Source organism: Citrobacter sp. MGH100, from assembly GCF_001034465.1.
In the GTDB taxonomy this organism is placed as follows: Bacteria; Pseudomonadota; Gammaproteobacteria; order Enterobacterales; family Enterobacteriaceae; genus Citrobacter; species Citrobacter youngae.
In genome coordinates, this window is the sequence record NZ_KQ089801.1 from 403,701 (window position 1) to 460,166 (window position 56,466).

Sequence of the window (56,466 nt, forward strand, 5' to 3'; positions counted from 1 at the left end):
TCAACGTTCATCAGAACGTAGTGAGCTTTGTGCAGTTTGTTGATCGGGTAAGCCAGCTGACGGCGGCCCCAGTCTTCCAGACGGTGGATCGTGCCTTCTGCACCAGTGATGGCAGCAGTGTAGCGTTCGATCATACCCGGAACCTGTTCGCTCTGGTCAGGATGGACCATAAAAACGATTTCGTAATGACGCATCGAATTGCTCCTTACGGATTATTCAGCCTCCTGTCTGGGTCAGCCGAGGCCCATGGAGGCAAGGAACGTGTTAAAGGTCGGCTGAAAAATGACGCGTCATAATACTGGGGTCAGCCGCTAAACTCAAGGTGCTTGTACGATTATTTATCGTGTCGCCATTAATACATATCCAGCAGCATTTTGACGCTGATGCAAATGGAGACAATGACAATCATCGGCCGGATAACTTTCTTCCCGCGCGTCAGTACGACTGTCGCGCCAAGACGTGCGCCAAGGGATTGCCCGGCAAACATCACCAGCCCCAGCGACCAGATCATTTTACCCCCGAAAATGAAGAACAGAATCGAGGCAACGTTCGACGCCAGGTTGATAAAATTCGAGTGAATTTGCGCCTTATCGATGCTGTATCCCCACAGCAGGATGTAGCAGAGCGTATAAAAGGAGCCGGCCCCGGCACCGAGAAAACCATCATAAAACCCAATACCTCCCCCGCAGATCAACGAGAAGAGAAACAGGGATACCTGCTGCTTTCTTTTCGGTTCGCTAAGATTAGGCGCAGAAATAAAGTAGATGGCGACCGCGATTATCAGGATCGGCAGCAGTTTCTTCAACACGTCCGGCTCAATAAACTGGATAAGCGTCGTGCCCAGCGCAGAACCGATAAAGGCAGATAAAAAGACATATTTGTGTTCCTGCACATTAATATGTCCCCGGCGTAAAAAGTAAATTCCGGAGGTCAGCGAACTGCCCAACGCCTGAATCTTATTGGTTGCCAGCGCGTTAGCCGGGGGTAAACCGGAAATCAATAATGCGCCAATAGAAAGAAACCCGCCGCCACCTGACACCACGTTAATAAAGCCAGCCACCAGCGCGACCATAAACATAATCACAAAGTAGCTGAAATCCATGAATGAAGTATCCATAAGTTTTTGCCTTATTATCATAAAGTTATATTAATTATCTGGCTCACTATAAACGGCGTACTCACCCGATTAAATTGACTATTTGGTAAGAGCTTATGCGCGTAAGGCAGGTATTTTTAACCGCAGCGGAAGGCATCAGCTGATTGTTAATTAAAGAAAAGATGACTTTGCGGTAATTTTTTGAACAACTGCATCAGAAATGGTCGCTATCGACAGCGCCGGCAGCGGTTAAAATTAAATCAGAAGTTATCCACTCACAGGAGAGAGCTAACCAGAGACCGCAGTCGAGGAGGTACCTATGCGAGCCCGTGTTTTGACCCTTCTGGCTGTACTTTTGCTCAGTGCAAATGCAACGGCAGCCATCAAAATTGACAATCATCAGGCCAGGAATATGGATGATGTGCAGAGCTTAGGCGTTATTTACATAAATCATAACTTCGCCACTGAAAGTGAAGCCACTCAGGCCCTGAATGAAGAAACCGATGCGCAAGGCGCAACCTACTATCACGTGATCCTCACCAGGGAACCCGGTAGTAACGGAAATATGCACGCCAGTGCAGATATTTATCGCTAGCACCCAGAAATAACCAACGAGAACATTGCCACAGTTTGACTTGCCCCCTTCATTGGGGGCTTTTTTTTGCAAAAAAATCCCGAAGCCAGACCGATCTCATCCCCATGAAGAGTTGGCTTCGGAACGTTTTTTCTTACTTCTGCCCGTAATAGGCGTTTGGGCCGTGCTTACGCATGAAGTGCTTATTCATCAGATAACCGTCAATAGCGCTGAGAGCCGGGTTAATGCCACGCGCAATCCACGCCATTTTTGCCACCTCTTCCATCACAACAGCGTTATGTACTGCGTCGTGAGCATCTTTGCCCCAGGCAAACGGGCCATGTTGGTACACCACTACGCCAGGCGTATGTAAAGGTTCCACCTCCCCGAGCGTTTCAATAATCACCCTACCGGTATTAAGTTCATACTCCTCCTGAACTTCAGCTTCAGTTAAAGCCCGGGTACAGGGAATATCGCCAAAGAAGTAGTCCGCGTGAGTGGTACCCAGTGCCGGGATCGCCAGCCCCGCCTGCGCCCAGGCCGTGGCATGAGTAGAGTGCGTATGCACGACTCCGCCCAGCGACGGATAACGCTGGTAGAGCGCCAGATGGGTGGCGGTATCGGAAGAAGGACGAAAGCCGCCTTCTATCACCTTCCCTGACATATCGACCACGACCATATCATCAACGGTCATGTGCTCGTAGGCGACACCACTGGGCTTGATCACCACCCGCCCGCGCTCGCGGTCAATGGCGCTGACGTTGCCCCAGGTAAATGTCACCAGCCCGTAGCGCGGCAAATCCATGTTAGCCTCAAAAACCTGCTGTTTAAGTTTTTGCATTACACCGCCTCCATCAGACCTGCGTTGGCCATACGCGCCTTCACCCAATCGCGCGCCTTCGCAACTTCACGTACCGGGTCATCCGACGTTTCACTCCACATCTCAATCAGGTATGGCCCGCAGTATCCACTCTGTTTGAGCGTCGCAAAACAACGTTCGAAATCAACGACTCCTTCACCAAACGGCACATTTTTGAATACGCCAGGTTTGGTATCCTTCACGTGTACCGCGACGATATGGCCTACCCCAGCCTGCAGTTCCATCTGCACGTCGTTATCCCACGCCGACAAATTGCCAATATCGGGATACAGCTGGAACCACGGATTGTTGAGATAGTGGGCGTAACCCAACGCCTTGCTGATCGAATTCATCAGCGGATAATCCATGATTTCCATCGCCAGCGTCACCTGCGCACGGCTCGCCATCTCCACACTCTCTTTTAGCCCATCGCGAAACCGACGACGCGTTTCGTTATTGGCCTGCTGGTAATAGACGTCGTAACCCGCCAGTTGAATAACGCGAATACCAATATCCTGCGCAAACTGAATGGCTTTACGCATAATTTCCAGCCCCTGTTCGCGCACCCGATCATCTTCGCTGCCAAGCGGGAAACGACGATGAGCGCTCAGGCATATGGACGGTACTCGTATCCCTGTCTCGGCGATAGCCGCCACCAGCGCCAGTCGCTGCTCGCGATTCCAGTCAAGACGCGCCAGACGGGCATCGGTTTCATCAACCGACATTTCGACAAAGTCAAAGCCCAGTTCCTTCGCCAGTTGCAAGCGTTCGAGCCAGCACTCCCCGCCGGGGAGTGCTTTTTCATAAATACCGAGCGGGACCTGTTTCGACAACATAGCCGCTCCTTATCCCCACAGCTGGGCGATGGAACGTTTAAACTGACGAGCGGCCTCAACCGGAGAAGCGGCGTCGCGAATGCTGCGACCAGCGATAAAGACGTGAATCGGGATCCCTTTGAACAGCGGCAGATCCTCCAGCGCCAGACCACCAGTAACGGTAACTTTAAAGCCCATATCGGCCAAACGCCTGATCGCAGTGATATCCGCCTCTCCCCACGCCACGCCTGCCGCCTGCGCATCACGACTGCGGTGATAGACAACTTGCCCAATACCCGCGTCACGCCACTCCTGCGCCTGCTCCCAGGTCCAGTAGCCGGTCAGTTCAATCTGTACGTCACCGTTAAATTCTTTCGCCACCTCCAGCGCACCCTTGGTGGTGTTGATATCGGCACAGCAGATGACAGTAATCCAGTCAGCGTTGGCTTCGAAACACATGCGGGAGAGGATTTTGCCCGCGTCGGCAATTTTAGCGTCCGCCAGCACTATTTTATGCGGGTAAAGCGCCTTCAGATCGCGAACGGCACGAACGCCCTCTGCCACGCAAAGAATCGTACCCACCTCAATGATATCGACCTCTTCGGCAATCAGACGCGTCGTTTCATACGCGGAAGACATTGATTGGTTATCCAGCGCTACCTGCAACATAGGTAATGACATTTTGGTATCCTTTTAAACAGCCGCCGCAGTGGCGTTATCAATTAAATCCAGCACTTCCTGCGCGGTGCGGCAGGCGCGTAAACGGTCGAAATTGGCTTCGTCGTCAAACAGATTCACGATCTGCATAATGCCCACTTCCTGATGCGTGTTGGCGTCAACTGCCGCCATCGTGATCAGAATATCGACCGGGTCGTTATCTTCGTGGTTAAACACCAGCGGCGTTTTCAGCGTCACCAGCGCAAAACCGGTTTTCTTGACTCCTTCCTCCGGACGGCCGTGAGGCATCGCCAGGCCTGGCGCAATCACAAAGTACGGGCCAAACTGCTCAACGCCATCAAGGATGGCCTGGTAGTAGCGTGGTTCAACCACATCAGCCTTAACCAGCAGATCCACGCCAAGCTTTACCGCTTCCTGCCAGGTGCTGGCCTCGGCCTGTAAAAGGATGGAATTATTGTTTGCCAGCGAATCACGTAATTTCATGGTGCGTCCTTACTTCACATCCTGTGGGAAATGCGCTTTGATCACTTCCAGCAGTTTTGGTCCAAAATCGGCGGGAGACAGCATGTTGCGCACGCCGACAACATATTTATTGCCAGATACGGTAATCTCGCCGGCAATATGGGTAGAGGCGATGATGATATCTGCGCCGCTCAGTTCACTTTTGTATTCCCCCACGGCACAGCTGTTTACCGTATGGTCGATATTTGACTGGGTTAAAAACTGATCCACCTTCATTTTCATGATCATGGAACTGCCCTGCCCATTGCCACATACAGCCAGAATACGTACGGTCATAATCGGAACTCCTTTTTAAGCAGAGTGTTCTGCCAGTTGTTTTTCTGCGTCTTCCTCAGCGCGCAACGTACGCCCTGCGAAAAACATATAAGCCAGTGCAATCAGAATAATGACGGCCATAAACACGATGCCGATGGAGGCGAAACCCTGCATCATCGGCGGCGCCAGAATTGACCAGTCCGCCATGCCCATCCAGGCACTCATACCGGTAAGCTTCACCGCCCAGACGCAGCCAAAGATTTCGATCATCCCCATCACCAGGCAAATCTTGAGCGCCGCGCGCCAGCCGCCAAAGTGGTTAGCAAATACGCCGATAGTGGCGTTCGAGAAGAACATCGGGATAAAGCCCGGGATAATCAGGATGGAGGAGCCGCAGCCCACAAGGATGCCCACCGCAATCAGTTGGCCGATAGTGCCCCACATAAAGCCCCAGACCACCGCGTTAGGAGCAAAGCTATAAATCGCCGCGCAGTCGATGGCCAGCACCGCGCCGGGAATCAAACGTTGAGAGATACCGTTGAACGCTTCTGAAAGTTCAGCAACGAACATACGTACACCCTGGGTGATGATGAAAATAGCGACGGCGAACGAAAAACCAGTCTGCAGGATATAGACTGTCCAGTGGGTTTTACCCGCCATAGCCTGAACCACATCAATACCAAAAGAGAGCAGGATCGCGCCGAAGAAAATGGTCATCACTATCGCGGTAGAAACGATGTTGTCATGGAAGATATTCAGCCAGCCTGGCAGCTTGAGATCTTCCACGCTCTCCTCTTTCTTACCCAGGTAAGGCGCGACTTTGTAGGCAATCCACGAGGCGAACTGCTGCTGGTGACCGATGGAAAAACCGCAACCGTCGGTCACTTCCTGGGTCGGTTTGTACATCATATTGGAGGTAATACCCCAGTAGAGCGACACCAGCACCGCAGTGCAGATAATGGTCGTCCACATGGAATAACCAAAGATGTAGAAAGAGACGGCAATCAGGCCCGCCTGCTGGAACATGATGTGCCCGGTCAGCATGATGGTTCGAATGCCGGTAATACGCCGTAGCAGTACATAACAAATGTTCAGCGCCAGCGCCAACAGTACGGCGTACCCTACCCAACTGTAGGCATCACCCATTCGTTCGATGGTTGCCATCATGGAGGCATAGGTATCGGAGATCGCGCCATTGATACCGTAAACCTCAGACATCTTCGCCACTACCGGTTTGAACGTGCTGGTGAGAATGCCAGATCCCGCCTGCAGCAGCATAAAACCGATAATCGTTTTGATCGTGCCTTTAATGATAACGCTGACACTTTTACGCAACAGGATATAGCCAAGACAGGTCACAATACCCAGCAACAGCGGGGCGTTGGTCATAACCTGATTAAAAAAGACGGTAAAGATGTTGTAGAGGATCTCCATAACGATCTCCAGTAGACGAAGTTGCCGGGCTTTCCACACGCCAGGATGTTGTGCACTCACTGTAATTTTCAAAAGTAATCACAACAAGATTAAATTTGATTAAATGTGATGAAGTACGCAAATAATTACCACATTTGAAAAATGGGTAATTATTCAATGCTATGAAAAACATTCAATACCAATTAAATCAATGAATTACAGAAAGCGGAATAGCGTAAAATCACCTAAAATCATTACATTACCTTTTCTGTTATCCGCACAAAGCTCAAAAATCCCCCATTGCCAATATGAAAAAATAATGTCAGGATTAATCAAAACAAATCATATATTGATTTAATTTGAACAAAAATGAAGGTAAATGCGATGAGTAAAGTAAAAAGCATCACGCGTGAATCATGGATCCTGAGTACATTCCCGGAGTGGGGAAGCTGGCTGAATGAAGAGATCGAACAGGAACAGGTCGCACCAGGCACTTTCGCTATGTGGTGGCTTGGCTGTACCGGAATTTGGCTGAAGTCGGAAGGCGGGACTAACATCTGCGTCGATTTCTGGTGCGGCACGGGTAAACAGAGTCATGGCAACCCGCTGATGAAAACCGGCCACCAAATGCAACGTATGGCTGGGGTAAAAAAACTGCAGCCTAACCTGCGCACCACGCCGTTTGTTCTTGATCCGTTTGCCATTCGACAGATCGATGCGGTACTGGCGACGCACGATCATAACGATCACATCGACGTGAATGTTGCGGCAGCCGTCATGCAGAACTGCGCCGACGACGTGCCGTTTATCGGCCCACAAACCTGCGTGGATCTGTGGATCGGTTGGGGTGTGCCAAAAGAACGCTGCATCGTGGTGAAACCGGGCGACGTGGTTAAAGTAAACGATATTGAGATTCATGCGCTCGACGCGTTTGATCGTACTGCATTAATCACCTTGCCTGCAGATCAAAAAGCAGCAGGCGTCCTGCCTGACGGCATGGATGCACGTGCAGTTAACTACCTGTTCAAAACGCCGGGCGGTACGCTGTACCACAGCGGTGATTCGCACTACTCCAACTACTATGCAAAACATGGCAACGAATATCAGATCGACGTCGCGCTCGGCTCCTACGGCGAGAATCCGCGTGGTATTACGGACAAAATGACCAGCGCCGACATGCTGCGTATGGCGGAAGCGCTGAATACAAAAGTCGTGATCCCTTTCCATCATGACATCTGGTCAAACTTTCAGGCCGATCCACAGGAGATCCGCGTCCTGTGGGAGATGAAAAAAGATCGCCTTAAGTATGGCTTTAAGCCATTCATCTGGCAGGTAGGCGGCAAATTCACCTGGCCGCTGGACAAAGATAACTTTGAATATCACTATCCGCGCGGCTTTGATGACTGTTTCACGATTGAGCCGGATTTACCGTTTAAATCCTTCCTGTGATCCACACAAAATGCCGGGCTATCCCGGCATTTTTTCCCTTTTACTTTAGTATTTCCAGGCTATTTCAAATATCATCTTTTCAAATCAATTTGTATCGGAATAGCTCATGACTGAAGCACAAAGACATCAAATATTGCTGGATATGCTGGCGCAGTTGGGCTTTGTTACCGTTGAGAACGTAATTGAGCGTCTGGGGATTTCACCCGCAACGGCGCGTAGGGACATCAACAAACTCGACGAAAGCGGCAAACTCAAGAAAGTCCGCAACGGCGCAGAAGCCATTACCCAGCAGCGTCCACGCTGGACGCCAATGAATTTACACCAGGCGCAGAACCACGATGAAAAAGTGCGTATTGCCAAGGCGGCATCCCAGCTTGTGAATACGGGAGAAAGCGTGGTGATCAACTGCGGATCGACCGCTTTCCTGCTGGGTCGTGAAATGTGCGGCAAGCCGGTGCAGATCATCACCAACTATCTGCCGCTGGCAAACTATCTGATCGACCAGGAGCATGACAGCGTGATCATCATGGGCGGGCAATACAACAAAAGCCAATCCATCACGCTTAGCCCGCAAGGCAGTGAAAATAGCCTGTATGCCGGACACTGGATGTTTACCAGCGGTAAAGGATTGACTGCGGACGGACTGTATAAAACCGATATGCTGACCGCGATGGCCGAGCAGAAGATGCTTAACGTGGTGGGCAAACTGGTGGTGCTGGTCGATAGCAGTAAGGTCGGTGAACGTGCGGGAATGCTGTTCAGTCGCGCCGATCAAATCGATACGCTGATTACCGGTAAAAACGCGAACCCTGAGATTCTGCAACAGCTTGAAGCTCAGGGCGTGAACATTTTGCGGGTTTAGAGGTGCTGGCGGAAAAATGCTACCGTCGCAGCCAGCGCTTCTGGCGTGATGCGGTGTCGGACACCCACTTCCCACAGGCAGGTCAGATGGTTATCCAGACCTGCCTGAATTAACGCCTGCTGCAAACGAAAAGTTTCCACAGCCGGAACCACATCGTCCTCCTGTCCATGCCACAGCAGCAACGGTCTGTCGGCCAGACGTTGCAGTTGATGCGTAACATCCCATTCGGCGAGCGGTGCAATAACGGCATCGAACTCCGCCTGCTGCTCTGGCGTCTGGACATGTAAAGGGGGAAAAAGCGTCTGCGCAAGCCGGGTAAAATAGCCCGACCCCATCAGGCTGGCTACACATTTAACCTCGGGGTGGCGGGCCATAATGCCCAACGCCGTCATTCCTCCCATTGACGCCCCCGCAACGGCAAGTCGTTCATCTGATAGCCAATTTTCTGCCACCAGAGCCGCACGTAACGTCGTAAACTCCTGCATGTTTTGCTGCAATATATGCCAGAAACGAAACATTCGCTCCTGAGCATTACCGTTAAAGCGGGCGCCATGTTCGGGCGCATCTGGCATGACGACGCGAAATCCGGCCTGAGCCAGCGCAACAGCAAAATAACTGTAGACCAGACTTGAAGATGTAAACCCGTGATAAAAGAGAATACAAGGGAGTGAACATTCGCGTTTGCCAGCCGGAACGGCGTGCAGGACAGGGATACCCGCCAACTGTCGTGTTTCAATTTCGATCATTTGTCGCCTCTTTCTTTCTGGTATGCCATGCAGCAATACTTAACGCAAGCGAATGTGTTCGGCAATGATTCATAATGTTGAGAACTGGGTTACGCTTTCGCAACATTTTCATTCGAAAATCGCGTGAGAGATAACAATTCGGGAACATTCCCCTAAAGGGAATTTAATAAGGCACTACACTATGGCTATCAGGAAACGAGATAGAGTTATGCGTCGGTTTGCCTCTTTGTTGCTGGTGACGTTTTTAAGCGCCTGTAGCGTGTTACAGGGTACACCACAACCTGCACCGCCCGTAGCCGACCACCCGCAAGAGATCCGCCGCGACCAAAGCAACGGGTTGCAGCGAATAGGGACAGTCAATGCGCTGGTAAGGGGCTCTCCAGATGATGCGCTGGCAGAGATCCGTGCCAAAGCCGTCGCGGCTAAAGCTGATTATTACGTTGTCTTATTAGTTGATGAGACTATCGTGACAGGCCAATGGTATTCACAAGCTATTTTGTATCGTAAATAACATTGGCTTGAAATTTAGTCAGCTTTACATTGCTTTGCGCCCCTATGCGTTTACCTGTGCACAATAAACCAACAGCAGGGAGCTTGAGGTTTATTATCGCGATGGAATGCCCTGCCATGTGTAGGGGTACGAATAATGGAGCTGACGATGAAACAATCACTTGCCTTATCCTCACTGCTGTTTTCTGCCGGACTGGTAGGTACAACGGCGCAGTCTGCCGAGTTCGCCAGTGCTGACTGCGTTACGGGCCTGAACGAAATTGGCCTGATCTCTGTCAGTAACATTGCAGGGAATCCGCAGGATGTAGAACGTGTAATCGCGTTAAAAGCGGATGAACAAGGTGCCTCATGGTATCGGATCATTCAGATGTACGAAGAACAGCAGCCAGATAACTGGCGCGTACAGGCCATACTTTATGCATAACAGATTGCCGGATGGCGTAAACGTATCCTGCCTGTATTGAACGTAGACAGGATACGACGCGACAGCATCGCCATCTGGCATAGTATTACCGTATTCCTCCCGTCGCCCGCAGCAGCAAATCACCCTGCACCTGTGCAGAAAACTGTGTTACACCACGCGTATCCAGCATCATCTGACACCAGGCTTGCGCGACTGGCGGAGAGGCATAACGCAACATCTGCGCCCCGCAGCCGAGCAGGAACAATTGCTGCGTAATCTCCCGTCCCAACTCCTCGCTGGGTTTACGTAAATGCTGCTGCAGCTTGCGCACCATTCGATCGTAATGCCGATCTTGTCCCTTTACCTCCGCAAAGGCTTCGCTGAGCATATCGTAGATGCCGGGTTGTTTTGTCAGTACCCGCAATACATCAAGGCACATAATGTTGCCGGAGCCTTCCCAGATACTGTTTACCGGCATCTCACGGTACAGGCGCGGTAGCTCGCTCTCCTCGCAGTAGCCAATCCCGCCCAGCACTTCCATCGCCTCGGCAACGAACGGCATGCCATTTTTGCAGATGGCAAATTTCGCTGCGGGTGTGAATAATCTGGCCCACAGCGCTTCTTTCGTATCGGTACGACGATCCCAGGCTCGCGCCAGCCGAAACAGTAGCGCGGTCTGCCCTTCCAGTTGCAACGCCATTCGGCTTAGTACCTGACGCATCATCGGTTGTTCGATCAAAGGTTTACCAAATACCTGCCGCTGATGCGCATGGTAAATCGCCACGGAAAAAGCACGTCGCATCATGCCGTGGCTGCCGAGCGCGCAGTCAAAACGCGTCATCCCGCCCATTTTCAGGATATGGCGGATACCTTCCCCTTCTTCACCCAATAGCCAGCCGATCGCATCGTGGAATTCAACCTCGCAGCTGGCGTTGGAGCGGTTGCCTAACTTATCTTTCAGTCGTTCAAGGCAAATCGCATTCCGGCTCCCATCGGGTAAAAATCGCGGTACAAAAAAACAGGATAAACCGCCCTTTGCCTGGGCCAGCACCAAATGGGCATCGCTTTGCGGCACGGAGAAAAACCACTTATGTCCCACCAGCCGATACGCGCCGTCTGCAAGACGTTCTGCCTGAGTGGTATTGCTCAGCACATCTGACCCCCCCTGCTTCTCCGTCATCCCCATACCGATCAGCAACCCACGCTTTTGCCCTCCGGGCAGTAAATGCGAGTCATAACGGTCGCTTAGCAGCGGCGTCAACCAGTCGTGAAATTGTGCAGGTAACATTTGGAGCAACAGCGGCGTGGCGGCAAACGTCATGGTCACCGGACACAACGTGCCTGCTTCAACCTGCGCATGCAGCATGAAACGCGCCGCCCGGGCAACAAATGTTCCCTGCCTCGCGTCTTCTTCCCAGGCCAGATTATGTACGCGGTTGGCGCACAATCCCTGCATCAGCAAATGCCAGGCAGGATGAAAACGCACATCATCCAGCCGCTGCCCCTGTGGGTCGTAGCGCAATAGTTCAGGTGGAAAAGCATTGGCCAGACGACCCAGTTCGAGCGACTCGGCAGTCCCTAGCTGCTGACCAATACTGGCGAGAAGATCGCTATCCCAGCCAGCGCCTTCACGGATAACCGCTTCGCACAGCGCGCCGTCGGACAAATATAAGTTACTATTATTGAGCGGTACAGGTTGGTTAAAAACGGTATGCGTTTGCCAGTGCATTGTGTCTCCCTCCGTCAATGGCCGTCGCCTTAAGTATGGTCAGAACCCCATGATTGGCGACGGAGGGAGATCACAAAAGTACGGTTAGCCCGCAATATAGTGAGGAATAAAACGAGAAGTATCTTTAGTGATCAACGTATTATCTTCGCGGATCCCCATACCACACGCTTCATCATCCACGATCCAGCTGCCGATCAGCGTGTAGCTGTCACCAAAGCGCGGTAACGGCTGAAATGCCTGATAGATCATCGGTTCTTCCGCGTAATCACCCTCAGCATGCTCCACTATCTGCTGCTGACCATCAAAAATGGTGACGTTCCCCCCCTCTCGAGAAAATATCGGTTTGCGTACATAGCTTTCACCAACCGCAATTTGTGGCGTTTCACCGTCAAACCAGGCAGGCAGCAGGTTGGGATGGTTGGGAAATAAACGCCACAGCAAAGGCATTAGCCCTTTATTGCTGAGCACACTCTTCCACAACGGCTCAACCCACTGTTCGCGGCGATGGCGCAGCAACGGACCGTTGTCATCACGCATCATCCACTCCAGGGGATAGAGCTTAAAGGCGCGACGAATGACGTTATCGTCAAGGTCAGTGAGAACGCCGCCAACGCCAAGCCCCAGATCCTCAACGTAAATAAATCGCGATTCTTGCCCGGCCTGCTGTGCGCAATCCTGTAAATACAGCACCGTGGTACGGTCTTCATCGGTATCTTCACAGCAGCAGAAATAGAAGGGCTCCGGGCTATAAAGTTCGGCAAAACGGGAAATAAGCCGCTCCTGAATAGCATTGTACTGGTCGGCGTCGCGAGGGATCACCCCCTTGCGACGCGCATCTTCCAGCCATAACCACTGGAAATACGCTGACTCATAGAGCGACGTTGGCGTATCCGCGTTGTACTCCAGCAGCTTGACCGGCGAGTTATTTCCGCACCAGACAAAATCCATACGGCCGTACAGAGAGGGATCGCGATTGCGCCAGCTTTCGGCAATAACGTCCCAGTACAGCGGCGGGATCGCCAGTTGCTGCATAATCTGTTCGTCGTTAACTGCTCGTTCGACGACATCCAGACACATCTGGTGCAGTTCCGCAGTAGGTTTTTCGATCTGCTCTTCCACTTGTCTGAGCGTAAAGCGGTAAGCCCGACTCTCATCCCAGTAGATTTCGTTATCGATAATATGAAAATCGAAACCGTGATCGTAAGCGATCCTGTCCAAATCTTGCCGAACAGGAACATCATGTCGCAGCATCGTTAACCTCCCCAGTGCCCACGCGCGCTGGACGAACGTCCGTAGCCACCGCGTGAAACCGTCGAAACTTTCTTTGTCGTATAGCTATGGCTGGTCGCGGTATCATTTTTTCCACTACCGGAACGCCAGCTGTAATCCCCAGAAGTCGTGCGCCAGACCGGGCGCGAAGCATAAGAAGAACCGCCGCTGCTGTAGACATACTGTTCGTCGCGATTTTTACGAATGACGCGACTGAGTAAAAAACCGGTGAATACCGGCACCCAGCTTTGATCGGTGCTGTCGAGATAGCAGTCGCCAAACTGGGTCTGACAGCTTTGCTTACTCATCTGCTTTGGCAGGTTGGAGTAGAACTCTGTTTTCGCATTGTTCCAGCCATCAGCACAAACGGTGGCGCTATTGCCATCATCAATACATTCACTCACCGCGGAGTAAAAGGTACCGTCGCCATCGTTATCGGTATTGCCGTCGTCTGCACATCCTTTAAGAACAAAAAATGCCGCTCCGCCCATAATGGCCAACGTCAGGTACTTTCCGCTGTAACGACTGCGTTTTTTGGCAAAAGGATCTATCGGGCGCCCGATTCGCGTGATGGCAGAATGCCCTGGCGCCCTGTTTTTGTTTCCTGATTTACGTTTTCTTGCCATGATCGTCCATTACCATGTCATGCAGGCGGCGTTAAAAATGCCACCCGCCAGCGCAGCGGTCCCCATAAATAATCCCGCTGCAGTATTATGATTAATAATTTTTTCACTCAGTGTCGGCATATATAAACGCACGCCACCGTAAACGATAAGTTGTATCACCAGCGCGATACCGCCCCAGGAAAAATAATCCGGAATGCTGACGGCGTTAATTGCCGCGCTGGATAACGGAATAACGTAGCCAAGCAACGTACCGCTAAAGGCCAGTGACGCTGCTGTATTATTATTTTTAATCAGTTGCCATTCGTTGTGCGGCGTGATTTTTGAGTAGATAAAAAGAAAAACGATCACCATGGCTGCGCCAATAAAAAAATAGGCGCAAAAAGCCAGTAATGAATCCAGTATGTGCATTGTGTAACCTTCCCTGAAATTAACCAATTACATTAAGTGATGTTAATGGAATATCCACACCCAGCGCCCGCGAGAATACCCACTCAGGCTCTCCCAGCTCATTAAACGACTCTTCACCGTTCAACAGCAGGTATTCCCATGTATCCTCTGTAACCTGGCGCTGATAACCCATGGTAAAATTATGTACATCCCATGTGGCATGCTGATGATTTTCCACTTTTTCCAGCATATAAACCGGCTCAATGTTCCCCGGCTCTTCCTCGTTAAAAAAGCGCAGCCAGCGCTCTTCCTGCCAAGAGAGCGTTGGCGTACCTATCGCGGATGGGCTAATGGCAGACTGCCAGTTTTTTTTCTGCGAAATCCCGTAGCTTTCTGCATAAACAAAAAATTTGATATCGTCGATATCATCAATGTCTGAGCCGCCCGTGGTATTGATTTGCAGAAACTCTTCTCCAGACGTGTAGTAGCGAAAAATCTGGCTTCCGCCGCCTAAATCGATGTGGCTAATCGCGGCGACGGTGTACTCTTCGCCGGGCAATTCGATCAATAAAGCCTCTTCTAACAGGCGAAACGCCAATGTATTGAGCGTAAACCCGGCATTCAGATGTAACCCCAACGGCCCGCGAACTGGCGCAGCAACATCCGCTTTACCAAATAAGCGCTGGAAAAAACTCATCATTATTTTCCTTTAATGACCTGCCAGCCTTCTTTCGAGGCTGGCGCATTTCACCGACGTTTACTCGCCTTGCTGGCGCTGCAGTCGTGCCAAAACATCCTGAGCCGAACTTTTATTGGCTGACCCAATGCCGGCTTCGGCCAGCTTCTCGTCCAGGTCACGCCCATCCGCAACCTTTTCCAGCTGCGCAGCGGCATCCAGACGGGCCTGACGCTCTGCCTGGCGCGTTTGTAAACGCTTGAGCGACTCTGCGGCTGTAGACACGCTGGAAGACGCGCCCACGGTCGACGTGGTCACGGCCTGCTGGGCGCGCTGCATCGCTTCTGTAGCCTTTACCACCTCCAGCTGCTGCTCGAACTGTGCAATCCGTTGCGCGGTAGCACTAACCGCTTTTTCAACGCCATCACGAGAGGTTTCAAGGTTAGTAAGCACTTGCTCTTCAGCGGTAATGACATTCTCCAGACGGGCAATTTCTTCTGCAACCTCGTTAATCAGAGACGGGTTAGCGTTTTTACTCAGAGCTTCCAGCGCTCGCGTTTCCAGACTACTTTTGCGTGCCTGCAGATCGCTCAACTTGTCATGACTCAGCTTCACGCGCGCCAGCAGGTCAACCCGCGATTTTCCGGCTTTATCCAGTTCACCCTTCGCATCACGAATATGTTGTTCCAGCATCCGCACACCCTGCGCTTCTTCAATTGACTCTTCCGCCTGAGAAAGTACGGACTTGCCGAGGGTAAACAGGCTTTTTAAAATTCCCATAAATAGCGTTCCTTGTTATTCGTGAGTGTATTCTTCAGTGATTTCAGCCAAATCCAGCGCGTTATCCGCAAGCGTCGTCATCTCCAGGACCACATCATCCAACGATGAGTTCAGGGAAAGCGCCCCAAATGCGACGTAATATTCATCATGCTGAACGCGTGAAATCCCCACGGAAGACAGAGGAAGGAGTTTCTGATTACGCAATAAGAAAACATTAAACTCATCTTGCTGATGAATACTACTGACAGGACAAATAATGGTTTCAATAATAATCTGGCTGGATGTAAATAAAACACTGAGCGGCAAATCGCCATAATCATTCATTTTAATAATTAATGATCGCTCATTATTTTCAATATCTATATTTAATTCATGAAGAGTTTGTAGTGCTTCAGCAAGCACCTGCGGATTCCATGCCATATATTTCCCATATATTAGTCAATTATAAATAAATATCGTTTTTCACCTTTAATCATACGCGTATAAGATAAAAAAAAGCCATCCTAATCAGGATGGCTTTTTCCGAAAAATAAGCTTAGCCGCGTTGACGAACAGCTTCAAACAGGCAAATTCCCGTCGCAACCGAAACGTTCAGCGACGAAACGCTCCCGGCCATTGGGATGCTGATCAGTTCATCACAGTGTTCACGGGTCAGACGGCGCATACCTTCGCCCTCTGCACCCATTACCAGCGCCAGACGTCCGGTCATTTTGCTCTGATACAACGTATGGTCAGCTTCGCCTGCGGTACCAACGATCCAGATGTTCTCTTCCTGCAACATACGCATGGTGCGCGCCAGGTTGGTCACGCGGATCAGCGGTACGCTTTCTGCCGCGCCACAGGCGACTTTTTTCGCCGTCGCATTCAGCTGCGCAGAACGATCCTTCGGTACGATAACCGCATGCACGCCGGCAGCATCGGCGCTACGCAAACATGCGCCCAGGTTATGTGGATCAGTGACGCCATCGAGGATCAAAAAGAACGGCTGATCGAGTGTAGCAATCAGATCCGGCAGATCGTTTTCCTGGTACTGACGACCCGGTTTCACGCGAGCAATAATTCCCTGATGTACCGCACCCTCGCTTTTCTCATCCAGGAACTGGCGGTTAGCCAACTGGATGACAACACCCTGTGCTTCCAGTGCGTGGATCAGCGGCAGCAGGCGTTTATCTTCACGACCTTTGAGAATAAAGACGTCCTGGAAGCGCTCCGGCGCACGTTCCAGCAAAGCCTGCACCGCATGGATGCCGTAAATCATTTCACTCATGAATGTACTCGTTAATAGTTTATGCGTAACGCGGGCAACGCGGGGTTGCCCGACTTACTGTTTGTGGCGGTTATTGTGCGACGCTCTTTTTCGCCGCACGTTTAGCTTTGGTGGCGGCAGCGATTTTAAGCGTTTTTGCCGATGGCTTTTTCGCTTTTTTGTCGCCTTTCTTCTCAGCCGCTTTCTTATCCGCCTGAGGTTTGGCTCTGCCTTTCTTCTCGCCGCGGAAAGCGCTGTCCGGCTCGAAATTCACCTTTTTGCCCATCTGACGACGTTTACCGGTATTTTTACCCGCATCGCCTTTTTTCGCTTTTTCGCGCGCGGTTTTACCTTCATTGCGCGGCGCACGTTCGCTGGAGATCAAACTGAAGTCGATTTTACGCTCGTCCATATTGACAGCTTCCACACGGACTTCCACCCGATCGCCCAGGCGATACATTTGACCGCTGGATTCCCCCGTCAGGCGCTGCCCAACCTGGTCGAAACGATAGTAGTCGTTATCCAGGGAGGAGACATGCACCAGACCATCGATAAACAGCTCATCAAGGCGGACAAAGAAGCCAAAACCCGTCACGCTGGCAATCACGCCTTTAAAGACATTACCCACCTGATCCAGCATGAAGTCGCACTTCAGCCAGTCAGAGACATCGCGCGTGGCTTCGTCAGCACGGCGCTCTGCCATTGAACAGTGTTGACCCAGTTGCAGCATCTCTTCCATCGAATAATGGTAGCCACCGGTTTCCGTGGTGTTGCCTTTATGGCCCTGCTCCTGCGCCAGCAGATACTTAATTGCCCGGTGCAAGGAGAGATCCGGGTAACGACGAATCGGCGAGGTAAAGTGCGCATAAGATTGCAGCGCCAGGCCAAAGTGCCCACGGTTTTCCGGATCGTAAATCGCTTGCTTCATCGAACGCAGCAGCATGGTTTGCAGCATTTCTGCGTCAGGTCGGTCAGCAATCGACTCCAGCAGTTCCGCGTAATCACGTGGCTCCGGTTTGTTGCCGCCAGGCAGCTCCAGTCCCAGCTCCGCCAGCACGGAACGGAACGAGTTAATCGCTTCGGTCGTCGGCTTATCGTGAATACGGAACAGTGCGGGTTCTTTGGCTTTCTCAACGAATCGCGCCGCTGAGATGTTCGCCATGATCATGCACTCTTCAATCAGTTTGTGCGCGTCATTACGTTGCGTCTGCTCGATACGCTCAATACGGCGTTCAGCATTGAAGATAAACTTCGCTTCTTCACTTTCAAACGAGATACCACCACGCTCTTCACGCGCTTTATCCAGCACTTTGTAGAGGTTGTGCAGCTCTTCAATGTGTTTAACCAACGGCGCGTACTGCTCACGCAGTTCCTGGTCGCCCTGCAGCATGTGCCAGACCTTGGTGTAAGTCAGACGAGCATGGGAACTCATGACCGCTTCGTAGAATTTAAAGCCGGTTAAACGGCCTTTCGACGAAATGGTCATTTCGCAGACCATACACAACCTGTCCACCTGCGGGTTGAGCGAACACAATCCGTTAGACAGCACTTCCGGCAGCATCGGAACAACCTGCGATGGGAAGTAGACGGATGTGCCGCGGCTGCGGGCTTCCTGGTCCAGCGGAGTCGGCGGGCGAACGTAATAGCTTACGTCAGCAATCGCCACCCATAAACGCCAGCCGCCGCCACGTTTCTTCTCGCAATAAACCGCATCGTCGAAGTCACGCGCATCTTCGCCGTCAATAGTGACCAGAGGGAGATCGCGCAGATCGACACGTCCTATTTTCGCCTCTTCCGGCACTTCTTCTTTCAGTCCGGCGACCTGTTTCTCTACTGCCTGCGGCCAGATGTATGGGATTTCATGAGTACGCAGGGCCATATCAACGGCCATGCTGGTTCCCATGTTGTCACCCAGCACTTCAACAATTTTACCCACCGCTTTGGTGCGGCGAGTCGGACGCTGGGTCAGTTCAACGACGACCACAAAGCCCATACGAGCCCCCATCACCTCTTCCGGCGGGATCAGGATATCGAAACTCAGACGGCTGTCGTCAGGGACAACAAACCCAACGCCAGCATCGGTAAAGTAGCGACCGACAATTTGGCTGGTTTTTGGCACCAGGACGCGCACAATACGCGCTTCGCGACGACCTTTACGGTCCGCGCCCAGCGGCTGTGCCAGTACCTGATCGCCATGAATGCAGGTTTTCATCTGCTCGCTGGACAGGTACAGGTCATCTTTGCGGCCTTCAACGCGCAGAAAGCCGTAGCCATCACGGTGGCCAATAACGGTGCCTTTCAGCAGGTCAAGACGTTCTGGCAGCGCATAGCACTGACGGCGGGTGAAGACCAGTTGCCCGTCACGCTCCATGGCGCGCAGGCGGCGACGCAGCGCTTCTTGCTGCTCTTCACCTTCAATGTTAAGTTCAGCGGCCAGCTCATCGCGGTTGGCCGGTTTTTCACGTTTAGTTAAATGTTCGAGGATAAATTCCCGGCTCGGGATAGGATTCGCGTATTTTTCTGCTTCGCGTTCCTGGAAAGGATCTTGTGACATCGAGGTTCCTCCATTGTCAGCTCTGATGGAATTCCTTCGTCTTTCACGACGCCTCTTTGTTGGCTGCCTTTGCTCCCCCTCAGTCACTTACTTTTGTAAGCTCCCGGGAGTCGCTCAGTTGCCGCCGCAATGCGACGCGAAATACTTTGGACTTCATTACTCCACCAGCAATAATTTATAAAGCGGTTGATTTTCTTCAACCAAATCAGCAAGTGTGTAGTTGTCCAGTTCCGTGAGAAAACTTTGCACTGCCTTAGAAAGCGCCTGTTTGAGTCGACAGGCTGGGGTAATGTGGCAAAACTCGCTGCTACAATTGACCAACGATAGCGGTTCCAGCTCGCGAACCACATCACCAATACCAATAGCTTTAGCCGGTTTGCCCAAGCGGATACCGCCATTTTTTCCACGAATAGCAGTAACAAAGCCCGCCCGGCTAAGTTGATTGATTATTTTGACCATATGATTACGGGACACGCCGTAGACTTCTGTCACCTCAGAAATACTGGTCATACGTCCTTCGGGAAGTGACGCCATGTAGATTAGCGCACGTAATCCGTAATCGGTGAAACTTGTTAACTGCACATCAACCTCAGGAAAAGGGATAAAACGGATAAACCTGGTGGTATTAATTATATTGATGATAAACCAGCCACCAGCCAGGTCGCTAATTTATTTCAGTTCAGGAAGGAAAAAAGCGAGGAACTTACGTGATTTTAAGCCGAATGCTGCTGCAAAGCACTCCATCCGGCCTAAGATAGTGCAAGCGCAGCGCCATTCGACGCCACGCTATAACCAGAATTATGCGTCGAACGGGTCGCGCAGGATCATGGTTTCAGTACGGTCTGGGCCAGTTGAGATAATATCAATCGGCACACCGGTCAGTTCTTCAATACGCTTGATGTAGTTCAGTGCTGCCTGCGGCAGACCGCTACGGTCCTTCACGCCGAAGGTAGATTCAGACCAGCCCGGCATGGTTTCGTAAATCGGCTCAATACCTTTCCAGTCGTCAGCTGCCAGCGGAGTCGTCGTGACTTCACGACCATCCGGCATACGGTAAGCGACACAGATTTTCACCTCTTTCAAACCGTCCAGTACGTCCAGTTTGGTCAGGCAGAAGCCAGACAGGGAGTTAATCTGTACTGCGCGACGCACAGCAACGGAGTCCAGCCAACCGGTGCGACGACGACGACCGGTGGTCGCGCCATACTCGTTACCTTGTTTGCACAGGAACTCGCCAACGTCATCAAACAGCTCAGTCGGGAACGGACCCGCACCGACACGTGTAGAGTAAGCTTTGATGATACCCAGAACGTAGTCCACATAACGCGGACCCAGGCCGGAGCCGGTTGCCACGCCACCTGCGGTGGTGTTGGAAGACGTTACGTACGGATAGGTACCGTGGTCAATATCCAGCAGCGTACCCTGCGCACCTTCGAACATGACGAAATCGCCACGCTTACGCGCCTGGTCCAGCAGATCGGAAACATCAACAACCATAGATGTCAGGATGTCGGCAATTGCCATCACGTCATCCAGCACTTTCTGGTAGTCAACTGCTTCAACTTTATAGAAATTCACCAGCTGGAAGTTGTGATATTCCATCACTTCTTTCAGTTTTTCAGCGAAAGTTGCTTTATCAAACAGATCGCCAACGCGCAGACCGCGACGAGCCACTTTATCTTCATAAGCCGGGCCGATACCACGACCGGTGGTGCCGATCGCTTTCTCACCGCGCGCTTTCTCACGAGCGTTATCCAACGCAACATGATAATCAAGGATCAGCGGACACGCTTCAGACAGCAGCAGGCGCTCACGAACCGGGATACCACGATCTTCCAGCCCTTTCATCTCTTTCATCAGCGCAGACGGAGACAGTACAACACCGTTACCGATGATGCTGGTTACATTCTCGCGAAGAATACCTGATGGAATAAGATGGAGGACGGTTTTTTCACCGTTGATTACGAGAGTATGGCCTGCGTTGTGACCGCCCTGGTAGCGCACAACATATTTAGCCCGTTCAGTCAGAAGATCGACGATCTTCCCTTTACCTTCGTCACCCCATTGGGTGCCCAGTACGACGACGTTGTTACCCATTTTTCAAAATCACCGTTTGCTTAAAAATGGATTCTACCACCGCTTTTTCAGATATACAGCACTTTTTGCATCCAAAATCCTGCAAATTAGTCTACTTATTGTTCAGCCAATCGTTTTCCTCAACATGTAGTAGACCACTACGCCCGCAACCACAAGACCTCCACCAAAACGACGTAAAATATTTTCAGGAAGTTGTGCCATCGCCGAGATCATTTTCTTCCAGGCGCGGGGATACAGCATAGGGCCCAGGCCTTCCAGCACCAAAACCAGCGCAAGCGCCAGCAAAATTGTTGAATTCATCCGTCGTCCTTATATAAAAAGAAAACCACCGCATCCCTGGGGATGCCGGTGGTTTTGCTGGTCTAAAACCGCTGGAGCTATTTTAGCGTGTTGCGCTATTCGGCGTCTTCATGTAACGGAAGAAATCGCTGTCCGGGCTCATGACCATCACATCCTGGTTTCCTTCGAAACTCTTCTCGTAAGCGCGCAGGCTACGGATGAAGGCGTAGAAGTCAGGATCCTGGCTGAACGCATCGGCAAACAATTTAGCGGCTTCTGCATCACCTTCACCGCGCATGATGCGGCCCTGGCGCTCAGATTCTGCCAGCGTTTTAGTGACTTCATAGTCCGCTGTTGCACGCAGTTTTTCCGCTTCTTCCTGACCTTGTGAACGATGGCGACGCGCTACCGCTTCACGCTCAGCGCGCATACGGTTGTAAATAGCCTCGGACACTTCAGCTGGCAGGTTGATTTGCTTGATACGCACATCGACCACTTCGATACCCAGTGCCGCCATACTGTTCGGGTTGATGACCGGTACTTTACCGTTCGTTTCAGCCTGAACACGTTCAGCCGCTTCGGCTATCGCACTATCCGCCGCCGGCGTCGCGACTTCATCTTCCGTGCCAGCAGAACCGGAGTTCAGCGCGTCACGGACTTCCAGGGTCAGACGACCGCGGGAATCGGTAACGATGTCTTTCACGTCCAGACGACCAATTTCAGAACGCAGACGGTCAGAGAACTTACGTTTCAACAGCACTTCTGCCTGAGAAACATCGCCACCGCCCGTTGCCAGGTAGTAGCGGCTAAAGTCACTGATACGCCACTTAATGTAGGAGTCAACGATCAGGTCTTTCTTCTCTTTGGTGACAAAGCGATCGGCCTGGTTGTCCATGGTCTGAATACGCGCATCCAGCATCTTCACGGATTCAATAAACGGAATCTTGAAGTGCAGGCCTGGTGCAACGACCAGCGGCTTGTTGTCATCGTCACGCAGAACTTTACCAAAGCGCAGTGTAATACCGCGCTCGCCTTCTTTGACCACAAAGACAGACATGAACAGAACTACCAGAACGATGATGATAATCGCAATAACTGACTTACGCATCGTTATTCCCCCTGACGCTGGTAGTCGTTACGCTGCGCGTTCGCGCGGCGTTGGTCCATAATATCGCCCTGACTGGTGGACGAGGTGTTGCTTGCCCCAGTGCTGGAAGACGTTACCGGTGGCAGACGCAGCAGATTTGAACTGCTGTCGCTCTTCGCTGCTGGCGCATTACCACCTTTCAGCATCTGATCCAACGGCAGAACCATCAGATTGCTGCCCTTATCGTTAACCAGTACTTTACGGGTATGGCTCAGCACTTTTTCCATGGTTTCGATATACAGACGCTCGCGAGTAATCTGCGGTGCGGCTTTATATTCCGGCAGAATTTTTGCGAAACGAGCCACTTCACCCTGTGCTTCCAGGATGGTCTGGGTCTTATACGCACGCGCTTCTTCCAGAATACGCTGCGCCTGACCGTTTGCACGTGGCTGAACTTCGTTGGTATACGCTTCTGCTTCACGGATGTACTGCTGCTCGTTTTCACGCGCTGCGATAGCATCATCAAACGCCGCTTTTACCTCTTCCGGTGGACGTGCAGCCTGGAAGTTGACGTCCAGCAGGGTGATACCCATGTTGTATGGACGAATGGTTTCTTCCAGTTCACGCTGGGTATCGCTACGAATAACGGTGCGCCCTTCAGTCAGGATACGATCCATGGTGTATTTACCGATGACCCCACGCAGGGCGCTGTCGGTTGCCTGACGCAGACTGTCATCCGCGCTGGTTACGCTAAACAGGTAACGCTGCGGATCGGTCACACGGTACTGCACGTTCATTTCAACGCGCACGACGTTTTCGTCTGATGTCAGCATCACGCCGGATGCGGCGAGTTCACGCACAGCTTCCACGTTGACCGGGGTCACTTCGTCGATAAAGGTCGGTTTCCAGTTCAGACCCGGCTCAACCAGATGGCTGAATTTACCGAAGCGTGTCACCACGCCACGTTCCGCTTCTTTAATGGTGTAGAAACCGCTGGCCGCCCAGATAATGACGATAGCTGCCGCTGCGATAGTAAAGACTCGGCCGCCCAGTTGCGGACGCGGGCCTTGTGATGAACTACCACCACCAGAACCCGTACCTTTACCGCCACCCAAACCACCGAGTTTTTTACTCAGTTTGCGGAAGATATCATCCAGATCGGGAGGTCCCTGATCGCGACCACCTTTGTTTCCATTTCCCTCTGGGTTGCCGCCAGGTTTGCTGCTTCCCCAGGGGTCGCGGTCTTGTCCGTTATTACCGGGCTGATTCCACGCCATGTTTGTGCTCCATATTTGTTATGCGATGCTATACCTGCGTTTTTTGCGCTGCAGATGCGTTGGCTACATCTTTCAACCCCAGTCACATAGTTGACTATGCACCTGGAGATTTCAGGACTTGCCGCCTTTCTGCCGCATAAAATCCACGAGGAATAGAGGCGAAAAAATCTTCAGGCCATATCCGTCAGGTCAGACAACATAGTCTTCCAGTGCCGGTTCTTGTTTACAGAGGCGACGCCAGTCTACGATCGGCATACGAACCTGCAGACCTACGCTGCCGTCCTCCTCCATCCACTCTTTCTCTATTGCCTGAAGTTGGTAAAACCGGCTTCTCAGTCGCCCTTCCTGCGGCGGCAAACGCAACGTATGTTGCGCAACCTCACCGGAAAGTCGCTCTGTCAAAGCCTGAAAAAGTTGTGGTATACCAATCCCCGTTTGCGCTGATACCCAAACGCGAATGGGTTTATTCTCTTCATCTCTGTCGATACGCGGTTCAAAATCATCCAGCATATCGATTTTATTCATCACCAGCAGGGTCGGGATCTCATGTGCATCGATCTCTTCGAGCACCGCGTCGACGGCCTCGATGTTTTCCTGCACACGAAAATCTGCTGCATCAATGACGTGCAGCAGCAAGGTCGCCTGACGAGTCTCCTGCAAAGTGGCCTTAAACGCCGCCACCAGGTCGTGCGGTAAATGACGGATAAACCCTACGGTATCCGCCAGCACGGTTTCACCGACATCCGCTACGTCTATTCGACGCAGCGTCGGATCCAGGGTCGCAAACAACTGATCCGCTGCGTAGACCCGGGCTTCGGTTATCTGGTTGAACAGGGTGGATTTTCCGGCGTTGGTATATCCCACCAGTGATACAGTTGGGACATCCGCTTTCTTGCGCGACTGCCGCCCCTGCTCACGTTGCTTTTCAACTTTTTCCAGGCGCGACTGTATTTGCAAAATGCGGTTACGCAGCAAACGACGGTCGGTTTCGAGCTGGGTTTCACCCGGACCACGCAAACCAATCCCGCCCTTTTGCCTTTCAAGGTGAGTCCAGCCACGGACCAGACGCGTAGCCATATGGCGCAACTGCGCCAGCTCAACCTGCAACTTACCCTCATGGGTCCGCGCACGCTGGGCAAAAATATCTAAAATAAGACCAGTCCTGTCGATAACAAGACACTGGCACAACTGTTCCAGGTTACGTTCCTGGGCAGGGCTTAGAGCATGATCAAAAATCACCACCGCAGCGCCAGTCGCTTTTACGGCTTCGGCAATTTCGATTGCCTTACCTTCACCAACAAAATACTTCGGGTGCGGTGCTTTACGGCTCCCGGTAATCACCTGCATTGCTTCGACACCGGCGGAAGAAACCAGAGATTCAAACTCCTGGAGGTCTTCCATATCTTTGTCTTGCGAAAAATAGATGTGTACCAGTACCGCCTGCTCACCGGCATCATAACGGTCAAACAAGCGTCAACCCCTTAATATATATCAACGGGGAACGCAGGATCGCTGGCTCCCCGTGTGTAAAACAGCTAACAACCTTATTCGGTTTCTTCGCTGTCCTGTTGCGCAGATGAACCTTGCGCGTTGCTACCGTGATGGTAGTTGCTGCCAGTGCCGCCGGTGGCATTATTGCTGTGATGAGAAACCGGGCGAGACGGGACAACAGTAGAAATCGCGTGCTTATAAACCATCTGGCTGACCGTGTTTTTCAACAGGATCACGAACTGATCAAAAGACTCGATTTGACCTTGCAGCTTAATACCATTCACCAAATAAATAGAAACTGGAACACGTTCCCGACGCAGTGCGTTCAGGAACGGATCTTGTAAAGATTGCCCCTTAGCCATTCTCTCTTTTCCTTATATGCTTATTTGTACTTAATACGCTTCATCCTTCAGGTTGCCTCTACGTTAGCGACGTTCGTTCCCCCCTGTCACTTACTTCAGTAAGCTCCTGGGGATTCACTCTCTTGCTGCCTTGATGCAACTTGAATGACTTTGCGTATTGAACCTTATGGTTCTGAAAAATTGCGCACGATACGTTTCAATTGTACACATTCAGTTCGCGATAGCACCAACAACCTGTAATACTTCGTTTCGCGCCTGGTCAGGCTTTTCACTGTCAAGCCAGTGCACCCCTTCCCAACCACGCAACCAGGTTATCTGCCGCTTCGCTAACTGCCTCGTGGCGCAAACACCTCTATAAACCATTTCATCGTATGAAATTTCACCTTCAATGTATGACCACATCTGGCGATACCCTACACAACGAATGGAAGGCAAATCCGTATGCAAATCTCCACGGGCAAAAAGCGCCCGGACTTCTGCTTCAAAACCTGAAGCTAACATCTGATGAAAACGCTGCTCAATTCGCTGATGGAGCAGTTCACGGCTCGCCGGGGCGATTGCAAACTGATGCACCTGATACGGCAAAGCATCTCCTGACGTTTGCGTCAGCTCCGTTAAAGTTTTACCCGAAATGAAAAAAACTTCCAGTGCCCGGGAAAGTCTTTGCGGATCATTTGGATGAATCCGCGCTGCAGCCACCGGATCGATGTCCTGAAGCTGTCGGTGTAACGCGTCCCAACCCTGCTCTGCCGCCTGCTGCTCAATTCTGGCCCTGACTTCCGGGTCCGCCGACGGTAACGGCGACAGCCCTTCAAGCAAGGCTTTGAAATATAACATTGTGCCACCCACCAGCAACGGGATACGCCCCGCGGCGGTGATGTCGGCCATCTCAGCTAACGCATCGCGACGAAAATCCGCAGCAGAATACGCTTGCGCCGGATCGCGAATATCCAGCAATCGGTGTGGTGCGGCCTTCAATTCATCAGCATCAGGCTTCGCGGTGCCGATATCCATCCCCTTGTAAATAAGGGCGGAATCAACGCTTATCAACTCTACGGGCAAAACTTTACGCAATTCAATTGCTAATGCTGTTTTACCGGAGGCCGTTGGCCCCATCAAAAAAATCGCCTTTGGCAGGCTCGCCTTACGGGTATCACTCATGTTTCAGGGCATTCATTACCGAATGTAAATCAACAGGTTGTAACAGACCACCCGGCGGTGCCTTCACGAGTTGTGGGCAGAGCCGCTCAACATCCGCTAACAGCGTAATCGCCTGGGCCATGCTCCACTGCGGATGCTCGCTCATCAGGTTACGTGCAATCCACTGCGCAATGTTGCCCGCTTCGAATACGGTTTGCTGCGCCAGGTAGCCTATCAGTTCAGGAATCAAGATTTGTAAATTTTGTTGGCGTAAGGGTAAAGGCACCGCCCGGATGGTCACATGCTGCGCATCCAGCTGAAATTCAATCCCCAAATCGGCCAGTTGGCTCTGCCCTTTTTGCAACGCTGCTTTTTCGTCAGCGGTGACTTTTAGACGTAACGGGATCAGCAATGGCTGAGCGCAAACAGGGGCCTGGCCGGGCGTAAGCTGCGCCTGCCGCAACCACCGTTCCGCAACAGGTAACGCCAGCAGCCGAATCTGGCTATCGCTTTCCAGTAATGCACAGTCGGTCCCTACGATAGTCAGCACCCTTCCAAACCCTTGACTGTTACCGGTAAGAGGTGCTGCCGGCGTTTCAGTGACCGGTGGTTTGTGCATTGGAGCCGGTGTCTGCAGCAGGCGCTGATAAATTTCGCCCTGCTGCTTTTGATATCCAGGCTGGGCATGCGGCCAGCTCGCTGCCTGACGGCCTGCGCCACTACTGCTGCTTCCAGCGCCAGTGGAAGCAGAGTAACGCGGTGTCGCTGGTTCGCGCGCGGGAGTCGGTTCGGCAAAATGGTTACGTCCGGCGGCGACACGGCTTTCCGGAATGTGCCTTGGGGCAGGCTCATTGTCGTCAGCCAACGGCAGCGATGTTTCAAGCTGCTGTTGCAGGACGCTCAACACGCCCTGGTAAATAAAATCGTGCACCAGGCGGGATTGATGAAAACGGACCTCATGTTTGGCAGGATGTACGTTAACATCCACCTGATGCGGGTCGATTTCCAGATACAGCACAAAAGCGGGTTGTTGATCGGCTCCCAGCTTATCTTCACAGGCCTGGCGGATAGCATGGTTGATCAGCCGGTCGCGCATCATCCGGCCATTCACATAGCAGTACTGGATTTCCGCCAGCGCTGCCGTTATGTGGTTCGGATCGGCCACCCAGCCGCGCAGGGTTAAATCGCCATGCTGCCATTCAATCGCCAGCGCATGTTCCAGAAACGGCGTGCCGCAAATCGCGCCCAGTCGGCGCTCTTTTTGTCCATCCGCCGCTACGGCACGATACTGGCGCACCATTTTGCCGTTGTGTGACAAATTAATTGTCACATCGAAACGCGCCAACGCAATGCGGCGAATAATCTCGTCGATATGATTAAACTCGGTTTTCTCCGTGCGCATAAACTTGCGTCGGGCTGGCGTGTTGTAAAACAGATCCAGCACTTCCAGCGTAGTACCCACCGGATGCGCGGCAGGTTTAACCGTCACATCCATGTCGCGCCCTTCAGCATAGGCTTGCCAGGCCTCAGGCTGCTCTTGTGTCCGCGACGTCAGGGTTAAACGAGAGACGGAGCTGATACTGGCCAGCGCTTCGCCGCGAAATCCGAGGCTCACGATGGCCTCGAGATCGTCAAGCGAGGCAATTTTACTGGTGGCATGACGCGCCAGCGCCAACGCCAGCTCGTCTTTTTTAATCCCGCAGCCGTTGTCACGAATACGGATAAGCTTCGCACCACCGCGCTCTATATCAATATCAATGCGCGTCGCACCAGCATCAATGCTGTTTTCCACCAGCTCTTTCACCACTGACGCAGGCCGTTCTACCACCTCGCCTGCGGCAATCTGGTTCGCCAGCTGTGGCGGTAGAACCTGAATCGGCATGGCTAATCCTTAATTTGTTAACGTGCTGCCAGGCGATACAGCACTGGCGGTTTGCGCCTGTGCGCCCTGCGGCCCGGTTTGCATCGGGTGCGCCTGGAAATAGTTACGCAATCCTTTGTAAATCGCCTCGGCCAGCTGCTGCTGATAATCATCACTCGCCAACAGACGCTCTTCGCTGTTGTTACTGATAAAGCCGGTCTCAACCAGCACTGACGGGATATCAGGCGAACGTAATACCCCCAGACTGGCGTGTTCAGGACGACGCTTATGCATCGAGCCAATACGTTCTAACTGGCCGATCATGCTGGTCGCCACATCATACCCGACACGTTGCGAATGGCCGAACTGCAGGTCCAGCACGGCCTGGCTGAGATAAGGATCGGACTGGCTGTTTGCCAGCACATCGCCCGCGCCGCCCAACAGCTCTGATTGCTTCTCGTGCTGTTCCAGCCAGCCGGCCATCTCACTGTTCGCCCGACGGTTTGACAGAACCCAGACGGAAGCGCCGGTGGCATCCCGGTTTGGCGCGGCATCCGCATGAATAGAGACCAGGAAATTGGCGTTTTGTTTACGCGCGACGTCTGAACGCCCCATCACCGAGATAAAGTAATCACCATCACGAGTGAGGACGCCTTTAAACATCGGGTCATCATTGAGCAAGCTGCGCAGTTTGCGCGCCACGGCAATCGTGACGTTTTTCTCACGCGTGCCGCCAGGGCCAATCGCGCCAGGATCCTGCCCGCCGTGTCCGGCATCAATGGCAATAACCACTTTATCACCGTTGCCAGTGCTGGCGCGCGCCGCAGGTCGTGTGGAGGTATTACTGTTAGTAACGATCGTCGTGCGATCATTTTCCGCTTTAAACGGGTTACGCGCAGGCTCGGCAGGACGAGGGGCGACAACCGGCGCTTCAACACGCTTCGCAACCACTGGCGGTGGTGGCGGCGGCGGCGCATCCGCTTTGATGGTAAACACAACGGTATAATTGCCACCGTTCTGACGTTTAACGGCTTCGGCTTTGCCGTTCTCGGTTAAATCCACCACCAGGCGCAGAGACTGCGCATCTTTTGGCGTGCCGGAACGGATAGATTTCACCAGATTATTGCCGCTAAACAGCAGCGGTAATCCCTGAATGACACCGGTTTGTTTAATATCCAACGAGACGGTGCGTTTCCCGTCCTGAGTCACGGCGTATTCAGGATCGCCAATAAAGCTCAGCGTAATCCGCGCCTGTTGATCGCCATTGGAAACCTGAAGATCGGAGAGGCTGGCGGCCCCTGCCTGCGCGCACAGCAGGACCAGGGTTGCCATCAGCCAGTTTCTGATGCGATAAATCATCCCGCCACCCTTAAGGTTAATCGGCTAAACGCGCCAGCAATAATTCACCCGATGAGGAGACTGCACTTACGCGCGCCTCACGACCTTGCGCCTGATATTCAATGTGTATTTCGACGTCCGGGTCTGGTAGTACACCTTTACCTTGTTGCGGCCATTCCACCAGGCAGATGGCATCATTGGCAAAATAATCGCGGATCCCCATAAATTCCAGCTCCTCCGGGTCCGCAAGTCGGTACAGATCGAAGTGATATACCATCAAATTATCGAGCGCATAGGGTTCAACCAGCGTGTAGGTGGGGCTTTTTACATTACCTTTGTGGCCTAACGCCTGCAGGAATCCCCGGCTGAAAGTGGTTTTACCCGCCCCCAGGTCGCCGTACAAATAAATTACCGTCGCGCCGTCACAGGCTTTAGCTACCCGCAGTCCCAGGTCTAAAGTCGCCTGTTCATCAGGTAGTGGAATTACTCGATTCATCATGATAAACGTCAATCACATCAGGGTTAACAATACGCTGTAGCGTGGTAAAGAGATCTGTCGCCAGCATGCCACGCGTACCAAAACGCGCCGCCAGCACATCCGCTGCCGCACCATGCGCAACACATCCCGCACAGGCTGCATCATACGGGGTAAGCTTCTGTCCGAGCAATGCGCCAATAATACCGGAAAGCACATCACCCATTCCGCCGCTGGCCATCCCGGCATTGCCGGTATCAATAATACCCAGCTCAGCCTGTTCAGCAGCAACAACCGTACCCGCGCCTTTCAGCACAACCACGCCTCCGTACCGTTTTACCAGACGTTGCGCACAAAGTAAGCGATCGTCTTCAATTTCTGCAATGGAACAGCCCAGCAGCCGCGCGGCTTCACCAGGATGCGGCGTGATCACGCGATTGTGACGTTTATCGGGATTGATTGCCAGCAGGTTCAGCGCATCCGCATCCCAGAGCATCGGTTTGCGAAAATTCTCTACTTTTTGCAACGCTTTTTTGCCCCACTCCTGCTGACCAAGCCCTGGTCCTATCACTACAACATCCGCCCATGCCAGACACTCTTCCAGAGTCTGCGGCGTCAGCGCATCGACCATCAGTTCTGGTCTGGCAGTCAGAACAGGCGCAATGTTTTCACTGCGCGTCAGCACTTTGACCAGCCCGGCTCCTGCGCGCAGCGCCGCTTCACCGGCCATGCGTATTGCGCCTGCCGTGCCGTGGTCGCCGCCGATAATCACCAGCCGACCGTGGGAGCCTTTGTGTGAGGTGGGACGACGCGGCGTTAGCCAGTGCGCAAGCTGTTGAGCATCAAAACGTTGCAGCGGCGCGTTCTGCCCCGCCAGCCAGTCGTCCAGCCCGAGTGCGTTAACATGCAGACGCCCGGTGACATCGCGTGCTTTACCGGTGAGCAGACCTGGCTTGAGCGCAATAAAGGTAACGGTGTGCGCAGCGTTGATGACAGCCCCCGGCGTCGCCCCTGTCTGCGCCAGTAGGCCGGATGGAATGTCGATTGCGATTGTAGGGGCTGGGTGGCTATTGGCACGTTCGATCAACGCCGGGAGAGGTTCACGCGGCGCGTTTTTTAAGCCAGTACCTGACAGCGCATCAATAATGACGTCCACGCTGTCTGGCCAGTTAATATCCGCAGCATGAATCACGCCACCGGCGTTAAGCCAGGCGTCGTGCGCCTGCCGCGCTTCCTCGGGGAGCGGTTTATCACTCTCGAGCGCCAGCAACGTGACTTCAAGCCCCAGCGCTTTGGCAAGCCTTGCCACCACGTAACCATCACCGCCGTTGTTGCCATGACCGCAGAGCACCAGCCAGTGTTGGGCATTCGGATAGGCCTCGCGGGTGACCTGAAACGCCGCCTCTCCCGCCCGTTGCATCAGCTCATACAACGTCAGCCCTAAACTGTCTGCCGCCTCTCGCTCCATCCGCCTGATGTCATCGGCGTGCCAGATGGAGTGTGGTATACTTGCGGGGTTTTTCTTCATTGTATGGTCCGTCATGTCAGAGCCCCTCGATCTCAATCAGTTAGCGCAAAATATTAAGCAGTGGGGGCTGGAGCTTGGCTTTCAGCAGGTCGGTATTGCCGATACCGACCTCAGCGAAGCGGAGCCCAAACTGCAGGCCTGGCTGGATAAACAATACCACGGCGAGATGGACTGGATGGCCCGTCACGGCATGATGCGCGCCCGACCTCACGAATTATTACCCGGTACGCTACGCGTCATCAGCGTACGTATGAACTATCTGCCTGCTAATGCCGCCTTTGCCAGCACGTTGAAAAACCCCTCACTCGGTTACGTCAGCCGTTACGCGCTTGGGCGCGACTACCATAAGCTACTGCGTAACCGCTTAAAAAAGCTGGGGGAGAGGATTCAACAGCACTGCGTTTCGCTGAATTTTAGACCTTTTGTCGATTCCGCGCCCATTCTTGAGCGTCCTTTGGCGGAAAAAGCCGGACTTGGCTGGACAGGTAAGCACTCACTTATTCTCAATCGCGAGGCGGGTTCATTTTTCTTCCTCGGGGAATTACTGATCGACGTGCCTCTGCCGGTCGATAAGCCAGTCGAAGAAGGATGCGGGAAATGTGTTGCCTGTATGACCATCTGTCCCACCGGGGCCATCGTGGAACCCTACACGGTAGACGCACGCCGCTGTATCTCGTATCTCACTATCGAACTGGAAGGTGCTATCCCGGAAGAATTTCGTCCCTTGATGGGCAATAGAATTTACGGCTGCGATGATTGCCAGCTCATTTGCCCGTGGAACCGCTATTCACAGTTGACGACAGAGGATGACTTCAACCCGCGCAAGCAGCTTCATGCTCCAGAGTTAATAGCGCTGTTTAGCTGGAGCGAAGCGTGGTTTTTAAAAGTCACGGAAGGTTCTGCCATTCGCCGTATTGGCCACCTGCGCTGGCTGCGAAATATCGCCGTTGCGTTGGGTAATGCCCCATGGGATGACGCGGTTATTCACGCTCTGGAAAGTCGCAGAGGTGAGCACCCACTTCTCGACGAACACATAGACTGGGCGGTTGCTCAGCAAATTGAGAAGCGAAATGCCTGCGTAGTTGAGGTGCAGTTACCGAAGAAACAACGTTTGGTCAGGGTCATTGAAAAGGGTCTGCCGCGCGACGCGTAAGTCATCCACAGCTTGTGTATAAAAATAAAAACACATTGATATTCAAGAGGGAAAAAATCGTCAAGTGATCGCATTAACAATTTGAAATGATAATTAGTTCAATAATTTCAAATAGTTAAAATGATACTATTCACCCAGCGAAGTTTTTTGTATTCCAGGAATAATACCCGAGCCTGTGGATAAGTCTGTTTACAAAAGTATGTCAATGACGAAACAAAACGTCCCCAACGCGATTATTCGTTGTGGATATTTTTATTGGGGTAAGAATTTGGAGCGGGAAACGAGACTCGAACTCGCGACCCCGACCTTGGCAAGGTCGTGCTCTACCAACTGAGCTATTCCCGCATAATCTTCGTCTTTCGAACCGCTACTGCGTTGGCTGCCTTCATTCACCTGAGTCACTTACTTCAGTAAGCTCCTAAGGACTCATTCAGTTGCCGCCTTGTCGCAATTCGAAATCCTGCGATTGGTGGTCTGTGCTTTATAAGCACTTTCAAATTTTGGAGCGGGAAACGAGACTCGAACTCGCGACCCCGACCTTGGCAAGGTCGTGCTCTACCAACTGAGCTATTCCCGCTTGGGTGTGTCTTTGCTTTACAAGCATTTTCAAATTTTGGAGCGGGAAACGAGACTCGAACTCGCGACCCCGACCTTGGCAAGGTCGTGCTCTACCAACTGAGCTATTCCCGCAAATCTGTACTGCTTTTGTTGCTGCCGTAACGCGTAATTCTCTGTCGTTACGGGAGGCGCATTATACGAGAAATCCGTTTAGCTGCAACCCCCCGAAAAGCGATTTTCTCATTTTTCTGTTTAAGTGCTGAATTTATCGGCAAGTCGTCTAATTTAGCGACAATTCTGCCTCAGTGCAAGCTCACAGGAACGATATTCGTAAGCCGGGTAAGGCGTAGCCGCCACCCGGCAATCCACAAAATCAAAGCTTAATGAAATGTTCGCGATAGTAAGCAAGCTCGGCAACCGATTCACGAATATCGTCCATCGCCTGATGCGTTCCCTGCTTGGTGAAGCCAGCCAGGATTTCCGGCTTCCAACGACGCGCCAGTTCTTTGAGCGTGCTGACGTCCAGATAGCGATAATGGAAATACGCCTCCAGCTCCGGCATGTATTTAAACAAGAAGCGGCGATCCTGGCCGATGCTGTTGCCACAGATAGGTGATTTCCCTTCCGGAACCCACTCTTTTAAAAAGGCCAGCGTCGCCAGTTCGGCTTCACGATCGCCCATGGTGCTCGCTTTTACGCGTTCCACCAGCCCACTTCCGGTATGCGTACGTACGTTCCAGTCATCCATTAACGCCAGTTGCTCATCAGACTGATGCACCGCAATTGTCGGTCCTTCAGCCAGGATATTCAGGTTGGCATCAGTCACTAGCGTAGCGATCTCAATAATGCGATCGCGCTCGGGATCCAGACCTGTCATCTCCAGATCGATCCAAATCAGGTTGTTTTCATTGGCACTCATGCTATTTTCCACCCTTCAGACGTCACATTCAGTGTGACTATATTCATCTAAAATTGCGTGTATCATAAATGTTTTGCCCATTATGGGCGACCAGGAGCCAGTCCGATTGAGTAAGAATAAACTCTCCAAAGGCCAACAGCGCCGCGTGAACGCCAATCACCAGCGTCGTCTTAAAACGTCCGCGGAGAAGCCCGACTACGACGACAACCTGTTTGGCGAGACCGCTGAAGGCATCGTTATCAGCCGTTTTGGCATGCATGCCGACGTAGAATCTGCTGACGGGGAAATTCACCGTTGCAACATCCGCCGTACCATTCGTTCGCTGGTTACCGGCGATCGTGTAGTCTGGCGTCCGGGTAAAGCGGCAGCAGAGGGCGTGAATGTTAAAGGGATCGTTGAGGCGGTACATGAGCGTATCTCAGTACTCACTCGCCCGGACTTTTACGACGGGGTGAAACCCATTGCGGCCAACATCGATCAAATCGTAATTGTCTCAGCCATCTTACCTGAGCTGTCACTGAATATTATCGACCGCTATCTGGTGGCTTGCGAAACCTTGCACGTAGAGCCCATCATCGTACTCAACAAAATTGATCTGCTGGACGACGAAGGTATGGCCTTCGTTAACGAGCAGATGGATATTTATCGCCACATTGGTTATCGCGTGTTGATGGTCTCAAGCCGCACTAAAGACGGCCTGAAACCGCTTGAAAAAGCGTTAACCGATCGCATCAGCATTTTCGCCGGTCAGTCGGGCGTAGGTAAATCCAGCCTGCTCAATAATCTTCTCGGCCTGCAGGAAGAGATCCTGACCAATGATGTCTCCGACAACTCTGGTCTTGGGCAGCACACCACAACAGCTTCTCGCCTGTACCACTTCCCTCACGGCGGCGATGTCATCGACTCCCCCGGTGTACGTGAGTTTGGGCTGTGGCATCTTGAACCGGAACAAATCACTGATGGCTTTGTCGAATTTCATGACTATTTAGGTCATTGCAAGTACCGCGACTGTAAACATGATGCAGATCCGGGCTGTGCAATTCGTGAAGCTGTCGAGGAAGGGAAAATTGCTGAGGTTCGGTTTGAAAATTATCACCGCATCCTGGAAAGCATGGCGCAGGTAAAAACGCGTAAAAACTTTTCTGATACAGACGACTGACAACTAAGCTAAGCATCGCTAGAATCGTCCCCCTTTTTTCAGGATCCGGCCCATATGCCGGATCGGGAACAAATTATGGCCTGGAGGCTACCTTGTTAAACTCATTTAAGCTTTCGCTACAATACATTCTGCCGAAACTATGGCTCACTCGCCTGGCGGGTTGGGGTGCGAGCAAACGAGCGGGATGGCTGACTAAACTGGTTATCGATCTGTTCGTGAAATACTACAAGGTCGATATGAAAGAGGCGCAAAAGCCGGACACTGCCAGCTATCGCACCTTTAACGACTTCTTTGTTCGCCCGCTGCGCGACGATGCTCGCCCGATTAATACCGATCCAAACGTACTGGTCATGCCCGCTGACGGCGTGATCAACCAGTTAGGCAACATCGAAGAAGACAAATTGCTGCAGGCTAAAGGGCATAGCTATACCCTTGAAGCGCTGCTGGCTGGCAACTACCAGATGGCTGACAAATTCCGCAACGGTACGTTTGTGACCACTTACTTATCTCCACGCGATTACCACCGTGTACACATGCCGTGTAACGGTATCCTGCGTGAAATGATGTATGTGCCGGGCGATCTCTTCTCTGTGAACATCCTGACCGCGCAGAACGTGCCGAACCTGTTTGCCCGCAACGAACGTGTTATTTGCCTGTTTGATACCGAATTCGGCCCGATGGTGCAGATTCTGGTCGGCGCGACCATCGTCGGCAGCATTGAAACCGTATGGGCTGGCACCATTACCCCACCGCGTGAAGGCGTGATCAAACGCTGGACATGGCCGGAAGGCGAAAGCGAAGGGTCGGTGGCGCTGTTGAAAGGTCAGGAAATGGGCCGCTTTAAACTCGGTTCCACCGTCATCAACCTGTTCGCACCTGGCAAAGTTAACCTGGTTGAGCAGTTGCAGGATCTTTCCGTGACCAAAATCGGCCAACCAATGGCCATCTCGACCGAGACTTTCGTGACGCCAGAGGCAGAACCGGCCCCGCTGGCGAAAGAAGAGATCGAAGCAGAACACGACGCCAGCCCGCTGGTTGACGACAAAAAAGACGAAAGTTAAACATAGGAATCGCTGCTGTGCGCCTGATTATCACTTTTCTGATGGCCTGGTGCCTCAGCCTGGGGGCGTACGCTGCGACGGCCCCCGATGCCAAACAACTCACCCAGGAACTGGAGCAGGCAAAAGCGGCAAAACCCGCTCAGCCAGAAACCGTCGAGGCGCTCCAGTCCGCGCTGAATGCCCTTGAGGAGCGTAAAGGCTCTCTCGAGCGCGCCCAGCAATATCAGCAGATTATTGATAACTTCCCCAAGCTGTCCGCAACGTTACGCGCACAGCTTAGTAACCTGCGCGATGAACCGCGCAATGTGCCAACCGGACTCACTACCGATGCGTTAAACCAGGAGATCCTCCAGGTTAGCAGCCAACTGCTGGAAAAGAGTCGTCAGGCCCAGCAGGAGCAGGATCGCGCCCGGGAAATCGCCGACTCGTTAAGCCAACTTCCTCAGCAACAAACCGATGCTCGCCGCCAGTTAAATGATATTGAGCGACGCCTGGGTACAGCTAACAGTAACTCAGCGCTCAATCAGGCGATGCAGGCGGAATCCGCCAAACTCAAAGCCCAGGTCGATGAACTGGAGCTGGCGCAGCTTTCCGCAAACAACCGCCAGGAACTGGCGCGAATGCGCTCCGAACTGGCAGAAAAGCAGAGCCAACAACTCGACGCTTATCTGCAAGCATTACGCAACCAACTCAACAGCCAGCGCCAGCGTGAAGCCGAACGTGCGCTGGAGAGCACGGAACTGTTGGCAGAAAACAGCGCAGGATTGCCGGAAGGCATCATTGACCAGTTTAAAGTTAACCGCGAACTGTCTCAGGCCTTAAACCAGCAGGCGCAGCGTATGGACCTGGTTGCCTCGCAACAGCGTCAGGCCGCCAGCCAAACGTTACAGGTGCGCCAGGCATTGAATACGCTGCGAGAGCAGTCCCAGTGGCTGGGGGTCTCAAATATGCTGGGAGAAGCGCTGCGCGCGCAGGTATCCCGTTTACCGGAAATGCCCAAGCCCCAGCAGTTGGATACCGAAATGGCGCAGCTACGCGTACACCGTATGCGCTATGAGGATCTCCTCAATAAACAGCCGCAATTGCGTCAGATTCATCAGGCCGATGGACAACCGCTAACGGCTGAACAGAGCAGCATTCTCAACGCCCAGCTACGCACTCAGCGTGAGCTGTTGAACTCTTTGTTACAGGGCGGCGATACGCTGATCCTTGAGCTGACCAAGCTCAAGGTCTCCAACAGCCAGTTGGAAGATGCGCTCAAAGAGGTCAACGAAGCAACGCACCGCTATCTGTTCTGGACGTCAGACGTCAGTCCCATCTCGCTCTCCTGGCCTGTCGACATCGTTCAGGATCTGCGGCGTTTGATCTCATTAGATACGTTTAATCAGTTGGGTAAAGCCAGCATCATGATGCTGACCAGCAAAGAAACACTATTGCCGCTTTTCGCAGCATTGGTGCTGGTTGGCTTTAGCCTCTCTTCGCGCAAGCACTTCACCCGTTTCCTTGAACGCTCGTCAGCGCGGGTTGGGAAAGTTACCCAGGACCACTTCTGGCTGACGATACGCACGGTATTCTGGTCGATACTCGTCGCCTCACCGCTGCCGGTGCTGTGGGCAACGCTCGGTTACGGGTTGCAGGAAGCTTGGCCTTACCCGCTGGCTGTTGCTATCGGCGATGGCGTTACCGCCACGGTGCCTATGCTATGGGCGGTAATGATTTGCGCCACCTTTGCGCGTCCCAACGGTCTGTTCATTGCCCACTTTGGCTGGCCACGTAACCGCGTCGCGAAGGCCATGCACTATTACCTGATGAGTATCGGGCTGATTGTCCCGCTGATCATGGCGGTGATTATGTTTGATAACCTCAATGACCGGGAATTCTCCGCCTCACTGGGACGTCTGTGCTTTATCCTGATTTGCGGAGCGCTGGCGATCGTAACCCTGAGCCTGAAACGCGCCGGCATACCACTGTATCTCGACAAAGAAGGCAATGGCGACAACATGGTCAACAGCATGCTGTGGAATATGCTGATGGGTGCACCACTGATTGCTATTCTCGCGGCAGCTGTGGGCTACCTGGCAACATCACAAGCCCTGCTGGCGCGCCTGGAGACTTCGGTAGCAATTTGGTTCTTGTTACTGGTGGTCTATCACGTCATCCGCCGTTGGATGCTTATCCAACGTCGCCGTCTGGCATTCGATCGTGCCAAGCATCGACGCGCCGAAATGCTGGCGCAACGCGCGCGCGGTGAGGAAGAGCCGCCACACTCAACCAGCCTCGAAGGAGCCGTTGATGTTGACGAAAGCGAAGTGGATCTTGATGCAATCAGCGCACAATCATTGCGCCTGGTGCGTTCTATCCTGATGCTCATCGCCCTGCTTTCGGTTATCGTGCTGTGGTCAGAAATTCATTCCGCTTTCGGCTTCCTGGAAAATATCTCACTATGGGATGTCACCTCCACGGTGCAGGGCGTGGAAAGTTTAGAGCCCATTACACTGGGTGCGGTGTTAATTGCGATTCTGGTGTTTATCATCACGACGCAGTTGGTGCGAAACCTGCCCGCATTGCTGGAGCTGGCGTTGCTGCAGCACCTGGATTTAACCCCCGGCACCGGTTATGCCATCACCACCATCACCAAATATCTGCTGATGCTGATTGGCGGTTTGGTTGGCTTCTCGATGATCGGTATTGAGTGGTCCAAACTGCAGTGGCTGGTGGCGGCTCTCGGTGTCGGGCTAGGCTTTGGCTTGCAGGAGATCTTCGCCAACTTTATTTCCGGCCTGATCATCCTGTTTGAAAAACCAATCCGTATTGGCGACACGGTGACCATTCGCGATCTCACCGGTAGCGTGACGAAAATTAATACCCGTGCCACCACTATCAGCGACTGGGACCGCAAAGAGATCATCGTACCCAACAAAGCCTTTATCACCGAACAGTTTATCAACTGGTCGCTATCCGATTCGGTTACCCGTGTGGTGTTAACCATCCCGGCACCGTCGGAGGCTAACAGCGAGGAGGTTACGCAGATCCTGCTGACTGCCGCACATCGTTGCTCGCTGGTTATCGATAACCCGGCGCCAGAAGTCTTCCTGGTTGACCTGCAACAAGGAATTCAAATCTTCGAACTGCGTATTTATGCCGCTGAAATGGGGCATCGCATGCCGCTGCGCCATGAAATCCACCAACTGATTCTGGCAGGCTTCCGCGAGCACGGTATTGATATGCCGTTCCCACCGTTCCAGATGCGTCTGGAGAGCCTCGGCGGTAAGCAAACGGGGAGAACGTTAAGTTCTGCGGGCAGAGGCAGTCGCCCGGCGGGAAGTTTGTAATACCTGAGTAGCCCGGACGAGGGGCGCTAGCACCGACGCCGGGGAAATCCCGGCGTCACTACGTTAGGCCGGGCTACCAGACTATTGGATTACAGGCAGAACTGGTATCGCAGGAAGAAGCGCCATAGCCAAAAGCAAACCAATACCGTCACCGTCAGTAACTGCCAGAAACTACGCTGCTTCCTGTATGCAATGACATAGATATAGGGAATAAAAAGCGGGAGCGTGAAGATAATACCAGCATCACGGATATCATCACTTTCAACATAGGTCATCAGGTCACAAATATTATTAACCCCCAGCCCATCGATAAACCTCTCTTTATCCTGGGTAGAGAAAATAATAATCAGAACGAAACTTACTGTTCCCCAGATAACATTCAGCGATATGGCTTTCGAATTCATTCATCCTCCTCGCATAATTTCCATTATTGCTGTCTTTTTCTCAATAATTCGCCGCCCATACTCACTGTATTCACGCTGTTTAGTACCAACCGGAGCAGAAATAGAATCAGTAATGCTTTGAATTTCTCGTTGGGTACCACGATTATATCTTGAACCAATAATAATAATTTGCTCATCGGTAAGATGAGCAGTATCTTTCCCAGGGTAACTTAACATAATAAGATCGCGCAAATGAAACGCGACAACCCGAATATTAAAGCGATTATCCAGCAGACAATTCGATAGCTGAAACTGCTCAAAAGAGGTCAACTTATCGGGCCTGATGCCCATCGTGCTAGCGGCCACACCCAGCTGTATTGCGATAGAACCAACTGAAGTAGCATTAGATAAGGCCTTATCCTCCCTTCGCGAGATAGTTTCCAGAATTTGTCTGACTTGTAATACACCCACTGACTTAAATCTTTCTGGCGTCCCCCCCACCTCTGCTGCAGCGACACCAGCCAACAACAATAGAGGGATTTGGGCTTCCTCAGCCGATTTTTTTAGCATATTTCTATGATAAACTAACCATGCTGTTTTATATATCCATAAATGTGCAGTCCCTGTATCAAAACGCCAATTTGTTGGAAGAGTTTTCCAACGAAGAAAATCCACACCATTCCAATGTGGAAAACCATAGCTGTCGACCTTACAGAAAATAACCGAATCACGCATGTCACTGTCCTTAGCTTAAAAGATAAGTAAACCACTGGATACTACATTAAGCGAGAAACAGAAACATAAAATATCAAAAACATTTAAAGCAATTGATTAAAGATATAATTCACAGTAAATAGCATTTATCTAAAAAATAATTACAACACTAATCTATCGTCCATAAATACCATATTATTTATGGACGATGTGTATGAGTAATAACGTCGCTAACACTCGCACCGGGAAATCCCGGCGTCACTGCGTTAGGCCGGGCTACAGTGTGGGTCTTGTAGGCCTGATAAGCGTAGCGCCATCAGGCAATTCGATACTGATTGCCGGATGGCGGCATTGCCTTATCCGGCCTACACGGCCCAATTTACTCTGTCACCAGAACCGGCTGACGGTCAACGCGGCGGCTGTAGTTCTGATAAATCGCCATCGCCAGCAGCGAGAAGAAGATCGGGCCGCCGGTCATCCACAAGGCACTGTTCCAGTCCCCGGCTTCAATTACCGGCTGGATGATGGTGAACACGTTGGCAAACGTCACCACCAGAACGACCACACCCGTTGCCAGCAGCGTCGCCGCTCGGGTTTTAAAGACCACAAACGGTCTTTCCAGACCCGGACGGGCTTTAAAGAACGGAAACGCCAGTGCCAGGAACAGATACGGCAGCGTCATGGAGACGTTCGCCATCAGCGTCAGTTTGTTATAGAACGCTGACGCCGTATCGCCACCAAATGAAACCAACAGGATAAACAGGCTCACCAGCAGGCACTGTAACCACATTGCCGTCGTCGGCATCCCTACGGCATTCAGTTTGGTCATCGGCGCGGGCCACAACGCCTTCGGCGTACCCTGAATAATCGCTTTCAACGGCGAGTAGCTAAGGGTAAAAAAAGCACCGGTATAGGCAAGGAACATCGAAAGCCCGGTAATACGTGCAAACCATACACCCATCACCATCGCGGTCTCAGGGGAAAGATGCAGCGCATTACCCAACGTCATCCCGAGGCTCTTCATCAGGATATAAGTAATATTGCCGAGGTTGACCGAGCTATTGCTTAATACCTGCTGCCAGTTGGTGCTAACGCCCCATAAAAAGATGGCCAGCGAATAACCCACAGAAATGACAATAGCGGCAAAAACAATGCCTTTAGCAAAGTTCTTTTCTGGTTTTTCTGTTTTATCAACCAGTCCCCCTACAGCTTCAATTCCGCCATAAGCAAAAATGGCAAACACAACAAATGACAACATTGCCAGCCCGGACTGATATCCGGGATTAGGTGAGGAGATGAAATTAATATCCTGTGCAAAGTGGCCACCAGTTAATAACAAAATAGCGACACTCACTAACAACAGAACTAAATTAAGACACATTACGGCAATTCCGCCTACTGCCGTAATACGCGCAATCTTATTAATACCCCGGGATGCCACACAGGTCACCAGAATCATCCAGCCAACAGCGAGCAGTCCGACGACTTGCGTAGGCTCAAGCCCCACGATACGCCAGTGCTGGGTCATGTCTGCGCCAAATAAGAAGGTTGAAAAAGGTACCCAGACTTTCGCGGCAGTACTGACCATCCAGATAACATAGGAGGAGAACCACATAAAGGTGCCGATAAAGGCATAGCGAGGTCCAACGCTATTATTCATCCACGAATAGATTCCACCCTCTTCTTTCCGATAGGCAGAACCCATTTCCGCCATCATTAAAGCAAATGGAATAAAGAATAATAATGCAGAAAATACATACCATGGAATAGCACTGTATCCCATTAAATAGAAAGCCGAAGGGCTATTGGCAAATCCAAAAACTGACGTAAATATCATAAGGATGAGACCTGGCAGGCTCATCTTCTTTATTGTTTGGGTCATTCAACTATCCCTTACTCTGGCAAACGTTTCGCAAACGCCGCTCACCGATTGGCACCGCTCTCTTTGCAGAGTTCAGCAATTAAAAATCAACACAGAATTGATACCTAAACGATATCAGATATCCAGATGTAAATTGTGGCCATTAGAGGGAAAGTGAAAAAATGTGCTACAAAGTGGCGGTTTTATCGCCACTTTGTATTGTAGAGGGATAACCCGTTATGCACGATCGACGGTAAAGGCGATAACGTCAGCCAGACTCTCAGCGCCCAGCGCCAGCATCACCAGACGGTCAACACCCAGCGCCACGCCAGAGCAATCCGGCATCCCAACCTTCAACGCTTCAAGCAGGTTGGTGTCAATAGGCTGCTGCGGCAGGCCGCGCGCGGCACGCTTACGATTATCCTGCTCGAATCGTTGCTGCTGTTCACGTGCATCAGTCAACTCATGGAAACCATTCGCTAGCTCAATACCTTTGTAATAAACCTCGAAACGTTCAGCCACGCGATGATCTTCGGTACTGATTTGTGCCAGTGACGCCTGACTGGCCGGGAAATGGTACACAAACGTCGGTTTGTCTTTGCCAATATGCGGCTCGACGCCCATCGTAAACAGCAGTTGCAGCAAGGTATCCCGGTCCTCTTCAGTATCCGCGATATTGCTGAGATCCAGCTTCGCCGCCACTTCCCGCAGTTGGGTTTTATCCGCAGACAGCGGGTCAATCTCCAGATGACGCTGGAAAGCTTGCTGGTAAGAAAGGCTTTCGGCAGGTGAACAGTCCAGCACTTGCTGCAGCAAATCATCCACTTCGTTCATCAGGCGATACATGTCGTAGTGTGGGCGATACCACTCAAGCATGGTGAACTCAGGATTATGATGACGTCCCATCTCTTCATTACGGAAGCTGCGACATAGCTGATACACCGGGCCACATCCTGCGACCAGCAGGCGCTTCATATGGTATTCCGGGCTGGTCATTAAATAGAGGTTCATCCCCTGGGAATGACCAGGGCCAACGAAACGCGTTTCGAACGGGAACAGGTGGATGTCCGTTACCGTCGCCTGACTCATGCAAGGTGTCTCAACCTCAAGCACTCCACGATCGGCAAAAAAGCGACGAATCTCCGCTATAATTGCTGCACGTTTTAACAGATTGGGGATGGACGCGCTCGGCTGCCAGGTTGCCGTTTCGCTCATGGTTGTTTCTCCGATTTCAGACAAGGGCACGAAGTCTACTCGTATCGCGCTAGCGAGACAAATTTCACGCGGGAATAATAAACACTGGCTGGCGGGTAAAAAAAGCAACATTGGGTGGTTTAGTAATTAAATTAATCAAATTCAATGATAATTCAGCCCTCTGATACGCTAAAAAAATCGAACACGTCAAATTTCCCTCACATCCCTAAGACTATACTATTGTACCTATAAAGGAGCAGTGGAAACGCGTTCATAACCTGTTTGAATCCGATTAAGCATCTGAATTCGGGCGGGGATGAAATAACAACAATCTGGAGGAATGTCGTGCAAACCTTTCAAGCCGATCTTGCCATTATAGGCGCCGGTGGCGCGGGATTGCGTGCAGCAATTGCTGCCGCACAAGCAAATCCCAACGCTAAAATCGCACTGATCTCAAAAGTGTACCCAATGCGCAGCCATACCGTTGCTGCCGAAGGCGGCTCTGCTGCTGTCGCGCAGGATCATGACAGCTTTGACTACCATTTTCACGATACGGTAGCAGGCGGAGACTGGCTGTGTGAGCAGGATGTCGTGGATTACTTTGTCCACCACTGCCCAACTGAAATGACGCAACTGGAACAATGGGGCTGCCCATGGAGCCGCCGTGAAGACGGTAGCGTCAACGTACGTCGCTTCGGCGGCATGAAAATCGAGCGTACCTGGTTTGCCGCGGATAAAACCGGCTTCCACATGCTGCATACGCTGTTCCAAACTTCTTTGCAGTTCCCGCAAATTCAGCGCTTTGATGAACACTTCGTTCTGGATATCCTGGTGGACGACGGTCATGCTCGCGGCCTGGTCGCCATGAACATGATGGAAGGCACCCTGGTACAAATCCGTGCTAACGCAGTCGTGATGGCAACGGGCGGCGCGGGTCGTGTTTACCGTTACAACACCAACGGCGGCATCGTAACCGGCGACGGTATGGGCATGGCGCTGAGCCACGGCGTTCCGCTGCGTGATATGGAATTCGTTCAATATCACCCAACAGGTCTGCCTGGTTCCGGTATCCTGATGACTGAAGGCTGCCGTGGTGAAGGTGGTATTCTGGTCAACAAAAATGGCTACCGTTATCTGCAAGACTACGGCATGGGTCCAGAAACTCCGCTGGGCGAGCCGAAAAACAAATACATGGAACTCGGTCCGCGTGACAAAGTTTCTCAGGCTTTCTGGCACGAATGGCGTAAAGGCAACACCATCTCCACCCCACGTGGCGATGTTGTTCACCTCGACCTGCGCCATCTCGGCGAGAAAAAACTGCTCGAACGTTTACCGTTCATCTGCGAACTGGCGAAAGCCTACGTGGGTGTCGATCCGGTTAAAGAACCGATCCCGGTACGCCCGACCGCACACTACACCATGGGCGGTATCGAAACCGATCAGCACTGCGAAACCCGTATTAAAGGTCTGTTCGCGGTGGGTGAATGTTCCTCTGTTGGTCTGCACGGCGCTAACCGTCTGGGCTCTAACTCCCTGGCGGAACTGGTGGTCTTCGGTCGTATGGCCGGTGAACAAGCTGCGGAACGCGCTGCAACAGCTGGCGCTGCAAACAGTGCAGCTCTTGATGCACAGGTTGCTGGCGTTGAAAAACGTCTGAAAGATCTGGTTAACCAGGAAGGTAACGAAAACTGGTCTAAGATCCGTGACGAAATGGGTATCTCCATGGAAGAAGGTTGCGGCATCTACCGTACACCGGAACTCATGCAGAAAACCGTTGATAAGCTGGCGGAACTGCAGGAGCGCTTCAAGCGCGTACGTATCACTGATACTTCCAGCGTATTCAACACCGACCTGCTGTACACCATTGAACTGGGTCACGGCCTGAACGTTGCCGAATGTATGGCGCACTCCGCGCTGGCACGTAAAGAATCCCGCGGCGCGCACCAGCGTCTGGATGAAGGCTGCACCGAGCGTGACGACGTGAACTTCCTCAAACATACCCTCGCCTTCCGCGATGCTGACGGCACGACTCGCCTGGAATACAGCGACGTGAAAATCACCACTCTGCCACCGGCTAAACGTGTTTACGGTGGCGAAGCGGAAGCAGCCGATAAGAAGGAGAAGGCGAATGGCTGAGTTGAAAAACCTGAAAGTTGAGGTGGTGCGCTATAACCCGGAAACCGATACTGCGCCGCACAGTGCTTTCTATGAAGTTCCTTATGATGAAACCACGTCTCTGCTGGATGCGTTGGGCTACATCAAAGATAACCTGGCACCAGACCTGAGCTATCGCTGGTCCTGCCGTATGGCAATTTGCGGCTCTTGCGGCATGATGGTCAACAACGTGCCGAAACTGGCGTGCAAAACCTTCCTGCGTGATTACACCAACGGTATGAAGGTTGAAGCACTGGGCAACTTCCCGATTGAACGCGATCTGGTCGTCGATATGACGCACTTCATCGAAAGTCTGGAAGCGATCAAGCCGTATATCATTGGTAACCCGCGTACTCCGGATCAGGGACCAAACACCCAGACTCCGGCGCAGATGGCGAAATATCATCAGTTCTCCGGTTGCATCAACTGCGGTCTGTGTTACGCCGCGTGTCCGCAGTTCGGCCTGAACCCTGAGTTCATTGGACCGGCTGCAATTACGCTGGCGCATCGCTATAACGAAGATAGCCGCGACCACGGCAAGAAGGAGCGTATGGCTCAGTTGAACAGCCCGAACGGCGTCTGGACCTGTACTTTCGTGGGCTACTGCTCCGAAGTCTGCCCGAAACACGTCGATCCGGCTGCGGCCATTCAGCAGGGTAAAGTTGAAAGTTCAAAAGACTTTCTTATCGCTACCCTGAAACCACGCTAAGGAGTGCATGATGACGACTAAACGCAAACCCTATGTGCGGCCGATGACGTCCACCTGGTGGAAAAAGCTGCCATTTTATCGTTTTTACATGCTGCGCGAAGGCACGGCAGTTCCGGCAGTCTGGTTCAGTATTGAACTGATTTTCGGCCTGTTTGCTCTGAAGCATGGTGCTGAGTCCTGGATGGGCTTTGTCGGCTTTTTGCAAAACCCGGTGGTGGTCATCCTCAACCTGGTTGTCCTGGCTGCAGCACTGCTGCATACCAAAACCTGGTTTGAGCTGGCGCCGAAAGCCGCCAACATCATCGTAAAAGACGAAAAAATGGGGCCAGAGCCGATCATCAAAGGTCTCTGGGTAGTTACTGCGGTAGTGACCGTAGTCATACTGTATGTAGCCCTGTACTGGTAAGGAGTCCGGGATGATTAATCCAAATCCAAAACGCTCTGACGAACCTGTATTCTGGGGTCTGTTTGGTGCAGGTGGTATGTGGGGCGCAATCATTGCGCCGGTAGTGGTTCTGCTGGTTGGTATTATGCTGCCGCTGGGTCTGTTCCCGGGCGATGCGCTGAGCTATGAGCGCATTATGGCATTTGCCCAGAGCTTCATCGGACGTGCGTTTCTGTTCCTGATGATCGTTCTGCCGCTGTGGTGTGGTTTACACCGTATGCACCACGCTATGCATGACCTGAAAATCCACGTGCCTGCTGGCAAATGGGTATTCTACGGCCTGGCTGCTATCCTGACCGTTGTAACAGCGATTGGCATTCTGACTATCTAATCGCAGCTGTTACCTATTGGGCCCGCCACTGGCGGGCCTTTTTATTTGTGCAATACGCCGATCAGCCAACGAGAAAACTCGCGCATCGCAGGTGTCTCCGGGCGAGATTGCAAACGCGTTATCCAGTAACTCCCCAGATCAATCTGCGTTAAAAACGGCTGTACGATACGCTCACTACTGAGTAAATGCGTGAACATTCTGACCGGGGCGATTGCCACACCAATCCCCGCCTGCGCGGCTTCCAGCATGGTGACCGACGAGTCAAACACCACCACGTTGTGCGTCGGTGACGGCGGCGCTTCTCCAGCGGCCTGCATCCACAGCGCCCATTCATCACGACGATACGATCGTAATAGCGGAAATTTCAGGATATCTGCAGGAGTCTGAATCTGAGAGGCCAGCTCGGGTGAACAAAGCGGAGACATCAGCGCGCTACATAAATATTGCGCATCAGTATCGTGCCAGGCTCCCCCTCCGTAGCGAATGGTATAATCCAGCCCCTCTGCAGCAGGATCAACACGGTTATTATGCGTGGAAATCTGTAAATCGATATACGGATAACACCGTTTAAAATCGTGTAGAAGTGGGAAAAGGCAACCCACCGCAAAAGTGCCCACCACACCAATTTTCAGTTTTTCCTGAGCCTGGTTACCGGCAAAACGGTCTAACATCGCAGCCATACGATCGAAAGAGTCATTAAGTACAGGTAACAGACTTTCACCTTCTGTCGTGAGCATCAGGCCCCGTGAAACGCGAATAAAGAGCTGACAATTCAGCTGTTGTTCCAACGCTTTCACATGCTGGCTGATGGCAGAATGCGTCACGTTAAGCTCAATTGCTGCGCGGGTAAAGCTGAGATGCCTGGCGGCCGCTTCAAAAGCCCGCAGAGAATTAAGTGGGATATAGCTACGCGTCATCATCTAACCTGTTAGAAAAACTTATATCTGCTGCTAAATTTAACCGTTTGTCAACACGGTGCAAATCAAACACACTGATTGCGTCTGACGGGCCCGGACACCCTTTCGCTTTTTATTACGGAAATGATTTCATGATGAAAAAATCGTTATGCTGCGCACTACTGCTGACAGCCTCTTTCTCAACGTTTGCCGCCGCAAAAACAGAACAACAGATTGCCGATATCGTTAACCGCACCATCACACCGCTGATGAAGGAACAGGCTATTCCGGGTATGGCCGTGGCCGTTATCTACCAGGGAAAACCGTATTACTTTACCTGGGGTAAAGCTGATATCGCCAATAATCGTCCGATTACACAGAACACACTGTTCGAACTCGGTTCAGTCAGTAAGACCTTCAATGGCGTGCTGGGCGGCGATGCGATCGCCCGCGGCGAAATCAAACTCAGCGATCCGGTCACCCGGTACTGGCCGGAACTCACAGGCAAACAGTGGCAGAACATTAGTCTGCTGCACTTAGCCACCTATACGGCGGGTGGCCTGCCGCTTCAGATCCCCGACGAGGTGACGAATAAAACTGCATTGCTGCGCTTTTATCAAAACTGGCAACCCCAGTGGGCCCCGGGCGCTAAACGTCTCTATGCTAACTCCAGCATTGGTCTGTTTGGCGTACTGGCGGTGAAACCCTCTGGAATGAGCTACGAAGGGGCGATGATCAGACGCGTCCTGCAGCCATTAAAACTCACTCACACCTGGATTACCGTTCCGCAGAACGAGCAACGAGATTATGCCTGGGGCTATCGCGATGGCAAGCCCGTACATGTTTCGCCAGGCCAGCTTGATGCCGAAGCGTATGGTGTGAAATCCAGCATTATGGATATGGCTCGCTGGGTTCAGGCCAATATGGACGCCAGCCACGTGCAGGAGAAAACCCTGCAGCAGGGCATCGGGCTCGCACAGTCACGTTACTGGCGCATTGGTGAGATGTACCAGGGCTTAGGCTGGGAAATGCTTAACTGGCCGGTAAAAGCAGACACTATTATCAACGGCAGCGACAGTAAAATCGCTCTGGCGGCGCTTCCGGCCGTTGAGGTAAACCCACCTGCCCCCGCAGTAAAAGCCTCCTGGGTACATAAAACAGGTTCGACTGGCGGATTTGGTAGTTATGTGGCTTTTATTCCGGAGAAAAATCTTGGCATCGTGATGCTGGCCAATAAAAGCTACCCGAATCCTGCTCGCGTCGACGCGGCATGGCGCATCCTTGAAAAACTGCAGTAACCGGCGTTGAGGTCCGATCCGTCGGGCCTCCTTTCTTCCACTTCTTTTCCTGCTGTCATCTACACTTAACAAAAATACAGCAAGGAATATCCCATGCGCATTCTGCCCGTTGTTGCTGCAGTTACGGCTGCATTTCTGGTTGTTGCCTGCAGTTCTCCTACACCGCCGAAAGGCGTTACCGTGGTGAATAACTTTGATGCCAAACGCTATCTGGGCACCTGGTATGAAATTGCGCGTTTCGACCATAGATTCGAACGTGGGCTGGAAAAAGTGACCGCAACCTACAGCCTGCGCGATGATGGTGGGCTCAACGTCATCAACAAAGGCTATAACCCGGACAGGGAAATGTGGCAAAAAACGGAAGGCAAAGCCTATTTCACCGGCGATCCTGGCCGGGCTGCTCTTAAGGTCTCGTTCTTTGGCCCTTTCTATGGTGGGTATAACGTGATTGCTCTCGATAGGGAATATCGTCATGCGCTGGTCTGCGGCCCGGATCGCGACTATCTGTGGATCCTCTCTCGCACCCCAACGATTTCAGATGAGATGAAACAGCAGATGCTGGCAGTCGCGACCCGGGAGGGATTTGAAGTGAATAAGTTGATTTGGGTAAAACAACCCGGCGCTTAGTGGGTGCTGAGCTTCAGGCCAATAATGCCGGCAATAATCAACCCCAGGCTGAGCAGACGTGCCGGACTGGCTGATTCACCCAATAGCAGAATGCCGGTAATGGCCGCCCCTACCGCGCCAATCCCGGTCCAGACGGCATAAGCCGTACCAACCGGTAGCGTTCTCATCGCCCAGGAAAGCATAGCGATACTGACGATCATCGCCGCAATGGTGATAATACTTGGCGTTAAACGGGTAAAACCGTGGGTATATTTCAGACCAATAGCCCAGACAACTTCAAGCAGGCCCGCGATAAGTAAAACGATCCAGGACATGACTGGCTCCAGTACACAATGGGGCCGTCCCCGGTTGAAAGATGCGTTTGCAGGTCGTCCTGCAAAGCGGATGTATGAAATGGCATTTTTGCCCGGGAGAAAATGAATTTCAACCTTTTTATTCATTGCTTACTTAAAGCAAGAATTAAGCCCAATTAGAGGCGTAGTTCCCGCATTTGGCTCACATTGGACTTCTCTATGATGAAGAGCTTTCTGAACTCAGAAAGCCATTTGATCCTCTTCTGAATGCGAAAGGTTTATGCTTAAAATTTTAGTGATTGACCGGTGCCACTTCACCCGCACAGGGATAGAGGCCTTGCTTAATCATTCTGGTATGTTCAACTCTTCATTTCTGGTGTCAGGGATTAATAATCTGATGTTGGCTAAAGAGCATATTTTGCAGTGGAAGCCACATCTGGTAATCGCAGATTTATGTAGTTTTCTCAGCGATATTCACTCCAGCCCCCCCATCGCACCATTTTTTATGAGCTGCGGCGCCATCCCGCTGATTTTACTACAATCAGGCGACCGATCGCATAACCCAATCGATCCCCCTCACTCTGCCGTTCACTCGACATTGTCCAAACACATCGCGTTGCATGATCTTTCGCGCACGATCCAGAATGCACTACAGATCCGCCCCGTATTGGATACACCTAAAAATGCCACACCGCTGCTTACACCACAGGAAGAGAAGGTACTGTCGTTGTGGATGGATGGCGTTGATAACAATGCAATAGCCGCCGCGCTCTGCATTCATGGTAAGACGGTATACACCTATAAGCGAAATATCCGTATGAAGCTGCACCTGGGGAACCGCTTTTCACCGTTTCTCTCTCTACCTGAGAAGATGAATTAACGGTACGACGGTGCGTCGTACCGTTCATAGCTATTGCTGAGCCTTTGTCGCTGCACCAGAAATGGCACTACCGCCCTCAGAAATATCCTGACCTACGCCTCGCGTCGTATTACACGCCGTTAATACGGAAGAAAGTACCAACACAGAAAAGATCGCAGCAATTGTCTTCTTAACCATAACGTCTTCCTTTTTTAGCCAATATTGTTTGTGTATAGCTACTTAATAATAGACAAGATCTGGGGGGGGGACGGATAAACGACCGTTTTTAAGACAACATGAGGGGACTAGCTGGCAGCGTGAGAAATTGAATTACCGAGATGTTTGATATCTTCACCGAAGCCGCGCGCCGTATTACAGCCCGCCAGGAGGGTGCTGGTGAAAAGGATAAGCATTACAAGACCGAGAAGACGTTTCATCATTCCTGCCCTGGAAAAGTATGGCGCAGCAATCTGCACCCACATCTTAGAAATACGCAAAATCATTCAGGCCGCCTGATGCAGCCTGAAAGATGAAGAATATTACTTCACGCGGGATACGTATTCGCCAGAGCGGGTATCCACTTTGATGACTTCGCCGATCTGTACGAACAGCGGAACTTTAACCACTGCACCGGTGGACAGCGTCGCTGGTTTACCACCAGTACCTGCAGTGTCACCTTTCAGACCTGGGTCGGTTTCAACGACTTCCAGCTCAACGAAGTTCGGCGGAGTCACGGAGATCGGCTGACCGTTCCACAGGGTCACGATGCATTCAGCCTGGTCCAGCAGCCATTTAGCGTTATCGCCTACCGCTTTCTCGTCAGCAGCCAGCTGTTCGAAAGTGGTGTTATTCATAAAGTGCCAGAACTCACCGTCGCTATACAGGAAAGTCAGGTTCATGTCGGCTACGTCTGCGCCTTCAGCGGAGTCGGTAGACTTGAAGGTTTTCTCTACGCGAGTACCGGTCAGCAGGCGACGCAGCTTAACGCGCGCAAACGCCTGGCCTTTACCTGGTTTAACGAATTCGCTGGCTTCAACCGCATAAGGTTCGCCGTCCAACATGATTTTAAGACCAGCACGAAAATCGTTGCTATAGTACGTTGCCATAAGGCCCTCTGAAAATTGTTAACTGGTAGCTAAGCCACAAAATGGCGCATATTGTAACCCTAAATACCCCATCCAGAGAAGATTGGTTATCGCAACTTGCCGATGTTGTGACCGATCCTGATGAACTTCTGCATCTTTTGAATATAGACGCAGATGAAAAACTGTTGGCCGGACGCGATGCGAGACGGCTTTTCGCCCTGCGCGTACCGCGTGCGTTTATTGCCCGCATGGAAAAAGGCAATCCAGACGATCCGCTTTTGCGTCAGGTACTTACTTCTCAGGAAGAGTTCGTTTCCGCACCGGGCTACTCGACCGATCCACTGGAAGAGCAGCACAGCGTCGTTCCTGGATTACTGCACAAATATCGCAACCGGGCGCTATTGCTGGTTAAAGGCGGTTGTGCGGTAAATTGTCGCTATTGCTTCCGCCGACACTTCCCGTATGCTGAAAACCAGGGCAATAAGCGCAACTGGCAGGTCGCCCTGGACTACATTAGCGCACATCCTGAGCTGGATGAGATTATCTTCTCCGGTGGCGATCCGTTAATGGCCAAAGACCATGAACTGGACTGGTTGCTCACGCAACTGGAAGCCATCCCGCATATTAAGCGTCTGCGAATTCACAGCCGTTTGCCGATTGTTATCCCGGCGCGTATTACTGAAGGACTGGTCGAGCGTTTTGCACACTCTTCCCTGCAGATTCTGCTGGTCAATCACATTAATCACGCGAACGAAATTGATGAGACATTTCGTCAGGCAATGGCCAGCTTGCGTAAAGTGGGTGTCACATTGCTTAACCAAAGCGTCCTGCTGCGTGGCGTGAACGACAACGCACAAACGCTGGCAAACCTGAGCAATGCACTGTTTGATGCGGGCGTAATGCCCTATTACCTGCATGTACTGGATAAAGTGCAGGGAGCCGCTCACTTTATGGTGAGTGACGATGAGGCACGGAAAATCATGCGAGAGCTGCTGACGCTGATTTCAGGCTATATGGTCCCAAAACTGGCGCGCGAAATTGGCGGTGAGCCAAGTAAAACGCCGTTGGATTTGCAGTTACGCCAACAATAGTCATTATTGAGTGTCCGATTTCGGACACTCGACACGATTACTTATCATTTAAATTCCAACAAGTGGAGCCACACTTTTAATCTGTGCTATTTTAGTTAGCGCTGTAAAATCATTCATTCGTAAATTTTATCAATAGTTTCAAATGCAGAACATCAATAAATATATGGTTAGGGAGAACCTTTGATGGCTATCAGTATTAAAGGTATTAATACCGGCGTTATTCGTCAGAAGAATGAATTTATTGCTTTGGCATTAAAGATAAAAGAACCAAGAAATAAAGAGCCGCTGTTTTTTCTTTCTCCGCTTGGGCTAAGAGACTTGTTTATTGCTCTGGAAAGCAAGCTATACGCCAAACATCAACTAAGCGAAGACGAGCGTGTGCAATATGAGAAAGAATGCGAGAAAGCCAGCAAAAATATGCACGAAAATATTCCTTTAATTCAGGAAGATGAGTTAAAGAATGCGGATATTAACCGTCGCATAAATTCACTGACGTTAGTGGATGATAAAGGGGATAACTTAGCATTTTCTCTGACGCTGCATGACGGGAAAACAGATGAATTACTGATTAATGAATTACAGATTCAGGTGTTGGCGCATGCAATTATTCATGCAATAAATAATGCTGGCATGCGGGATTTAGCGCTACGAATTACATCGCTGCTGGATTTTCTGCCGCTGTACGATGTGGATTGCCAGCAAAACGACAATCTGGAATACGATTCTTATACACAACCCGAATGGAAACATAACCTGTTTAATCATTATCTGGCGATTATTTACCGCTATACGGATGATAAAGGAAAAGCCCAGTACTGTGGTTCGGTAGTAAAAACTCGCGCCCTTTCCGGCAGCAAAGAGGCCGAAGCCATTACTCGCCGTCTGCTCGATTTCAGCCCACGGCTGAAAAAACTTGCCGGTGTACCGTGCCAGGTGTTTGTCAGAACGTTGACGGGTGATAAGACGCAAAAGCTCAATCAGGATCAGTGCCTGCGCGCGCTGCATCATTTACGCGTTCAGTCTGCGCATAAGACTCAGAATGCCTGATGGCGCTGCGCTTATCAGGCCTACGATTGCATGAGCCTGTCCAGGCCACTTTATTACACAAAATCATTCAATCTGCATCGCGGCGGCAAGCGAAGAAAATCCCCAGGAGCATAGATAACTATGTGACTGGGGTTTCACAGCGCAGCCAACAAAGGGGCTGGTTGAAGGATGAAGTGTAATCAGTTAGGGCACTTATAAACCTGCCCAATCATCTCACTAGCGGTAGGAACAAAGCTGGAGAGCATTCCCTGCGATGGGCTGCTGACGCCATAAATCACGTTACCGCCCATTGCCGCAGCCTGGTTACGCAGATCGTTTGCTGCGCCACGCATTGAGCCGCCCTCTTCGCCGTGCTGGCCAGAAAGCCAGTTGCTTTGCTTACCGGTTGCCGTGCCTATCAGTTGGCACTCTGCGCCAGGCTTGTCTTCGACAAAGCGTACGCTTTGCCCGGCTGAACTCAGTTCGTTGCTGGAGCTACAACCCGCCATCAGTAGCGCGGCACCAACGATCCCTGCTAAATATTTCACGTGCATGTCATTCCCCATAATCAATTAGTTGGACGTTATGTCCGTAGCTGAATCATATACTAAAAAGATGACCAAAAGAAAAACCCCCGGACATTTCTGCCCGGGGGTTTCTCAATTCTGGGAGATGAGCACCCAAATCATTCTGGTTGCAGGAAGGCGGCCAGTTTGTTAATCCCCAGGAGCTTACTCAAGTAAGTGACTGGGGTTAGCAAACGCAGCCAACGCGTCTGCAGCCTGAAGGATGCAGGGTGTGGGCAATTACATCATGCCGCCCATTCCACCCATGCCGCCCATACCGGCAGCACCTAAGTCAGGCGCATCGCCTTTCGGCAGGTCGGTAACCATGCACTCGGTGGTGATCATCAGACCCGCAACAGAAGCCGCGT

Annotated in this window: 60 protein-coding genes and 3 tRNA genes (2 of these 63 running past the window's edge); 18 read left to right on the plus strand and 45 right to left on the minus strand. The window is 51.9% G+C overall.

Features of this window, described 5'->3' with window-relative positions:
* Nucleotides 1-194, minus strand: the start of a protein-coding gene (rpsF, locus tag SK32_RS13525; RefSeq protein ID WP_003025672.1) for a 30S ribosomal protein S6. The gene continues 202 nt to the left of window position 1, outside the view; the window shows 194 of its 396 coding nt (coding positions 1-194); it begins with the start codon at nt 192-194; its stop codon lies beyond the left edge, outside the window.
* 158 nt (nt 195-352) lie between these two features.
* Complete coding sequence (locus SK32_RS13530; protein WP_048212874.1) at nt 353-1,117, minus strand: TSUP family transporter; 765 nt, start codon at nt 1,115-1,117, stop codon at nt 353-355.
* A gap of 298 nt (nt 1,118-1,415) precedes the next feature.
* Here SK32_RS13530 and yjfY point away from each other — a divergent pair, with 298 nt between their 5' ends.
* Nucleotides 1,416-1,691 carry a DUF1471 family protein YjfY gene (gene yjfY / locus SK32_RS13535; RefSeq protein ID WP_003025668.1) on the plus strand — a complete coding sequence of 92 codons (276 nt, stop codon included), beginning with the start codon at nt 1,416-1,418 and terminating at the stop codon, nt 1,689-1,691.
* A gap of 133 nt (nt 1,692-1,824) precedes the next feature.
* Here yjfY and SK32_RS13540 read toward each other — a convergent pair whose 3' ends face one another.
* From SK32_RS13540 to ulaA, 6 genes are read right to left on the minus strand one after another with little or no spacing between them, the layout of a single operon-like run.
* Complete coding sequence (locus SK32_RS13540; protein ID WP_048212875.1) at nt 1,825-2,511, minus strand: L-ribulose-5-phosphate 4-epimerase; 687 nt, start codon at nt 2,509-2,511, stop codon at nt 1,825-1,827.
* The gene (locus SK32_RS13545; RefSeq protein ID WP_048212876.1) at nt 2,511-3,365 is read right to left on the minus strand and encodes an L-ribulose-5-phosphate 3-epimerase; all 855 of its coding nucleotides are present in this window, start codon (nt 3,363-3,365) and stop codon (nt 2,511-2,513) included. The genes SK32_RS13540 and SK32_RS13545 overlap by 1 nt, the downstream gene beginning before the upstream one ends.
* Nucleotides 3,366-3,374: 9 nt before the next feature.
* Complete coding sequence (gene ulaD / locus SK32_RS13550) at nt 3,375-4,025, minus strand: 3-keto-L-gulonate-6-phosphate decarboxylase UlaD (protein WP_048212877.1); 651 nt, start codon at nt 4,023-4,025, stop codon at nt 3,375-3,377.
* 12 nt (nt 4,026-4,037) lie between these two features.
* Entirely contained in the window at nt 4,038-4,505 is a 468-nt protein-coding gene (ulaC, locus tag SK32_RS13555) for a PTS ascorbate transporter subunit IIA (RefSeq protein ID WP_048212878.1), read from the minus strand.
* 9 nt (nt 4,506-4,514) lie between these two features.
* Complete coding sequence (gene ulaB, locus SK32_RS13560) at nt 4,515-4,820, minus strand: PTS ascorbate transporter subunit IIB (RefSeq protein ID WP_003025655.1); 306 nt, start codon at nt 4,818-4,820, stop codon at nt 4,515-4,517.
* Nucleotides 4,821-4,835: 15 nt separating this feature from the next.
* Nucleotides 4,836-6,233, minus strand: a complete 1,398-nt coding sequence (ulaA, locus tag SK32_RS13565; RefSeq protein ID WP_040232971.1) for a PTS ascorbate transporter subunit IIC — start codon at nt 6,231-6,233, stop codon at nt 4,836-4,838.
* Between the two features lie 363 nt (nt 6,234-6,596).
* Here ulaA and ulaG point away from each other — a divergent pair, with 363 nt between their 5' ends.
* Nucleotides 6,597-7,661, plus strand: coding sequence for an L-ascorbate 6-phosphate lactonase (ulaG, locus tag SK32_RS13570; protein ID WP_048212879.1), 1,065 nt, complete (start codon nt 6,597-6,599; stop codon nt 7,659-7,661).
* 106 nt (nt 7,662-7,767) lie between these two features.
* Complete coding sequence (gene ulaR, locus SK32_RS13575) at nt 7,768-8,523, plus strand: HTH-type transcriptional regulator UlaR (protein ID WP_048212880.1); 756 nt, start codon at nt 7,768-7,770, stop codon at nt 8,521-8,523.
* Here the strand turns inward: ulaR and yjfP are convergent.
* A complete protein-coding gene (gene yjfP / locus SK32_RS13580) occupies nt 8,520-9,269 on the minus strand; it encodes an esterase (protein ID WP_048212881.1) in 750 nt (249 codons plus the stop codon). The two genes, ulaR and yjfP, sit on opposite strands and share 4 nt — an antisense overlap.
* 181 nt (nt 9,270-9,450) lie before the next feature.
* On the opposite strand from yjfP, the gene bsmA reads away from it, so the two are divergent.
* The gene (bsmA, locus tag SK32_RS13585) at nt 9,451-9,780 is read left to right on the plus strand and encodes a biofilm peroxide resistance protein BsmA (RefSeq protein ID WP_040232967.1); all 330 of its coding nucleotides are present in this window, start codon (nt 9,451-9,453) and stop codon (nt 9,778-9,780) included.
* Between the two features lie 147 nt (nt 9,781-9,927).
* Complete coding sequence (gene yjfN, locus SK32_RS13590; RefSeq protein ID WP_082193776.1) at nt 9,928-10,203, plus strand: DUF1471 family protease activator YjfN; 276 nt, start codon at nt 9,928-9,930, stop codon at nt 10,201-10,203.
* A gap of 85 nt (nt 10,204-10,288) precedes the next feature.
* Here the strand turns inward: yjfN and SK32_RS13595 are convergent, their stop codons facing one another.
* From SK32_RS13595 to nnr, 21 genes are all read right to left on the minus strand, one after another.
* Nucleotides 10,289-11,911 carry an isovaleryl-CoA dehydrogenase gene (locus SK32_RS13595; RefSeq protein ID WP_048212883.1) on the minus strand — a complete coding sequence of 541 codons (1,623 nt, stop codon included), beginning with the start codon at nt 11,909-11,911 and terminating at the stop codon, nt 10,289-10,291.
* Between the two features lie 84 nt (nt 11,912-11,995).
* The gene (locus SK32_RS13600; protein ID WP_048212884.1) at nt 11,996-13,162 is read right to left on the minus strand and encodes a glutathionylspermidine synthase family protein; all 1,167 of its coding nucleotides are present in this window, start codon (nt 13,160-13,162) and stop codon (nt 11,996-11,998) included.
* Between the two features lie 2 nt (nt 13,163-13,164).
* A complete protein-coding gene (locus SK32_RS13605) occupies nt 13,165-13,806 on the minus strand; it encodes a DUF1190 domain-containing protein (protein WP_048212885.1) in 642 nt (213 codons plus the stop codon).
* Between the two features lie 9 nt (nt 13,807-13,815).
* Entirely contained in the window at nt 13,816-14,214 is a 399-nt protein-coding gene (locus SK32_RS13610) for a DUF350 domain-containing protein (protein ID WP_048212886.1), read from the minus strand.
* Nucleotides 14,215-14,233: 19 nt separating this feature from the next.
* Nucleotides 14,234-14,893 (minus strand): YjfK family protein, encoded by a 660-nt coding sequence (locus SK32_RS13615; protein ID WP_048212887.1) that lies wholly within the window; start codon nt 14,891-14,893, stop codon nt 14,234-14,236.
* Nucleotides 14,894-14,950: 57 nt separating this feature from the next.
* The gene (locus SK32_RS13620) at nt 14,951-15,649 is read right to left on the minus strand and encodes a PspA/IM30 family protein (protein ID WP_048212888.1); all 699 of its coding nucleotides are present in this window, start codon (nt 15,647-15,649) and stop codon (nt 14,951-14,953) included.
* 15 nt (nt 15,650-15,664) lie between these two features.
* On the minus strand, nt 15,665-16,069 hold the full coding sequence (locus SK32_RS13625) for a YjfI family protein (protein WP_048212889.1): 405 nt from the start codon (nt 16,067-16,069) through the stop codon (nt 15,665-15,667).
* Nucleotides 16,070-16,184: 115 nt separating this feature from the next.
* Nucleotides 16,185-16,916, minus strand: coding sequence for a 23S rRNA (guanosine(2251)-2'-O)-methyltransferase RlmB (gene rlmB, locus SK32_RS13630; protein WP_003830482.1), 732 nt, complete (start codon nt 16,914-16,916; stop codon nt 16,185-16,187).
* 70 nt (nt 16,917-16,986) lie between these two features.
* A complete protein-coding gene (rnr, locus tag SK32_RS13635; RefSeq protein ID WP_048212890.1) occupies nt 16,987-19,449 on the minus strand; it encodes a ribonuclease R in 2,463 nt (820 codons plus the stop codon).
* A 156-nt stretch (nt 19,450-19,605) separates the two neighbouring features.
* Complete coding sequence (nsrR, locus tag SK32_RS13640; protein ID WP_005134424.1) at nt 19,606-20,031, minus strand: nitric oxide-sensing transcriptional repressor NsrR; 426 nt, start codon at nt 20,029-20,031, stop codon at nt 19,606-19,608.
* A gap of 216 nt (nt 20,032-20,247) precedes the next feature.
* Complete coding sequence (gene purA, locus SK32_RS13645) at nt 20,248-21,546, minus strand: adenylosuccinate synthase (RefSeq protein ID WP_048212891.1); 1,299 nt, start codon at nt 21,544-21,546, stop codon at nt 20,248-20,250.
* 102 nt (nt 21,547-21,648) lie between these two features.
* On the minus strand, nt 21,649-21,846 hold the full coding sequence (locus tag SK32_RS13650) for a DUF2065 domain-containing protein (protein ID WP_005122170.1): 198 nt from the start codon (nt 21,844-21,846) through the stop codon (nt 21,649-21,651).
* Between the two features lie 82 nt (nt 21,847-21,928).
* Nucleotides 21,929-22,933, minus strand: a complete 1,005-nt coding sequence (gene hflC / locus SK32_RS13655) for a protease modulator HflC (protein ID WP_005122169.1) — start codon at nt 22,931-22,933, stop codon at nt 21,929-21,931.
* Between the two features lie 2 nt (nt 22,934-22,935).
* Entirely contained in the window at nt 22,936-24,189 is a 1,254-nt protein-coding gene (gene hflK / locus SK32_RS13660) for an FtsH protease activity modulator HflK (RefSeq protein ID WP_048212892.1), read from the minus strand.
* A 189-nt stretch (nt 24,190-24,378) separates the two neighbouring features.
* Entirely contained in the window at nt 24,379-25,659 is a 1,281-nt protein-coding gene (gene hflX / locus SK32_RS13665; protein ID WP_048212893.1) for a ribosome rescue GTPase HflX, read from the minus strand.
* 74 nt (nt 25,660-25,733) lie between these two features.
* Nucleotides 25,734-26,042, minus strand: coding sequence for an RNA chaperone Hfq (gene hfq / locus SK32_RS13670; protein WP_003025584.1), 309 nt, complete (start codon nt 26,040-26,042; stop codon nt 25,734-25,736).
* A 210-nt stretch (nt 26,043-26,252) separates the two neighbouring features.
* Nucleotides 26,253-27,203, minus strand: coding sequence for a tRNA (adenosine(37)-N6)-dimethylallyltransferase MiaA (gene miaA / locus SK32_RS13675; RefSeq protein WP_048212894.1), 951 nt, complete (start codon nt 27,201-27,203; stop codon nt 26,253-26,255).
* Nucleotides 27,196-29,064: a DNA mismatch repair endonuclease MutL gene (gene mutL, locus SK32_RS13680; protein WP_048212895.1), complete on the minus strand. Its 1,869-nt coding sequence runs from the start codon at nt 29,062-29,064 to the stop codon at nt 27,196-27,198. The genes miaA and mutL overlap by 8 nt, the downstream gene beginning before the upstream one ends.
* A gap of 9 nt (nt 29,065-29,073) precedes the next feature.
* The gene (gene amiB / locus SK32_RS13685; RefSeq protein ID WP_048212896.1) at nt 29,074-30,402 is read right to left on the minus strand and encodes an N-acetylmuramoyl-L-alanine amidase AmiB; all 1,329 of its coding nucleotides are present in this window, start codon (nt 30,400-30,402) and stop codon (nt 29,074-29,076) included.
* A gap of 16 nt (nt 30,403-30,418) precedes the next feature.
* The gene (gene tsaE, locus SK32_RS13690) at nt 30,419-30,880 is read right to left on the minus strand and encodes a tRNA (adenosine(37)-N6)-threonylcarbamoyltransferase complex ATPase subunit type 1 TsaE (RefSeq protein WP_048212897.1); all 462 of its coding nucleotides are present in this window, start codon (nt 30,878-30,880) and stop codon (nt 30,419-30,421) included.
* Nucleotides 30,852-32,399 carry a bifunctional ADP-dependent NAD(P)H-hydrate dehydratase/NAD(P)H-hydrate epimerase gene (nnr, locus tag SK32_RS13695; protein ID WP_048212898.1) on the minus strand — a complete coding sequence of 516 codons (1,548 nt, stop codon included), beginning with the start codon at nt 32,397-32,399 and terminating at the stop codon, nt 30,852-30,854. Before nnr ends, tsaE begins: the two co-directional genes overlap by 29 nt.
* Between nnr and queG the strand changes: the two genes are divergently transcribed.
* Entirely contained in the window at nt 32,398-33,537 is a 1,140-nt protein-coding gene (gene queG / locus SK32_RS13700) for a tRNA epoxyqueuosine(34) reductase QueG (RefSeq protein ID WP_048212899.1), read from the plus strand. The two genes, nnr and queG, sit on opposite strands and share 2 nt — an antisense overlap.
* A gap of 269 nt (nt 33,538-33,806) precedes the next feature.
* Here queG and SK32_RS13705 read toward each other — a convergent pair.
* The 4 genes from SK32_RS13705 to orn all read right to left on the minus strand — a co-directional run bounded on the left by SK32_RS13705 (nt 33,807) and on the right by orn (nt 35,014).
* Nucleotides 33,807-33,882, minus strand: a tRNA-Gly gene (locus SK32_RS13705).
* A gap of 156 nt (nt 33,883-34,038) precedes the next feature.
* A tRNA-Gly gene (locus tag SK32_RS13710) sits at nt 34,039-34,114 on the minus strand.
* A 37-nt stretch (nt 34,115-34,151) separates the two neighbouring features.
* A tRNA-Gly gene (locus SK32_RS13715) sits at nt 34,152-34,227 on the minus strand.
* Between the two features lie 241 nt (nt 34,228-34,468).
* The gene (orn, locus tag SK32_RS13720; protein ID WP_003839477.1) at nt 34,469-35,014 is read right to left on the minus strand and encodes an oligoribonuclease; all 546 of its coding nucleotides are present in this window, start codon (nt 35,012-35,014) and stop codon (nt 34,469-34,471) included.
* A 106-nt stretch (nt 35,015-35,120) separates the two neighbouring features.
* Between orn and rsgA the strand changes: the two genes are divergently transcribed.
* From rsgA to mscM, 3 genes are all read left to right on the plus strand, one after another.
* On the plus strand, nt 35,121-36,173 hold the full coding sequence (rsgA, locus tag SK32_RS13725; protein WP_048212900.1) for a small ribosomal subunit biogenesis GTPase RsgA: 1,053 nt from the start codon (nt 35,121-35,123) through the stop codon (nt 36,171-36,173).
* Nucleotides 36,174-36,265: 92 nt separating this feature from the next.
* A complete protein-coding gene (gene asd, locus SK32_RS13730) occupies nt 36,266-37,234 on the plus strand; it encodes an archaetidylserine decarboxylase (protein ID WP_048212901.1) in 969 nt (322 codons plus the stop codon).
* Nucleotides 37,235-37,251: 17 nt separating this feature from the next.
* Nucleotides 37,252-40,566 (plus strand): miniconductance mechanosensitive channel MscM, encoded by a 3,315-nt coding sequence (gene mscM / locus SK32_RS13735; protein WP_048212902.1) that lies wholly within the window; start codon nt 37,252-37,254, stop codon nt 40,564-40,566.
* 89 nt (nt 40,567-40,655) lie between these two features.
* Here the strand turns inward: mscM and SK32_RS13740 are convergent, their stop codons facing one another.
* From SK32_RS13740 to epmA, 4 genes are all read right to left on the minus strand, one after another.
* Nucleotides 40,656-40,970: a YjeO family protein gene (locus tag SK32_RS13740; protein ID WP_048212903.1), complete on the minus strand. Its 315-nt coding sequence runs from the start codon at nt 40,968-40,970 to the stop codon at nt 40,656-40,658.
* Complete coding sequence (locus tag SK32_RS26255; protein WP_032948365.1) at nt 40,971-41,684, minus strand: hypothetical protein; 714 nt, start codon at nt 41,682-41,684, stop codon at nt 40,971-40,973.
* Nucleotides 41,685-42,042: 358 nt separating this feature from the next.
* On the minus strand, nt 42,043-43,545 hold the full coding sequence (yjeM, locus tag SK32_RS13750) for a glutamate/gamma-aminobutyrate family transporter YjeM (protein ID WP_048212904.1): 1,503 nt from the start codon (nt 43,543-43,545) through the stop codon (nt 42,043-42,045).
* Nucleotides 43,546-43,761: 216 nt separating this feature from the next.
* Nucleotides 43,762-44,739, minus strand: coding sequence for an elongation factor P--(R)-beta-lysine ligase (gene epmA, locus SK32_RS13755; protein ID WP_048212905.1), 978 nt, complete (start codon nt 44,737-44,739; stop codon nt 43,762-43,764).
* A gap of 324 nt (nt 44,740-45,063) precedes the next feature.
* Between epmA and frdA the strand changes: the two genes are divergently transcribed.
* Genes frdA through frdD form a run of 4 tightly spaced genes read left to right on the plus strand, consistent with a single transcriptional unit; the run spans nt 45,064 to nt 48,357 of the window.
* Nucleotides 45,064-46,854, plus strand: a complete 1,791-nt coding sequence (gene frdA, locus SK32_RS13760) for a fumarate reductase (quinol) flavoprotein subunit (protein ID WP_048212906.1) — start codon at nt 45,064-45,066, stop codon at nt 46,852-46,854.
* Nucleotides 46,847-47,581 carry a fumarate reductase iron-sulfur protein gene (frdB, locus tag SK32_RS13765; protein ID WP_048212907.1) on the plus strand — a complete coding sequence of 245 codons (735 nt, stop codon included), beginning with the start codon at nt 46,847-46,849 and terminating at the stop codon, nt 47,579-47,581. Before frdA ends, frdB begins: the two co-directional genes overlap by 8 nt.
* A gap of 10 nt (nt 47,582-47,591) precedes the next feature.
* On the plus strand, nt 47,592-47,987 hold the full coding sequence (frdC, locus tag SK32_RS13770; RefSeq protein ID WP_048212908.1) for a fumarate reductase subunit FrdC: 396 nt from the start codon (nt 47,592-47,594) through the stop codon (nt 47,985-47,987).
* Between the two features lie 10 nt (nt 47,988-47,997).
* Nucleotides 47,998-48,357, plus strand: a complete 360-nt coding sequence (gene frdD / locus SK32_RS13775; RefSeq protein ID WP_048212909.1) for a fumarate reductase subunit FrdD — start codon at nt 47,998-48,000, stop codon at nt 48,355-48,357.
* A gap of 41 nt (nt 48,358-48,398) precedes the next feature.
* Here frdD and ampR read toward each other — a convergent pair whose 3' ends face one another.
* A complete protein-coding gene (ampR, locus tag SK32_RS13780; protein ID WP_048212910.1) occupies nt 48,399-49,274 on the minus strand; it encodes a LysR family transcriptional regulator AmpR in 876 nt (291 codons plus the stop codon).
* 131 nt (nt 49,275-49,405) lie between these two features.
* Between ampR and blaCMY the strand changes: the two genes are divergently transcribed.
* Together blaCMY and SK32_RS13790 are read left to right on the plus strand one after the other, a co-directional pair.
* Nucleotides 49,406-50,551, plus strand: a complete 1,146-nt coding sequence (gene blaCMY, locus SK32_RS13785) for a CMY-2 family class C beta-lactamase (RefSeq protein ID WP_048212911.1) — start codon at nt 49,406-49,408, stop codon at nt 50,549-50,551.
* A gap of 93 nt (nt 50,552-50,644) precedes the next feature.
* A complete protein-coding gene (locus tag SK32_RS13790) occupies nt 50,645-51,178 on the plus strand; it encodes a lipocalin family protein (protein WP_048212912.1) in 534 nt (177 codons plus the stop codon).
* Here the strand turns inward: SK32_RS13790 and sugE are convergent.
* Complete coding sequence (gene sugE / locus SK32_RS13795) at nt 51,175-51,492, minus strand: quaternary ammonium compound efflux SMR transporter SugE (protein WP_048212913.1); 318 nt, start codon at nt 51,490-51,492, stop codon at nt 51,175-51,177. The two genes, SK32_RS13790 and sugE, sit on opposite strands and share 4 nt — an antisense overlap.
* 259 nt (nt 51,493-51,751) lie before the next feature.
* On the opposite strand from sugE, the gene SK32_RS13800 reads away from it, so the two are divergent.
* The gene (locus tag SK32_RS13800; protein WP_048212914.1) at nt 51,752-52,351 is read left to right on the plus strand and encodes a helix-turn-helix transcriptional regulator; all 600 of its coding nucleotides are present in this window, start codon (nt 51,752-51,754) and stop codon (nt 52,349-52,351) included.
* A 30-nt stretch (nt 52,352-52,381) separates the two neighbouring features.
* Here SK32_RS13800 and ecnB read toward each other — a convergent pair whose 3' ends face one another.
* From ecnB to efp, 3 genes are all read right to left on the minus strand, one after another.
* Entirely contained in the window at nt 52,382-52,528 is a 147-nt protein-coding gene (gene ecnB / locus SK32_RS13805; RefSeq protein WP_003025482.1) for a lipoprotein toxin entericidin B, read from the minus strand.
* Between the two features lie 107 nt (nt 52,529-52,635).
* The gene (gene ecnA / locus SK32_RS13810) at nt 52,636-52,770 is read right to left on the minus strand and encodes a lipoprotein antitoxin entericidin A (protein ID WP_040232999.1); all 135 of its coding nucleotides are present in this window, start codon (nt 52,768-52,770) and stop codon (nt 52,636-52,638) included.
* Nucleotides 52,771-52,869: 99 nt separating this feature from the next.
* Complete coding sequence (gene efp / locus SK32_RS13815) at nt 52,870-53,436, minus strand: elongation factor P (RefSeq protein WP_003025478.1); 567 nt, start codon at nt 53,434-53,436, stop codon at nt 52,870-52,872.
* Nucleotides 53,437-53,477: 41 nt separating this feature from the next.
* Here efp and epmB point away from each other — a divergent pair, with 41 nt between their 5' ends.
* On the plus strand, nt 53,478-54,506 hold the full coding sequence (epmB, locus tag SK32_RS13820) for an EF-P beta-lysylation protein EpmB (protein ID WP_048212915.1): 1,029 nt from the start codon (nt 53,478-53,480) through the stop codon (nt 54,504-54,506).
* A gap of 183 nt (nt 54,507-54,689) precedes the next feature.
* Nucleotides 54,690-55,553, plus strand: coding sequence for a YjeJ family protein (gene yjeJ / locus SK32_RS13825; protein ID WP_048212916.1), 864 nt, complete (start codon nt 54,690-54,692; stop codon nt 55,551-55,553).
* A 179-nt stretch (nt 55,554-55,732) separates the two neighbouring features.
* Here yjeJ and SK32_RS13835 read toward each other — a convergent pair whose 3' ends face one another.
* Together SK32_RS13835 and groL are read right to left on the minus strand one after the other, a co-directional pair.
* Nucleotides 55,733-56,086 carry a DUF4156 domain-containing protein gene (locus tag SK32_RS13835; RefSeq protein ID WP_003025468.1) on the minus strand — a complete coding sequence of 118 codons (354 nt, stop codon included), beginning with the start codon at nt 56,084-56,086 and terminating at the stop codon, nt 55,733-55,735.
* 252 nt (nt 56,087-56,338) lie between these two features.
* On the minus strand, nt 56,339-56,466 hold the 3' portion of the coding sequence (groL, locus tag SK32_RS13840) for a chaperonin GroEL (RefSeq protein ID WP_003830576.1). Its footprint extends 1,516 nt past the window's final position; 128 of the gene's 1,644 nt are visible here — the last part of the coding sequence; its start codon lies beyond the right edge, outside the window; it ends in the stop codon at nt 56,339-56,341.

Excerpts from the sequence above, each read along its gene's own strand:
- frdC (WP_048212908.1), top strand. The coding sequence starts at position 47,592 with ATGACGACTAAACGCAAACCCTATGTGCGGCCGATGACGTCCACCTGG.
- sugE (WP_048212913.1), bottom strand. The coding sequence starts at position 51,492 with ATGTCCTGGATCGTTTTACTTATCGCGGGCCTGCTTGAAGTTGTCTGG.
- ecnA (WP_040232999.1), bottom strand. The coding sequence starts at position 52,770 with ATGATGAAACGTCTTCTCGGTCTTGTAATGCTTATCCTTTTCACCAGC.
- nnr (WP_048212898.1), bottom strand. The coding sequence starts at position 32,399 with ATGACGGACCATACAATGAAGAAAAACCCCGCAAGTATACCACACTCC.
- hfq (WP_003025584.1), bottom strand. The coding sequence starts at position 26,042 with ATGGCTAAGGGGCAATCTTTACAAGATCCGTTCCTGAACGCACTGCGT.
- SK32_RS13605 (WP_048212885.1), bottom strand. The coding sequence starts at position 13,806 with ATGGCAAGAAAACGTAAATCAGGAAACAAAAACAGGGCGCCAGGGCAT.
- SK32_RS13800 (WP_048212914.1), top strand. The coding sequence starts at position 51,752 with ATGCTTAAAATTTTAGTGATTGACCGGTGCCACTTCACCCGCACAGGG.
- epmA (WP_048212905.1), bottom strand. The coding sequence starts at position 44,739 with ATGAGCGAAACGGCAACCTGGCAGCCGAGCGCGTCCATCCCCAATCTG.
- SK32_RS13530 (WP_048212874.1), bottom strand. The coding sequence starts at position 1,117 with ATGGATACTTCATTCATGGATTTCAGCTACTTTGTGATTATGTTTATG.
- yjfY (WP_003025668.1), top strand. The coding sequence starts at position 1,416 with ATGCGAGCCCGTGTTTTGACCCTTCTGGCTGTACTTTTGCTCAGTGCA.
- SK32_RS13610 (WP_048212886.1), bottom strand. The coding sequence starts at position 14,214 with ATGCACATACTGGATTCATTACTGGCTTTTTGCGCCTATTTTTTTATT.
- ecnB (WP_003025482.1), bottom strand. The coding sequence starts at position 52,528 with ATGGTTAAGAAGACAATTGCTGCGATCTTTTCTGTGTTGGTACTTTCT.
- epmB (WP_048212915.1), top strand. The coding sequence starts at position 53,478 with ATGGCGCATATTGTAACCCTAAATACCCCATCCAGAGAAGATTGGTTA.
- queG (WP_048212899.1), top strand. The coding sequence starts at position 32,398 with ATGTCAGAGCCCCTCGATCTCAATCAGTTAGCGCAAAATATTAAGCAG.
- frdB (WP_048212907.1), top strand. The coding sequence starts at position 46,847 with ATGGCTGAGTTGAAAAACCTGAAAGTTGAGGTGGTGCGCTATAACCCG.
- SK32_RS13545 (WP_048212876.1), bottom strand. The coding sequence starts at position 3,365 with ATGTTGTCGAAACAGGTCCCGCTCGGTATTTATGAAAAAGCACTCCCC.
- SK32_RS13615 (WP_048212887.1), bottom strand. The coding sequence starts at position 14,893 with ATGATGAGTTTTTTCCAGCGCTTATTTGGTAAAGCGGATGTTGCTGCG.
- SK32_RS13835 (WP_003025468.1), bottom strand. The coding sequence starts at position 56,086 with ATGCACGTGAAATATTTAGCAGGGATCGTTGGTGCCGCGCTACTGATG.
- ulaR (WP_048212880.1), top strand. The coding sequence starts at position 7,768 with ATGACTGAAGCACAAAGACATCAAATATTGCTGGATATGCTGGCGCAG.
- frdD (WP_048212909.1), top strand. The coding sequence starts at position 47,998 with ATGATTAATCCAAATCCAAAACGCTCTGACGAACCTGTATTCTGGGGT.
- SK32_RS13650 (WP_005122170.1), bottom strand. The coding sequence starts at position 21,846 with ATGAATTCAACAATTTTGCTGGCGCTTGCGCTGGTTTTGGTGCTGGAA.
- rlmB (WP_003830482.1), bottom strand. The coding sequence starts at position 16,916 with ATGAGTGAAATGATTTACGGCATCCATGCGGTGCAGGCTTTGCTGGAA.
- SK32_RS13740 (WP_048212903.1), bottom strand. The coding sequence starts at position 40,970 with ATGAATTCGAAAGCCATATCGCTGAATGTTATCTGGGGAACAGTAAGT.
- yjfN (WP_082193776.1), top strand. The coding sequence starts at position 9,928 with ATGAAACAATCACTTGCCTTATCCTCACTGCTGTTTTCTGCCGGACTG.
- tsaE (WP_048212897.1), bottom strand. The coding sequence starts at position 30,880 with ATGATGAATCGAGTAATTCCACTACCTGATGAACAGGCGACTTTAGAC.
- bsmA (WP_040232967.1), top strand. The coding sequence starts at position 9,451 with ATGGCTATCAGGAAACGAGATAGAGTTATGCGTCGGTTTGCCTCTTTG.
- ampR (WP_048212910.1), bottom strand. The coding sequence starts at position 49,274 with ATGACGCGTAGCTATATCCCACTTAATTCTCTGCGGGCTTTTGAAGCG.
- amiB (WP_048212896.1), bottom strand. The coding sequence starts at position 30,402 with ATGATTTATCGCATCAGAAACTGGCTGATGGCAACCCTGGTCCTGCTG.
- ulaA (WP_040232971.1), bottom strand. The coding sequence starts at position 6,233 with ATGGAGATCCTCTACAACATCTTTACCGTCTTTTTTAATCAGGTTATG.
- SK32_RS13540 (WP_048212875.1), bottom strand. The coding sequence starts at position 2,511 with ATGCAAAAACTTAAACAGCAGGTTTTTGAGGCTAACATGGATTTGCCG.
- hflC (WP_005122169.1), bottom strand. The coding sequence starts at position 22,933 with ATGCGTAAGTCAGTTATTGCGATTATCATCATCGTTCTGGTAGTTCTG.
- rnr (WP_048212890.1), bottom strand. The coding sequence starts at position 19,449 with ATGTCACAAGATCCTTTCCAGGAACGCGAAGCAGAAAAATACGCGAAT.
- ulaC (WP_048212878.1), bottom strand. The coding sequence starts at position 4,505 with ATGAAATTACGTGATTCGCTGGCAAACAATAATTCCATCCTTTTACAG.
- ulaD (WP_048212877.1), bottom strand. The coding sequence starts at position 4,025 with ATGTCATTACCTATGTTGCAGGTAGCGCTGGATAACCAATCAATGTCT.
- SK32_RS13600 (WP_048212884.1), bottom strand. The coding sequence starts at position 13,162 with ATGCTGCGACATGATGTTCCTGTTCGGCAAGATTTGGACAGGATCGCT.
- yjeJ (WP_048212916.1), top strand. The coding sequence starts at position 54,690 with ATGGCTATCAGTATTAAAGGTATTAATACCGGCGTTATTCGTCAGAAG.
- miaA (WP_048212894.1), bottom strand. The coding sequence starts at position 27,203 with ATGAGTGATACCCGTAAGGCGAGCCTGCCAAAGGCGATTTTTTTGATG.
- yjeM (WP_048212904.1), bottom strand. The coding sequence starts at position 43,545 with ATGACCCAAACAATAAAGAAGATGAGCCTGCCAGGTCTCATCCTTATG.
- ulaB (WP_003025655.1), bottom strand. The coding sequence starts at position 4,820 with ATGACCGTACGTATTCTGGCTGTATGTGGCAATGGGCAGGGCAGTTCC.
- purA (WP_048212891.1), bottom strand. The coding sequence starts at position 21,546 with ATGGGTAACAACGTCGTCGTACTGGGCACCCAATGGGGTGACGAAGGT.
- ulaG (WP_048212879.1), top strand. The coding sequence starts at position 6,597 with ATGAGTAAAGTAAAAAGCATCACGCGTGAATCATGGATCCTGAGTACA.
- hflK (WP_048212892.1), bottom strand. The coding sequence starts at position 24,189 with ATGGCGTGGAATCAGCCCGGTAATAACGGACAAGACCGCGACCCCTGG.
- blaCMY (WP_048212911.1), top strand. The coding sequence starts at position 49,406 with ATGATGAAAAAATCGTTATGCTGCGCACTACTGCTGACAGCCTCTTTC.
- SK32_RS26255 (WP_032948365.1), bottom strand. The coding sequence starts at position 41,684 with ATGCGTGATTCGGTTATTTTCTGTAAGGTCGACAGCTATGGTTTTCCA.
- SK32_RS13625 (WP_048212889.1), bottom strand. The coding sequence starts at position 16,069 with ATGGCATGGAATCCGCAGGTGCTTGCTGAAGCACTACAAACTCTTCAT.
- SK32_RS13790 (WP_048212912.1), top strand. The coding sequence starts at position 50,645 with ATGCGCATTCTGCCCGTTGTTGCTGCAGTTACGGCTGCATTTCTGGTT.
- SK32_RS13595 (WP_048212883.1), bottom strand. The coding sequence starts at position 11,911 with ATGCACTGGCAAACGCATACCGTTTTTAACCAACCTGTACCGCTCAAT.
- mutL (WP_048212895.1), bottom strand. The coding sequence starts at position 29,064 with ATGCCGATTCAGGTTCTACCGCCACAGCTGGCGAACCAGATTGCCGCA.
- yjfP (WP_048212881.1), bottom strand. The coding sequence starts at position 9,269 with ATGATCGAAATTGAAACACGACAGTTGGCGGGTATCCCTGTCCTGCAC.
- orn (WP_003839477.1), bottom strand. The coding sequence starts at position 35,014 with ATGAGTGCCAATGAAAACAACCTGATTTGGATCGATCTGGAGATGACA.
- efp (WP_003025478.1), bottom strand. The coding sequence starts at position 53,436 with ATGGCAACGTACTATAGCAACGATTTTCGTGCTGGTCTTAAAATCATG.
- SK32_RS13620 (WP_048212888.1), bottom strand. The coding sequence starts at position 15,649 with ATGGGAATTTTAAAAAGCCTGTTTACCCTCGGCAAGTCCGTACTTTCT.